Origin of the sequence: Streptomyces sp. NPDC014764 (genome assembly GCF_043082785.1) — a bacterium.
In the GTDB taxonomy this organism is placed as follows: domain Bacteria; phylum Actinomycetota; class Actinomycetes; order Streptomycetales; family Streptomycetaceae; genus Streptomyces; species Streptomyces althioticus.
Window position 1 is genome coordinate 507,424 of the sequence record NZ_JBIBXY010000001.1, and the last position, 56,149, is coordinate 563,572.

47 protein-coding genes, 3 tRNA genes and 2 pseudogenes are annotated in these 56,149 nt (G+C 73.5%); 23 read left to right on the forward strand and 29 right to left on the reverse strand.

The features are described from left to right. Positions 1-31: 31 nt before the first annotated feature. Genes ACF1AG_RS02330 through ACF1AG_RS02390 form a run of 13 tightly spaced genes read right to left on the reverse strand, consistent with a single transcriptional unit; the run spans position 32 to position 12,054 of the window. The gene (locus ACF1AG_RS02330; RefSeq protein WP_391809210.1) at positions 32-730 is read right to left on the reverse strand and encodes a hypothetical protein; all 699 of its coding nucleotides are present in this window, start codon (positions 728-730) and stop codon (positions 32-34) included. 47 nt (positions 731-777) lie between these two features. Next, positions 778-1,326 (reverse strand): nuclear transport factor 2 family protein, encoded by a 549-nt coding sequence (locus ACF1AG_RS02335; RefSeq protein ID WP_391809211.1) that lies wholly within the window; start codon positions 1,324-1,326, stop codon positions 778-780. Between the two features lie 25 nt (positions 1,327-1,351). Continuing rightward, the gene (locus ACF1AG_RS02340) at positions 1,352-2,125 is read right to left on the reverse strand and encodes a hypothetical protein (protein WP_391809212.1); all 774 of its coding nucleotides are present in this window, start codon (positions 2,123-2,125) and stop codon (positions 1,352-1,354) included. Further along, a complete protein-coding gene (locus tag ACF1AG_RS02345) occupies positions 2,122-2,637 on the reverse strand; it encodes a hypothetical protein (RefSeq protein WP_028959722.1) in 516 nt (171 codons plus the stop codon). The genes ACF1AG_RS02340 and ACF1AG_RS02345 overlap by 4 nt, the downstream gene beginning before the upstream one ends. Further along, positions 2,634-3,923 carry an MCE family protein gene (locus ACF1AG_RS02350; RefSeq protein ID WP_391809213.1) on the reverse strand — a complete coding sequence of 430 codons (1,290 nt, stop codon included), beginning with the start codon at positions 3,921-3,923 and terminating at the stop codon, positions 2,634-2,636. The genes ACF1AG_RS02345 and ACF1AG_RS02350 overlap by 4 nt, the downstream gene beginning before the upstream one ends. Beyond that, a complete protein-coding gene (locus ACF1AG_RS02355) occupies positions 3,920-5,080 on the reverse strand; it encodes an MCE family protein (RefSeq protein WP_391809214.1) in 1,161 nt (386 codons plus the stop codon). The genes ACF1AG_RS02350 and ACF1AG_RS02355 overlap by 4 nt, the downstream gene beginning before the upstream one ends. Next, entirely contained in the window at positions 5,077-6,117 is a 1,041-nt protein-coding gene (locus ACF1AG_RS02360; protein ID WP_387794610.1) for an MCE family protein, read from the reverse strand. Before ACF1AG_RS02360 ends, ACF1AG_RS02355 begins: the two co-directional genes overlap by 4 nt. Continuing rightward, on the reverse strand, positions 6,114-7,157 hold the full coding sequence (locus ACF1AG_RS02365) for an MCE family protein (RefSeq protein ID WP_359603178.1): 1,044 nt from the start codon (positions 7,155-7,157) through the stop codon (positions 6,114-6,116). The genes ACF1AG_RS02360 and ACF1AG_RS02365 overlap by 4 nt, the downstream gene beginning before the upstream one ends. After that, positions 7,154-8,212 (reverse strand): MCE family protein, encoded by a 1,059-nt coding sequence (locus ACF1AG_RS02370; RefSeq protein ID WP_359603176.1) that lies wholly within the window; start codon positions 8,210-8,212, stop codon positions 7,154-7,156. The genes ACF1AG_RS02365 and ACF1AG_RS02370 overlap by 4 nt, the downstream gene beginning before the upstream one ends. Beyond that, positions 8,209-9,474 (reverse strand): MCE family protein, encoded by a 1,266-nt coding sequence (locus ACF1AG_RS02375; RefSeq protein WP_359603174.1) that lies wholly within the window; start codon positions 9,472-9,474, stop codon positions 8,209-8,211. Before ACF1AG_RS02375 ends, ACF1AG_RS02370 begins: the two co-directional genes overlap by 4 nt. Before the next feature lies 1 nt (position 9,475). After that, complete coding sequence (locus ACF1AG_RS02380) at positions 9,476-10,282, reverse strand: ABC transporter permease (RefSeq protein WP_093547528.1); 807 nt, start codon at positions 10,280-10,282, stop codon at positions 9,476-9,478. A 6-nt stretch (positions 10,283-10,288) separates the two neighbouring features. Then, the gene (locus ACF1AG_RS02385; protein WP_210634185.1) at positions 10,289-11,053 is read right to left on the reverse strand and encodes an ABC transporter permease; all 765 of its coding nucleotides are present in this window, start codon (positions 11,051-11,053) and stop codon (positions 10,289-10,291) included. After that, a complete protein-coding gene (locus tag ACF1AG_RS02390) occupies positions 11,050-12,054 on the reverse strand; it encodes an ATP-binding cassette domain-containing protein (RefSeq protein ID WP_359603171.1) in 1,005 nt (334 codons plus the stop codon). Before ACF1AG_RS02390 ends, ACF1AG_RS02385 begins: the two co-directional genes overlap by 4 nt. 719 nt (positions 12,055-12,773) lie before the next feature. Between ACF1AG_RS02390 and ACF1AG_RS02395 the strand changes: the two genes are divergently transcribed. The 4 genes from ACF1AG_RS02395 (at position 12,774) to ACF1AG_RS02410 (ending at position 17,480) form a co-directional block, all read left to right on the forward strand. Beyond that, entirely contained in the window at positions 12,774-13,394 is a 621-nt protein-coding gene (locus ACF1AG_RS02395; protein ID WP_359603169.1) for a hypothetical protein, read from the forward strand. 120 nt (positions 13,395-13,514) lie between these two features. Beyond that, positions 13,515-15,083, forward strand: a complete 1,569-nt coding sequence (locus tag ACF1AG_RS02400; protein WP_391809215.1) for a DUF6801 domain-containing protein — start codon at positions 13,515-13,517, stop codon at positions 15,081-15,083. 48 nt (positions 15,084-15,131) lie between these two features. After that, the gene (locus ACF1AG_RS02405) at positions 15,132-16,073 is read left to right on the forward strand and encodes a hypothetical protein (RefSeq protein ID WP_359600954.1); all 942 of its coding nucleotides are present in this window, start codon (positions 15,132-15,134) and stop codon (positions 16,071-16,073) included. 165 nt (positions 16,074-16,238) lie between these two features. Next, positions 16,239-17,480 carry a helix-turn-helix domain-containing protein gene (locus ACF1AG_RS02410; RefSeq protein WP_391809216.1) on the forward strand — a complete coding sequence of 414 codons (1,242 nt, stop codon included), beginning with the start codon at positions 16,239-16,241 and terminating at the stop codon, positions 17,478-17,480. Here ACF1AG_RS02410 and ACF1AG_RS02415 read toward each other — a convergent pair. After that, the gene (locus ACF1AG_RS02415; RefSeq protein ID WP_391809217.1) at positions 17,474-17,800 is read right to left on the reverse strand and encodes a hypothetical protein; all 327 of its coding nucleotides are present in this window, start codon (positions 17,798-17,800) and stop codon (positions 17,474-17,476) included. The genes ACF1AG_RS02410 and ACF1AG_RS02415 overlap by 7 nt on opposite strands. 51 nt (positions 17,801-17,851) lie before the next feature. After that, on the reverse strand, positions 17,852-18,499 hold the full coding sequence (locus ACF1AG_RS02420) for a DUF4360 domain-containing protein (protein WP_359600951.1): 648 nt from the start codon (positions 18,497-18,499) through the stop codon (positions 17,852-17,854). Between the two features lie 328 nt (positions 18,500-18,827). Between ACF1AG_RS02420 and ACF1AG_RS02425 the strand changes: the two genes are divergently transcribed. Beyond that, complete coding sequence (locus tag ACF1AG_RS02425) at positions 18,828-21,662, forward strand: beta-galactosidase (RefSeq protein ID WP_359600950.1); 2,835 nt, start codon at positions 18,828-18,830, stop codon at positions 21,660-21,662. A 30-nt stretch (positions 21,663-21,692) separates the two neighbouring features. On the opposite strand, the gene ACF1AG_RS02430 is transcribed toward ACF1AG_RS02425, so the two are convergent. Beyond that, entirely contained in the window at positions 21,693-23,198 is a 1,506-nt protein-coding gene (locus tag ACF1AG_RS02430; protein WP_359600949.1) for an alpha-N-arabinofuranosidase, read from the reverse strand. 38 nt (positions 23,199-23,236) lie between these two features. Further along, positions 23,237-23,385, reverse strand: a pseudogene (locus ACF1AG_RS02435) (carbohydrate ABC transporter permease); the annotation flags it as partial. A gap of 353 nt (positions 23,386-23,738) precedes the next feature. Between ACF1AG_RS02435 and ACF1AG_RS02440 the strand changes: the two are divergent. Genes ACF1AG_RS02440 through ACF1AG_RS02450 form a run of 3 tightly spaced genes read left to right on the forward strand, consistent with a single transcriptional unit; the run spans position 23,739 to position 27,035 of the window. Next, positions 23,739-24,332 carry a toxin-antitoxin system, toxin component family protein gene (locus ACF1AG_RS02440; protein ID WP_359600948.1) on the forward strand — a complete coding sequence of 198 codons (594 nt, stop codon included), beginning with the start codon at positions 23,739-23,741 and terminating at the stop codon, positions 24,330-24,332. Then, positions 24,329-25,579 carry an MAB_1171c family putative transporter gene (locus ACF1AG_RS02445; RefSeq protein ID WP_359600947.1) on the forward strand — a complete coding sequence of 417 codons (1,251 nt, stop codon included), beginning with the start codon at positions 24,329-24,331 and terminating at the stop codon, positions 25,577-25,579. Before ACF1AG_RS02440 ends, ACF1AG_RS02445 begins: the two co-directional genes overlap by 4 nt. Before the next feature lie 31 nt (positions 25,580-25,610). Next, entirely contained in the window at positions 25,611-27,035 is a 1,425-nt protein-coding gene (locus ACF1AG_RS02450) for an NAD(P)/FAD-dependent oxidoreductase (RefSeq protein ID WP_387794605.1), read from the forward strand. Between the two features lie 6 nt (positions 27,036-27,041). Here the strand turns inward: ACF1AG_RS02450 and ACF1AG_RS02455 are convergent, their stop codons facing one another. Both ACF1AG_RS02455 and ACF1AG_RS02460 read right to left on the reverse strand, forming a co-directional pair. Continuing rightward, entirely contained in the window at positions 27,042-27,893 is an 852-nt protein-coding gene (locus ACF1AG_RS02455; RefSeq protein ID WP_359600946.1) for an SMP-30/gluconolactonase/LRE family protein, read from the reverse strand. Next, complete coding sequence (locus tag ACF1AG_RS02460) at positions 27,890-28,663, reverse strand: IclR family transcriptional regulator (RefSeq protein ID WP_359600945.1); 774 nt, start codon at positions 28,661-28,663, stop codon at positions 27,890-27,892. The genes ACF1AG_RS02455 and ACF1AG_RS02460 overlap by 4 nt, the downstream gene beginning before the upstream one ends. A gap of 176 nt (positions 28,664-28,839) precedes the next feature. Here ACF1AG_RS02460 and ACF1AG_RS02465 point away from each other — a divergent pair, with 176 nt between their 5' ends. Beyond that, a complete protein-coding gene (locus ACF1AG_RS02465; protein WP_359600944.1) occupies positions 28,840-29,454 on the forward strand; it encodes a hypothetical protein in 615 nt (204 codons plus the stop codon). Here ACF1AG_RS02465 and ACF1AG_RS02470 read toward each other — a convergent pair. Beyond that, complete coding sequence (locus tag ACF1AG_RS02470; RefSeq protein WP_387794604.1) at positions 29,432-30,304, reverse strand: RimK family alpha-L-glutamate ligase; 873 nt, start codon at positions 30,302-30,304, stop codon at positions 29,432-29,434. The two genes, ACF1AG_RS02465 and ACF1AG_RS02470, sit on opposite strands and share 23 nt — an antisense overlap. Positions 30,305-30,609: 305 nt before the next feature. On the opposite strand from ACF1AG_RS02470, the gene ACF1AG_RS02475 reads away from it, so the two are divergent. The 5 genes from ACF1AG_RS02475 (at position 30,610) to ACF1AG_RS02495 (ending at position 35,976) form a co-directional block, all read left to right on the forward strand. After that, complete coding sequence (locus tag ACF1AG_RS02475; RefSeq protein WP_391809218.1) at positions 30,610-32,079, forward strand: acyl-CoA synthetase; 1,470 nt, start codon at positions 30,610-30,612, stop codon at positions 32,077-32,079. Next, a complete protein-coding gene (locus ACF1AG_RS02480) occupies positions 32,072-33,409 on the forward strand; it encodes a carboxyl transferase domain-containing protein (protein ID WP_391809219.1) in 1,338 nt (445 codons plus the stop codon). The genes ACF1AG_RS02475 and ACF1AG_RS02480 overlap by 8 nt, the downstream gene beginning before the upstream one ends. Before the next feature lie 386 nt (positions 33,410-33,795). Then, entirely contained in the window at positions 33,796-34,833 is a 1,038-nt protein-coding gene (locus tag ACF1AG_RS02485; RefSeq protein ID WP_359600940.1) for a rod shape-determining protein, read from the forward strand. Between the two features lie 234 nt (positions 34,834-35,067). Continuing rightward, positions 35,068-35,739: an ANTAR domain-containing protein gene (locus tag ACF1AG_RS02490; protein ID WP_359745165.1), complete on the forward strand. Its 672-nt coding sequence runs from the start codon at positions 35,068-35,070 to the stop codon at positions 35,737-35,739. 66 nt (positions 35,740-35,805) lie between these two features. Next, positions 35,806-35,976: a hypothetical protein gene (locus ACF1AG_RS02495; RefSeq protein WP_167338216.1), complete on the forward strand. Its 171-nt coding sequence runs from the start codon at positions 35,806-35,808 to the stop codon at positions 35,974-35,976. A gap of 37 nt (positions 35,977-36,013) precedes the next feature. Here the strand turns inward: ACF1AG_RS02495 and ACF1AG_RS02500 are convergent. The 3 genes from ACF1AG_RS02500 to ACF1AG_RS02510 all read right to left on the reverse strand — a co-directional run bounded on the left by ACF1AG_RS02500 (position 36,014) and on the right by ACF1AG_RS02510 (position 36,418). Then, positions 36,014-36,090, reverse strand: a tRNA-Ile gene (locus tag ACF1AG_RS02500). Positions 36,091-36,267: 177 nt separating this feature from the next. Beyond that, a tRNA-Asn gene (locus ACF1AG_RS02505) sits at positions 36,268-36,340 on the reverse strand. Between the two features lie 5 nt (positions 36,341-36,345). Next, positions 36,346-36,418 (reverse strand) — tRNA-Asn (locus ACF1AG_RS02510). Positions 36,419-36,588: 170 nt separating this feature from the next. On the opposite strand from ACF1AG_RS02510, the gene ACF1AG_RS02515 reads away from it, so the two are divergent. The 4 genes from ACF1AG_RS02515 to ACF1AG_RS02530 all read left to right on the forward strand — a co-directional run bounded on the left by ACF1AG_RS02515 (position 36,589) and on the right by ACF1AG_RS02530 (position 42,169). Next, positions 36,589-36,894, forward strand: coding sequence for a YtxH domain-containing protein (locus ACF1AG_RS02515; protein WP_359600938.1), 306 nt, complete (start codon positions 36,589-36,591; stop codon positions 36,892-36,894). 38 nt (positions 36,895-36,932) lie between these two features. After that, positions 36,933-38,384 carry an FGGY-family carbohydrate kinase gene (locus tag ACF1AG_RS02520; protein ID WP_391809220.1) on the forward strand — a complete coding sequence of 484 codons (1,452 nt, stop codon included), beginning with the start codon at positions 36,933-36,935 and terminating at the stop codon, positions 38,382-38,384. A gap of 123 nt (positions 38,385-38,507) precedes the next feature. Next, complete coding sequence (locus ACF1AG_RS02525; RefSeq protein ID WP_359600936.1) at positions 38,508-40,241, forward strand: ABC transporter ATP-binding protein; 1,734 nt, start codon at positions 38,508-38,510, stop codon at positions 40,239-40,241. Then, the gene (locus ACF1AG_RS02530) at positions 40,241-42,169 is read left to right on the forward strand and encodes an ABC transporter ATP-binding protein (protein ID WP_391809221.1); all 1,929 of its coding nucleotides are present in this window, start codon (positions 40,241-40,243) and stop codon (positions 42,167-42,169) included. Before ACF1AG_RS02525 ends, ACF1AG_RS02530 begins: the two co-directional genes overlap by 1 nt. 49 nt (positions 42,170-42,218) lie before the next feature. On the opposite strand, the gene ACF1AG_RS02535 is transcribed toward ACF1AG_RS02530, so the two are convergent. Next, on the reverse strand, positions 42,219-43,520 hold the full coding sequence (locus ACF1AG_RS02535) for a sigma-70 family RNA polymerase sigma factor (protein WP_391809222.1): 1,302 nt from the start codon (positions 43,518-43,520) through the stop codon (positions 42,219-42,221). Between the two features lie 102 nt (positions 43,521-43,622). On the opposite strand from ACF1AG_RS02535, the gene ACF1AG_RS02540 reads away from it, so the two are divergent. Both ACF1AG_RS02540 and ACF1AG_RS02545 read left to right on the forward strand, forming a co-directional pair. Next, positions 43,623-44,279 carry a hypothetical protein gene (locus ACF1AG_RS02540; protein ID WP_391809223.1) on the forward strand — a complete coding sequence of 219 codons (657 nt, stop codon included), beginning with the start codon at positions 43,623-43,625 and terminating at the stop codon, positions 44,277-44,279. Further along, on the forward strand, positions 44,276-45,256 hold the full coding sequence (locus tag ACF1AG_RS02545; RefSeq protein WP_391809224.1) for a nucleotidyl transferase AbiEii/AbiGii toxin family protein: 981 nt from the start codon (positions 44,276-44,278) through the stop codon (positions 45,254-45,256). The genes ACF1AG_RS02540 and ACF1AG_RS02545 overlap by 4 nt, the downstream gene beginning before the upstream one ends. A 13-nt stretch (positions 45,257-45,269) precedes the next feature. On the opposite strand, the gene dnaG is transcribed toward ACF1AG_RS02545, so the two are convergent. The 4 genes from dnaG to ACF1AG_RS02565 all read right to left on the reverse strand — a co-directional run bounded on the left by dnaG (position 45,270) and on the right by ACF1AG_RS02565 (position 50,854). Continuing rightward, positions 45,270-47,183 (reverse strand): DNA primase, encoded by a 1,914-nt coding sequence (dnaG, locus tag ACF1AG_RS02550; protein WP_359600931.1) that lies wholly within the window; start codon positions 47,181-47,183, stop codon positions 45,270-45,272. A 147-nt stretch (positions 47,184-47,330) separates the two neighbouring features. Beyond that, entirely contained in the window at positions 47,331-48,596 is a 1,266-nt protein-coding gene (locus tag ACF1AG_RS02555) for an FAD-dependent oxidoreductase (RefSeq protein WP_359600930.1), read from the reverse strand. Between the two features lie 100 nt (positions 48,597-48,696). Beyond that, complete coding sequence (locus ACF1AG_RS02560; protein WP_359600929.1) at positions 48,697-50,004, reverse strand: deoxyguanosinetriphosphate triphosphohydrolase; 1,308 nt, start codon at positions 50,002-50,004, stop codon at positions 48,697-48,699. A 49-nt stretch (positions 50,005-50,053) separates the two neighbouring features. Beyond that, positions 50,054-50,854, reverse strand: coding sequence for a sirohydrochlorin chelatase (locus ACF1AG_RS02565; protein WP_391809225.1), 801 nt, complete (start codon positions 50,852-50,854; stop codon positions 50,054-50,056). A gap of 188 nt (positions 50,855-51,042) precedes the next feature. Between ACF1AG_RS02565 and ACF1AG_RS02570 the strand changes: the two genes are divergently transcribed. From ACF1AG_RS02570 to ACF1AG_RS02580, 3 genes and pseudogenes are all read left to right on the forward strand, one after another. Further along, positions 51,043-51,747 carry a vancomycin high temperature exclusion protein gene (locus ACF1AG_RS02570; RefSeq protein WP_387794598.1) on the forward strand — a complete coding sequence of 235 codons (705 nt, stop codon included), beginning with the start codon at positions 51,043-51,045 and terminating at the stop codon, positions 51,745-51,747. A gap of 19 nt (positions 51,748-51,766) precedes the next feature. After that, positions 51,767-52,091, forward strand: a pseudogene (locus tag ACF1AG_RS02575) (DNA-binding protein); the annotation flags it as partial. Positions 52,092-52,203: 112 nt separating this feature from the next. Then, complete coding sequence (locus ACF1AG_RS02580) at positions 52,204-54,315, forward strand: molybdopterin oxidoreductase family protein (RefSeq protein WP_391809226.1); 2,112 nt, start codon at positions 52,204-52,206, stop codon at positions 54,313-54,315. A gap of 31 nt (positions 54,316-54,346) precedes the next feature. On the opposite strand, the gene ACF1AG_RS02585 is transcribed toward ACF1AG_RS02580, so the two are convergent. Continuing rightward, positions 54,347-55,993: a M4 family metallopeptidase gene (locus ACF1AG_RS02585; RefSeq protein ID WP_391809227.1), complete on the reverse strand. Its 1,647-nt coding sequence runs from the start codon at positions 55,991-55,993 to the stop codon at positions 54,347-54,349. Between the last annotated feature and the right edge of the window lie 156 nt (positions 55,994-56,149).

Sequence of the window (56,149 nt, forward strand, 5' to 3'; positions counted from 1 at the left end):
TCCGCCGGACCCGCCCGCGTCACCCCCCCGGCTAGGTGCGGTCGAAGGTGTCCAGGGCCGTGATGAGCCAGCGGCCGTCGCGGTGGACCGTGTCCACCGCGAGCATCGCCGCCGCGTACACGCCCTCGTCCTGTTTCGCGTCCGCCTTCCCTCCGGCGGTGGCCACGCTGCTCTGGTCGGCGTAGACGAGGACCCGCGCCCGGTCGCCGTCGATCCGTTCGACCGCGGTCTCGGTGACCGCCGTGGTGATCACCGCCTTCCGCGCGTCGGCCCGCTCACGGACGTCGGCGAACAGGTCCCGGTGCTGGGCGACGGCCTTCCCGGTCAGGAGATCCTTCGCGGCCCGGTCGAAGGCCGCGGGATCGGCGTGGTCGTACGAGAACAGCCGGTCGACGGCCTCGGCCACCTGCCCCTTGACCTCGCTGGTACGGGCTACGTCGGTCAACGCGGTGTTGCTCAGGGCGGGTTCGGCGCGCAGCGACTCGGCCTCCGCGTGGGCCCAGCCCGCGAAGCCGCCGAGGAGCACGGTCAGCACGCAGAGCGCCGCCAGGCCCCAGGGGCGGCGCGGGCGGGACCGGGCGGGACCGCTCGCGCCCTCCGCGGCCGCTTCGGGCCTACGGGGCGGCCCCGCCGCACGGCGCGGGCCGGGCCGGACCTCCACGACCTGCGGACGGGCGGCGCGGGCCTGGCGGAGTCTTTGGCGGTTGATGTGGTGACGGGTCGTCGACATGGTGGGATGTCCTCCTCGCTGCGGCCGGCCGGTGCGGTACGGGCCGGTCAGCCGGCCGGTGCGCCGCCGACGGGCGCCTGGCCGAGAGCGCTCAGCTTCCAGCGGCCGTCGGTCCGGGTGAGTTCGCCGAGCATGCGGCTGTCCTTGTCGGTCCTGGTCCCGTCGGCCGCCCGGACGGTGACGCGCAGGGCGACCAGCACGCGGGCGCGCCCGGCCCGGTCGTCGAGTTCGGTGACCGCTCCCGACAGCACCCGGGCCGTGCTGACCGTCTCCGCCTCCTTCACCTGATCGGCGAAGTCATCGCGTCCGGAGGCGAGTTGCTCGTGGAGCTCGCCCGTCGTCGAGGCCTCCCAGAGATCGAGCCCCCGGTCCAGGTCGCGGTGGTCGAGGGTGTTGAGGTTCTGCACGGCCTGCTCCCCCGCCGCGAGCGCCCGGTCCCGCTGCACGGCGTAGGCGGCCCGGTCGTCGTGGGCCGCGTCGTACCAGTCCTGGCCCGCCCACGCGGCGAAACCGCCGGCGACGAGGGCGAGCACGAGGGCCGGCGCGTACGGCGTCCGGAGGCGGTGCGGCACGCGGCGCCGGGCCGGTCGTTCCATGAGGTGCTCCTGTCTCCCGCGCATGTCAGCGGGCCTTCATGTCGACGATCCGCCACCGGTCGTCCTCGAGCCGTGCCGTGACCGTGAGCTGCGCCGCCGCGGTGGTCGCCGCGTCCTCGCCGCGGCGGGAGGTCTGGTCGAGGAAGACCAGCAGGCGGGCCCGGTCGCCGTCGAGTTCCACCACGCCGGTGCGGACGGCGCGGGTGCTCAGGGTGACGCGCTGCGCGGTGAGGTCCTGGCGGACGCGGTCGAAGAGGGCGGTGTACTGACGGGCGGCCTTCCCGTCGAGGGCGGTGTGTGCGGAGCGCTCGGCGGCGGCGGTGCCGTCGGGCGTGTAGGAGAAGATCCGGGCGAGGGCGCTGCCGACGTCCCCGGCGACCCGGCTGGTGGCCTCGGTGTCGGTGAGCGCCCGGTTGCGGGCGGACTCGTCCGACCGCAGCTCGTGGGCCTCGTGGAGGAAGCCGCAGCCGCCGAGGACCAGGACCGCGGCGGCCCCCGCCGCGACGGCCCGCCGCGGCCGCGAGCCCCGCGACCGGGCGTCCTGGGGAGGGGAGTCACCCGTGCGGTGGCCGGGATCGCCCTCGGGAGCGTCCCCGGACGCCTCCCCGCCGGACCCGCTGTCAGGGGCGCCCCCGGAGGGCGGCTCAGCGGAAGTGGCCTGCGAGGTCCCGTGCCCCGGCACGTCGCCACGGCGCCGTACCGGCCCCCTCGTCCCCATGTCCTCGGCGGCGGTGTCCCGTCCCGTGCCGGGCTCGTGCGTACCTGGCTCCCGCCTGCGGGACAGCCACATCCGTGTCATCGGTCCCCCTCCTCCCTCTCCCCCTGGACCGGGACGGCGCTGAGCGCCTTCACCTTCCAGACGTCCTCGCCGGTGCGGGCCAGGACCGCCTCCACGCGCTTGCGGTCGACGGCCGGCTTCCCCGCCCCGGCGGGGGTGGTCTCGACGCGGACGGTGGCGATGAGCTTCGCCGTGCCGGAGCGGGTGTCGAGCGCCGTGACGGCGGCCTCGGTGACGGTGCCGCGCGCCGAGGCGCCGGCCCCGGCCGCGGTGGCGCCGAGCTCCTCGCGCAGCGGCCCGGTGGAGACGCCGCGCCAGTCCCGGACGCTGCCCTCCGCACGCTGCCGGGTGGTGGCGTCGATCGTGGTGAGCACGGCGAGGGCCCGGCGCCCGTCGGCGAGTGCCGCGTCCCGTTCCCTCCCGTACGCGAGATCGTCGTCGGCGCGTGCCTGGGCGTACGTCCAGGCGCTCGTGCCGCAGAAGCCGAGGGCCAGGACGAGTCCCGTCCCGGCGAGGATCCTGGCCCGCCTCATCGGGTGCCTCCCGGTGCGGGCGCGAGGACGTGCGCCAGGTCGCGCGGCGCCTCGCCGTTCTGTCCGGGCAGGGCGAGCGCGCCGGGCGGCGCCGCGCTGTCGGGCTGCCGCGCCGTGCGGTCGCCGCCGCCGCTGCCGGAGGGCAGGGAGCCGGGGCGGGCCGGTTCGGGCACCGCGCCGCCCTTGGGGGCGTTGGCCGCGCCACGCACGTTCTTGCCCGTGGACGGCGGGGCGGTGCAGCCCGCGCCGGTGTTCAGGGGCGGGGCGGTGCCGAGGTCGAGGCCGTTGCGGTAGCGGGTGGCGCCGTACCCGGCGGTGCAGGGCAGGGGGTCGAAGAAGGTGACGGCCATGCCGAGGTTCAGCTTCCCTCCGTCGACGGCGGTGGAGCCGGCGGAGACGGCCGCCGGGTAGGTCACGAGCAGTTCCTCGATGCCCCGCTGCCGGGTGACGGCCACCTCGGCGGTGGTGAGCAGGTTGGCGAGCACGACGCCGAGGCTCGGGTCGAGGTCCCGCAGCACGCCGCTGATCTGGCCGGCGGCCTCGGGGGTGACCGCGAGGAGACGGCGCAGGTCGGCGTCGGACCCCTTGAGGGCGCGGGCCAGTTCCTCCGCGCCCCGGGCGAATCCGCGGATCGCCGCGCCCTCCTGGGCCTGGGTGCGCAGCACGGTCTCGCCGTCGTTGATGAGCAGGACGGTGGACGGCAGGGCGCGGTCGGCGGCCTCGACGAAGTCGCTGCCGCTGTCGAGCAGCACCTGGAGGTCGTCGCCGTGTCCTTCGAAGGCCTCCCCCAACTCGTCGACGACCGTGCGCAGATCGTCCTGCGGCACCGACCGCACCAGGTCGTCCACACTGGCGAGGACGTCGGTGACGGGGGCGGGCACCTGGGTGTCCCGCTGGTCGATGCGGGCGCCGTCCGTCAGGTAGGGGGATCCCTCGCTCTCGGGCCGCAGGTCGATGTACTGCTCGCCCACGGCGGAGAGCGCGGCGACCACGGCCTTGGTGTCGGCGGGGATGCGGGGCGCCGACTTCTTGATCCGCAGCTCGGCGACGACCCCGTCGTCGGTGAGGCGGAGGGGGCCGACACGGCCCACCGAGACGCCTCGGTAGGTGACGTCGGCGTGGGTGAACAGGCCTCCCGTGCGGGGAAGTTGCACGTCCACGGTGTAGTGGTCGGCGACGCCGACGTACCGCCCGAGGTCGGCGTAGCGGATGCCGAGGTAGGACAGGGCGAGCACGGCGACGAGGAGGAAGGCGAGGTTCTTCAGCCGTACGGCGAGGGTGATCACGAGCCGTCACCCGCCTCCGGGGACGCCGGTGCGGTGGTCGCGGTCGCGGAGGGCAGCGGGAGCGGGTCGTCGATCGGGGGGATCACCTGGGTACCGGGGAGGGCGACGACGCTCAGGTAGGCGTTGAGGTAGTCGCCCTTCACACCGTTCAGCACCTCGTCGGTGAACGGGTAGGTCACCAGCACCTGGAGCGCGTCGGGCAGGTCCGCGCCGGCGTCGGCGAGCTCCTTCAGCGTGGGCGCCAGGGCCCTGAGGTCGGCGATCATGTCGTCCTTGCTCGCGTCGACGGTGGACACGGCGACGCCGGAGAGCGTGTCGAGGGAGCGCAGCATGGTGAGCAGGGAGCCGCGCTGTCGCTCCAGCGTCTTCAGTCCGGGTGAGAGGCCGGTGAGGACGGTTCCGACGTCGTCCTTGCGGTGGGCGAGGGTGGAGGAGAGCCGGTTGACGGCGTCGAGCGCGTCGGTGATGTCCTTGCGGTGGTCGTCGAGGTCGGTGACCAGGGTGTTGACGCGCCGGAGCATGGAGCGGACCTCGGGTTCCCGGCCGCCGAGCGCCGCGTTGAGTTCCCGGGTGATGGTGCGGAGCTGGTTGACGCCGCCGCCGTTGAGCAGCAGGGACAGCGCGCCGAACACCTCCTCCACCTCGGTGCTGCGGCTGGTGCGGGACAGCGGGATGACGTTCCCGTCGGAGAGCCGGCCGGTGCCGCCGCCGGGCGGGGCGGCGAGCTGCACGTACTTCTCGCCCAGGAGGCTGGACTGCCCCAGGCGCGCGGTGGCGTCGGCGGGCAGCCGCACGTCGCCGTTGATCTGCATGGTGACGCGGGCCGTCCAGTCGTCGCCGAGTTCGATGCGGCTGATCCGGCCGACGGCGACGTCGTTGACGCGTACCGCGGAGTGCGGGACGAGGCTGAGGACGTCGTCGAGTTCGGCGGTGACGGTGTAGGGGCGGTCGCCGAGGTCGGCGCCGCCGGGCAGCGGCAGGTCCTCCACGCCGTGGAAGCCTTGGGGCAGGACGGTGACGCCGCCGACCGCGAGGGTGAAGCCGAGACCGAGGGCGATCAGCCCGCCCACGGTCAGGCCCGCCACCCGGCCGGTGGTGAGCGCGCCGCGTCCGAGCGCCGAGGCGGCCCGTTCGCGGGTGGGTGTGCCGCGTCTCATCTCTCCCCCTTCCGCTCGGTCGCGGGGGCGTCGCCGCTGACGGCCGCGCCGGTGGCGGGCAGCGGCAGCAGGGGGCCGCCCATGCTGATCTCGTTGAGGTTCGCGCGGCCGTCGAGGGTGCGGGTGTCGGGGTTGTAGGCGTTCACGACGTTGCCGGCGACGAGCGGCGCCACGTCCAGCGCCTCGGCCAGCGAGGCCCGTTGCTCGACGAGGGTGCGGGTGATGGGGACGAGCCGGTCGACGTTCTTCTTCAGCTCGCCCCGGTTGTCCTCGATGAAGGTCTTGACCTGGCCGAGCGCCTTGCCGAGTTCCTCGAGCGCGCCGGTGAGGTCGTCCTTGTTGTCGGCGAAGAAGCCGACGACCTCGTCGAGGCGTTCCTGCGCGGTGCGCACGTCGGTGTCCTTCTCCTTGAGCATGGTGGTGAACGTCTGGAGGCTGCGGAGCGTGCGGAACAGGTCGCCGCTGCTGCCGTCCAGGGTCTTGGCCGCCTTGCCGAACTCCTCGACGCTGTCGCCGATGGCCTTGCCGTTGCCGTCGAGGTTGGCGGCGCCGGTCCGCAGCAGCCCGGACAGGGCGCCCTCGGCGTTGGCGCCGTCCGGGCCGAGCGCGTCGGCAAGACCGGTGATCGAGTCGTAGATCTGGTCGATCTCGACGGGTACGCGGTTGCGGGAGGCGGGCAGCACGGCGCCGTCGGCGAGGGCGGGACCGGTGCTGTGGGCGGGGGTGAGCTGCACGTAGCGGTCGGCGACGACGCTGGGGGCGACGACGACGGCCCGGGCGTTCTCGGGGACCTTGATCCCGTCGTCGAGGCGCAGGTCCACGCGGACGGTGGTGCCCTGCGGCCGCACCGACTCCACCTCGCCGACCCGCACGCCGAGGATGCGCAGGTCGGATCCGGCGTGGACGCCGACGACGCGGTCGAAGTAGGCGGTGATGCTCAGGCCGTCGGGGGCGAGGGCCGAGGCGGCGGTGAGGCCGCCGGCGGCCAGCACGACCAGGGCGAGCAGTCCGCCGAGGATCTTTCCGCGTCGGCTCATCGCGCACCGCTCCCCCGGGCCTCGGCCGGCTGTTTCGGCGGCAGGCATCCGCTCTCGGGCCGGGACGTCTCCGGCAGGTAGTCGCGGGGCACGACGCCGCACAGGTAGCTGTCGAACCAGCGCCCGTTGCCCAGGGTGTTGCCGACCAGCCGGTAGTAGGGGCCGACCAGGGCGAGTGTCCTGCCGAGCTGGTCGTTGTTCTTCTCCAGGACGCCGGTCACCCGGCCGAGGGCCTTGAGGGTGGGGCCGAGCTGTTTCTCGTTGTCCTTGACCAGGCCGCGCAGTTCGGAGCCGAGGTCGCGGCTGCCCTTGAGCAGGGCGCTGATGGCGGCCCGCCGTTTCCTGAGTTCGCCGAGCAGGGAGCCGCCGTCCTCGATGAGGGTCTCGAAGCTGGACTTCTTGTTCTCCAGCGTCTTGCTGAAGCGGGCGCTGCCCTGGAGGAGCCTGGAGAGTTCCGCGTCCCGCCTGGAGACGGAGCGGGACAGGTCGGACAGGCCGGTGGCGGCCTTGCTGACGTGGGGAGGTGAGTCCTTGAAGGTGTCGGAGATGGCCTCGAAGCTCTCCGCGAGCCGGCGGGTGTCGATGGCGTCGACGGTGCCGCTGAGGTCCTGGAAGGCCTGGGTGACGTCGTAGGGGGACGTGGTGCGGGTGGACGGGATGCGGCTGCCCGGGTCCTGCGGCCGGGAGCCGAGCGGGTCGACGGCCAGGTACTTGTCCCCGAGGACGGTCTTGACGGCGATGGCGGCGGTGCTGCGGTCGCCGATCCAGGCGTCCTCCACCTCGAAGGACACCTTCACCTTGGCCCCGTCGAGCGCGACGCCGGTGACCCGGCCGACCTTCACGCCGGCGATGCGCACCTCGTCGCCCTCGTCGAGGCCCGCCGCCTCGCTGAAGTCGGCGCTGTAGCCGGTGCCGCCGGTGAACGGGAGCCGGTCCGCGCCGTAGGCGAGGCCGCCGAGCAGGGTGAGGGCGAGCAGGCCGGCGATGCCGACGGCGACGGGATTGCGGTCCTTGACCGGTTTCATGCGCGGGCGTCTCATCCGCGGCACCTCGATTCGGTGACGGCGATGCCGGTCGGGGGTTCGGAACCGTCGGAGGTGGTCACTCCGCTCACCCGTGCCTCGCAGAGGTAGAGGTTGAACCACGATCCGTAGGAGGACAGCCGGGCCAGGGCGGTCATCTTGGCAGGGGTGCGCTCGAGGAAGTTCTCGATCTGCGGGGTGTGGTCGCCGAGGTTGCGCGAGAGGCGGCCCAGTTCGCGGATGTCCCGCTTCAGGGGCGCGCGCCCGTCGTCGAGGAGGTCGGCGGTCACGGTGGTCAGGTCGCCCATGGCCGCGACGGCCCGGCCGAGGGGCTTGCGGTCCTCGTCGAAGCCGGAGACGAGTGCGCGCAGGGTGACGACGAGGTCGTCGAAGCTGTCCTCGCGGTCGTTGAGGGTGTCCAGGACGGTGGTGAGGTTCTCCACGACAGCGCCGATCACCTCGTCCTTGGCGGCGACGGTGGTGCTGAGCGAGCCGATGCGCCGGATCAGGCTGTCGACGGTGGCGCCCTCGCCCTGGAGGACCTGCACGATCGATCCGGCGAGTTCGTTGACGTCCTTCGGGGAGAGCCCTTCGAACAGCGGCTTGAAGCCGTTGAAGAGGAGGGTCAGGTCGAGCGCGGGGGTGGTGCGGTCCAGCGGCACCGTGGCGCCCTCCTCCAGGGTGCCGCCGAGGTCGCCGCTGCCGCGTCCGAGGGACACGTAGCGCTGGCCGACCATGTTGAGGTACTTCACCGCCGCGGTGGTGGAGCGGGGCAGCCGGCGGTCCTCGCGGACGGTGAACGTGACCTGCGCGAGGCGCCGTTGGACGACGCGCACGTCGGTCACCTCACCGACCGTGACGCCGGAGACGCGCACGCTGTCCCCTTCCCTGAGCCCGGTGACGTCGGTGAAGAGGGCCTGGTAGACCCGGCCGCCGCCGCCCGCGCCGGAGCCGGCGACGCCGAGCCCGAGCACGGTGGTGGCGACGGCGGTGACCACCACGAAGACGAGGGACTTCAGCAGGGGGCCGGTCAGCGAGCGGCGCCGGGTGTGCCCGAGGTCGGCGCTGGTCATCCGAGTGTCACCTCCGTGCCGCGGTAGACGGGGCCGGCGAGGAGGGTGCTCCAGTCGGGCAGGTCGCCGGGGGCCGCGCCGGCTGCGGGCGCGAGCAGTTCGTTCACGAGGTCGTTCTCCGCCGGGGAGTTGACGGGCCCGAGGTCCTCGGCGGTCGCGGCGGTCGCGGCCCGCGCCGTGGGCCGGGGCAGCGCCCCGACGTAGGGCACGGAGGGGCAACGCGGGCCGCCGCCCGCCTCGTACACGGGGGTGTCGCGGCCGGGGCGGTAGGCGCCGCGCGCGGCGACGGAGGTGACGTCGACGTGGACGCCGGGCCGGCCGGTGCCCTTGCCGAGCGCCCGGTCCATGGCCGGGACGAACTCGGCGAGGGTGCGCAGGGTGCACGGGAAGGAGGAGGAGTACTCCGCGAGCAGTTCGAGGGTGGGCCGGCCGGCGGCGGAGAGGCGGATGAGGTTGCGCCGGTTCTCGCGCAGGAAGGCCGTCACGTCCTCGGCCGTCCGGGTCGTGGCGCCGAGGGCGGAGGCGAGTTCGGCCTCCTTCTCGGCGAGGGTGCCGCTGGTGGTGGTGAAGTCGGTGAGCGCCGTGAGGATGTCGGGCGCGGCGTCCGCGTAGACATGACTGACCTTCACGAGTTCCCTGAGGTCGCGGTTGAGGGCGGGCAGGTGCGGGTTGAACTCGGCCAGGTGCCGTTCGAGCCGGCCGAGCGTCCGGCCGAGCTGGTCGCCGCGTCCTTCCAGGGCCTGGGAGACGGCGGAGAGGGTCGCGGCGAGCTTCTGCGGCTGCACGGCGGTGAGCATCGGCAGGACGTTGTCGAGCACCTGCTGGAGTTCGACGGCGTTGGCGGAGCGGTCCTGGGGGATGACGGCTCCGGCGGCCAGCGGCTCGGGCGAGGGGTTCTCGGGCGGCACCAGGGCCACGAACCGCTCGCCGAACAGCGTGGTCGGCAGCATCTGGGCGCGGACGTCGGAGGGGACGGCGTCCAGCGTGCCGGGCTTCATGGCGAGCGTGAGGCGGGCGCCGTCGCCGGTGGCGTCGACGGCGCGGACCTCGCCGACGACGACGCCGCGCAGCTTCACCTCGGCGCCCGGGTGCATCTGGTTGCCGACGCTGCCGGTCTCGACGACCACCGGGTCGGACGAGGTGAACTTCTTGTCGTAGACGGCGACGGCCAGCCAGATCAGGAGGGCGGGCACCAGTACGAACACCACTCCGGCGAGCCGGCGGCGCAGCGTGTGTCCTCGGACTTCCCGGGATCCGCTCATCTCACCCCGCCACCTTCACGGTCGTGGTCGCGCCCCACAGGGCGAGCGACAGGAAGAAGTCGGTGACGCTGATCAGGACGATGGCGTTGCGCACGGACCGTCCGACGGCGACGCCGACACCGGCGGGGCCGCCCGAGGCGCGGAAGCCGTAGTAGCAGTGGGCGAGGATCACCATCACGCTGAAGATCAGCACTTTCAGCACGGAGAGCAGCACGTCCGTCGGGGAGAGGAAGAGGTTGAAGTAGTGGTCGTACGTCCCCCGGGACTGTCCGTTGAACAGGACGGTCACGTAGCGGGAGGCGACGTAGGAGGAGAGCAGCCCGATCGCGTAGAGCGGGACGATGGCGACGACGCCGGCGATGATGCGGGTGGTGACGAGGTACGGCATGGAGCGGATGCCCATGCCCTCCAGGGCGTCGACCTCCTCGTTGATGCGCATGGCGCCGAGCTGGGCGGTGAAGCCCGCGCCGACGGTCGCGGAGAGGGCGAGGCCGGCCACCAGGGGGGCGATCTCCCGGGTGTTGAAGTAGGCGGAGACGAAGCCGGTGAAGGCGGCCGTGCCGATCTGGTCGAGGGCCGCGTGCCCCTGGAGTCCGACGACGGTGCCGGTGAAGAGCGTCATGGCGATCATCACGCCGACGGTGCCGCCGACGACGCCGAGGCCGCCGGAGCCGAAGGCCACCTCGGCCAGCAGGCGCTGCACCTCCTTGAGGTAGCGGCGCAGCGTCCGCGGGATCCACAGCAGGGCCCGCAGATAGAACAGCAGGTGATCGCCTGAGCGGTCGAGCAGGGCGAGCGGGGAGGCCATCGGACCTCAGCCTCCCTTCGGCGGGACGATCTGGAGGTAGACGGCCGTCATCACCATGTTGACGAAGAAGAGCAGGAGGAACGTGATGACGACGGACTGGTTGACGGCGTCGCCGACGCCCTTGGGGCCGCCGCGCGGGTTGAGGCCCCGGTAGGCGGCGACGATGCCGGCGATGAACCCGAAGACCAGCGCCTTGAGTTCGCTGACGTACAGGTCGGGGAGCTGGGCGAGGGCGGAGAAGCTGGAGAGGTAGGCGCCGGGGGTGCCGCCCTGCATGACGACGTTGAAGAAGTAGCCGCCGAGGATGCCGACGACGGAGACCAGGCCGTTGAGCAGGACCGCGACGCCCATGGCGGCCAGGACCCGGGGTACGACCAGCCGCTGCACCGGGGAGACGCCCATGACCTCCATGGCGTCGAGTTCCTCGCGGATGGTGCGGGAGCCGAGGTCGGCGCAGATGGCCGAGCCGCCGGCGCCGGCGATGAGGAGGGCGACGATGAGCGGGCTGGCCTGCTGGACGACGGCGAGGACGCTGGCGCCTCCGGTGAAGGACTGGGCGCCCAGCTGCTGGGTGAGGGAGCCGACCTGGAGGGCGATGACGGCGCCGAAGGGGATCGAGACGAGGGCGGCGGGCAGGATCGTCACGCTGGCGACGAACCAGAACTGCTCGGTGAACTCGCGGAACTGGAAGGGTCTTCGGAAGACGGCGCGGGCGACCTCGGCGGCGAGCGCGAAGAGCCGTCCGGTCTCGCGCAGCGCGCCGGTGATCATGCGCCGCTCCCGGCGACGGGCGCCGTCACGGTGGCCGTCGCCGCGTCCCGCTCGTAGGTCTCCCGGATGGCGGAGCGCGCGGCCGGCGGCAAGGTGTCGATCATGCCCATGACACGCGCGCGGCGGCGTGCGACGGCACGGCGCGGCGGAAGGCCGGGCGACGGCTCGAGCTGCGGCACGATCACCCGGGGCGCGGCGGGCGTCGCCCGGTCCGCCTCGGCGGCGAGGGTGGCCGCGTCCTTCTCCTCGGACATCCCGATGGGGCCCTCGCGCCGGCCGCCGAGGAACTGGGAGACGACCGGCTCGTCGCTGGTGAGCAGCACCTCGCGCGGGCCGAAGGTGACCAGCTCGCGCCGGAAGAGCATCCCCATGTTGTCGGGCACGGTGGCGGCGATGTCGAGGTTGTGGGTGACGATCAGCATCGTCGCGTCGATCTGCGCGTTCAGGTCGATCAGCAGCTGCGAGAGGTAGGCGGTGCGGACCGGGTCGAGCCCGGAGTCCGGCTCGTCGCACAGGATGATCTGCGGGTCGAGGACGAGCGCGCGGGCCAGCCCGGCACGCTTGCGCATGCCTCCGCTGATCTCTCCCGGGAGCTTGCCCTCGGCGCCCAGCAGTCCGACGACCTCGATCCGCTCCATGACGATGCGGCGGATCTCGGACTCCTTCTTGCGGGTGTGCTCCCGCAGCGGGAAGGCGATGTTGTCGAAAAGGGACAGGGACCCGAAAAGGGCTCCGTCCTGGAACATGAGACCGAACATTTTACGGGTCTCGTAGATGTCTTTCTCGGGACTGTTCACCATGTCCACCCCATTGATGAGGACACGGCCCTTCTCGGGTTTGAGGAGCCCGATGAGCGACTTCAGGAAAACGGTTTTCCCGGTGCCGGAAGGCCCCAGCATCACGCTGACTTCTCCGGCCGGAAGGGTGAGCGACACGTCCCGCCAGATGTTCTGTCCGCCGAAGGACTTGGTCAGCCCTTCGACGACTACTTCGATTCCCATATCACCTCCAGCGGACGTCCGTCGAATATGCGCTGCGGGCGCACGTTAAGTCGGTGCGGAGCCCGTCGACAACAGGCGGGACACCCGATGCGCATCGACTCCCGGGAACTTGTCACACCACTGACAACACCGCGGCCCGGCATCTGTCTCCGGGGAGACAGTCAGGGCCTCACCGCTCCGGGGGGTGTGGAGGCGCGCGAGACCCTGCCGACAGACGCCCGAACCTGGGGGGGAGGGGCCGGAAACGTCCGTCGCGGCTCCGGCCGGCAGGGGCCGCCGACCTGGAGCCGAGCACCGCACCGGCACGTTACGGCCGAGTAACCTCGGCAGGCAACACCGTGATCCGACTTTCCCGGGATACCCGCTCCGGCCATCCGAAATATGTCAGCGCGAGCACAACAAACCAACGGAAAATTGTCATCCGGTGAGCATGGAACGCGACACAGAAGATCTCCGGGTAATGACGGGCAGCCGCCGCGCACGCCTTCCTTCATTGACATCACCTGAGTAAGGTGCACCGCGGACCACTCACCACGGAAACAGCTTGTTCCACTTTTAAAAGAATCATGGACCGCCGCATTGTTCAGCTAAGTTTACCGCCAGTAACGTCATGGCTCACGGACAGGCCACGTCCGGCCGCGGGCCGTACACGCGCTCCGTCATCCCACGTCGGCCACGGCCCGTCTCCGCCGGTCAACCCTCAAGGAGATTCCCGAGCCATGCAGAAGACCTTCAGAAAGACCGCTGTCGTGGCGGGTGCGGCTGCTGCCGCCTTCGGCCTCACCCTCTCCCCCGCCTCGGCGGCGCCGTCCACGACGTGGACCGTCACCCCGAGCGGCAGCTACACGGCGACGAACGCCGGCAACATCGTGCTGACCGCCACCATCCCGATGACGTGCACCACCTCGGGCGCCTCGGGCACCATGGCGAGCACCACCGGCAACCCCGCCCAGGTCGCCGCCATCAACGCCATCAACTTCGGCACCGCCTCCACCCCGTGCACCAGCGTCCTGGGCACCGTCACCACCGTGGCGGTCACCCCCTGGACCGTCGTCGCGCAGGACTACACCGCCGGCGTCACCAAGGGCTACATCGGCAACGTCACGGCCAACGTGACCGCCGGCGTCTGCAAGTTCACGGTGACGGGCAAGGCCTCGGCCACCTACACCAACTCCACCGGTGTCCTGGCCGTCAACAGCGTCGCCGGGGAACTGAGCGTCACCAACCCGGTCAACTGCGGCACGGTGATCACCACTGCCACCAAGCCGCTCTTCAAGGGCAACTACGCCATCAAGGCGTCGAACGGCGCCATCCCGACCATCATCGGCACCAACCCGTAGGACACCCGCCCGCGAACGCCCGGCCGGCACACGCGGCCGGGCGTTCGCGGGCCGCCCCGCCGGCGCCGGCCCTTGCACGTCGCAGCCGGACACCCCCCGGACAACCTGAGCGGAGCAGCTTTGACAGGCAACCGTAGCGCCGCGTCGCGGCCCTCCCGTGTCCGCGCCAGAAGCGCGGCGATCGCGGCGTTCGTCGTCCTGGCCGCCATGGTCCCTGCCGCGGCCTCCGCCGCGGGCCCGCAGAAGATCGACGCCGAACTGCCCTACGTCTGCGCCTTCCCCTCGGGAGAGCGGGCGTCGACGGTGCGGATCTCGGCCGAGTTCCCGGACCGGGCCGAACGGGGTGAGGCGATCGCACCCACCGGCGTCACCACCACCCTGGAGCTGCCTGCCGAGGCGGTCGCGGACCTCACCGCGCCCCAGGCTGCCACCGTGCGGGCCGCGACCCGTCTCACCGTGGGCGTCGCCCAGGAGGAGGCCACGGCCGAGGCGGTCTGGCACGGCACCGCGCAGCCGGTCGCCCTTCCCGCGTCCGGGCCCCTGACGCTGACCGCGACGGGTGAGGTCCCGACGGTGACCGGACGGGGTGACGGCGCACTGCGGTTCTCCGCCGGGGACCTCGCCGTCGACCTCACGCCCGGGGCGGCGGACGGGACCGAAGTCGGCGCCCGGTCGCTGACCGTCTCGTGCTCGCCCGCCGCGCAGACGCCGGAGGGCGGACTGCTGGCCACCGTGCCGGTCGGCGCGGACGCCGCGGAGCCGAGCGGCTCGCCGTCCCCGCCCGGCACCTCCCCCGGGGCGCCGGAGCCGGCCCCCGGAACACCGCGGGACCGGCAGGGTGACCGGGCGCCGGCGACGGCGGAGAACCCGGCCGGCTCCGCGGCGGGCCGGAACGCGCCGCCCTGCGCGTACACCGAGGAGAACCCGTTCGGGCCGCTGTCGATGAACGCGTACATCACCGGCTACAACAACGTGAAGAAGCAGAAGGGCGCTTCGCTCCTGCCGGTGTCCTGCGTGCTGCTCGAGACGAAGGAGATGCTCGCCGAACCGGACGAGAACGGCAATTTCGTCGTGACGATCAAGGCCGAGGGCGAGCTGCACCACGAGGGGCGCAAGCAGTCGCCGCCCTTCCGGAGCACCTTCCTCACCTTCGGTTTCGTCCCGACCACGGCCACCATGGTGCTGGAACAGACCGGCCCGATGACCGTCGACTTCGCCACCACCTATGTGGGGGTGGACATCATGGCGGAGACCTTCATCCGGGTCCCGCTGCGGCTGCGGGTGACCGGCCTCGAGGTCAACGGCGTTCCCCTGGACGTCGGTTCGGGCTGCCGGACGGAGCGACCGCTGCGCTCCACCGACCCGGACCCCGCGAACCACCCCGGCGACCATCTGGTCATGTACGGAAAGGGCGAACAGAAGTACGGCGAGGACGCCACCGGCTACATGCTCCTCACGGGCGGCCCGCTGACCGGTGAGGCGACCATACCCGCCTTCACCGGCTGCGGCAGCGGCCGCGAGAACCTCGACCGGCTCCTCACCGCCTCCGTCTCCGGACCCGGCAATCACATCAAGCAGATACAGGGCCAGACGTGCACGCCGAGCGCTCCGGTGTTCGGCGACGAGAACTCCGCCGCCCAGTGCACGGAGGACCTCCAGCCCTACGTGATCCCCGTCGCCGAGCGCTGAGCCGCCCTCTCTCCCGTTTCCCTCCCCTCACCACGGAAGGCCATCCCCATGTCACCCCTGTCCTCCCGCACCCGCCTCGCCACCGTCTCCGCGCTGACCGCGCTCGGGGCGTTCGCCTCCCTGGGCACCGCGACCGCCGCCGAGCCCGCGCTGAACGGCGAGTGGGCTCCCTTCACCCGCTGCCCGGTGGACGCGCCGGCGATGCTGGCCGCGGACGGCCTCGCACGGACCCCGCAGTGCGTGGTCTCCACCTCCACCAGCGGCACCATCAAGCTGGGCAACACGACCGTGGTCACGGGCAGGACGAACCTGCAGATCGGCATCGTGCAGAACGCGGACGGCACCAGCAGCGTGGTGGCCCCGCCCGGCGGCGCGCTGATCGCCGAACCCGCCACCGTGCCCGGCGGACTGTTCGGTCTGATGTGCCCGAGCGCCATACCCGTCATCACGGGCATCTGCGAGTCGCTGGAGAACTCCAGCCTCAACAAGATCACCGCGACCATGGAGTCGGTCGGCGCGCCCTACGACTTCAACCAGACCGCGGGCATCCTGACGGACATGCCGATCGTCGCCCTGCCGGTCCGTATCCACCTGGAGAACCCGCTCCTCGGCAGCAAGTGCTACATCGGCACCGCCGCGAACCCGATCGTGCTGCGCCCGGAGAACCGCGACTACCCGGCGTTCGACATGTCCTTCTTCCAGGGGAACGGCACCGTCGACCCGGCCGGCGAGATGAGCCGGATCAACCTCACCGGCTCCACCCAGAACGACAGCACCTTCGCGGTTCCCGGCGCCACCGGCTGCGGGCTGAACGTCGGTCTGATCAACCTGGCGGTGAACGCCAAGACCGGACTGCCCTCCGCCTCCGGGAAGAACAGCGTCACCCTCGACAACACGCAGACGTACCTCACCGGCCTCAACGCGCCCGGCACCGCCGCTCCGCGGGCCGGCGAGGTCCTGGCGCAGCACTGGCACTCCGCCACCAGGTGAGGCTTCTGTGAAGCGTTCCTGCTCAAGAGGTGTACAAGACATCTAAGTTGACTTACCGTCAGCTTTTCAGACCGGTGCACGTGGCGGCCCGGCCGGGCGTCGTCCCTCGGGACATGACCCGGCCGGGCCGCCTTGCCGGACAGGCCGGAGAGCAAGGGATCAGTCATGCCCTCAATCACACGTCCTTCGGTGCTCGGCGAGCCGCTCGACCCCCTGCCACGGCAGTTCGCCGCCTTCATGCGGCCCATGCTGCCGGGACTGCTGAACGAGATACGGACCGAGGTCACCCGCGCCTACCCGGTGTACGGCCGGCTGCTGAACGGGCCCGACGGGCACGCCATCCGCCAGGGTGTCGAGCAGGCGCTCACCGCGTTCGTGGACCGGGTGGCCGACCCCGGCACCAGCTCGGAGCTGCGGGACGACCTGCTGCGCCGGTTCGGCCGCGTCGAGGCCTACGAGGGCCGTGACCTCGAGGTGCTCCAGGGCGCCTACCGGCTGGGCGCGCGCATCGCGCTGCGCCGGGCCAAGACGCTGGGACGGCAGCACAGCCTCTCGCCCGCCCTGGTACTCGCCTTCGCCGACGCCCTGTTCGCGTACGTCGAGGAGCTGGAGGCCGTCACCCGGGAGGGGTACACGGAGGTGCGGGAGAGGGCCGCGTCCGAGGTGTCCGCGTTACGAAGACAACTGTTACACCTCCTCCTGGCCTCCTCCCCGCTCCCGAGGACCACGGTGTCCGAGCTGTGCGCGTCCGCCGCCTGGGAACTGCCGCGGACGTGTCTCCTCGTCGCCCTGCGCCCTCCCGTCCCCGAACACATCCAGGCGGGGCTCGACAGCGACGTCCTCGCCGACTTCGACATCCCGCAGCCGCATCTGCTCGTCCCCGGCGAACTCACCGCCGAGCGGCTCGAGATGCTCCGCACGACCCTGTCCGGCAGCCGTGCCGCGGTGGGCCTGACCGTGCCGGTGGCCCAGGCCGCGGACTCCCTCCGCTGGGCGCGCCGCGTACTGCAGCTCGTCGACGACGGCGTCGTGCCGGACGCCCCGCTGGTCCGCTGCGAGGACCATCTGACGACGCTGTGGCTGCTGTCCGACCCCGCCCTGGTCGACCATCTCGCCGCCCGCGAGCTGGCGCCGCTCGACGGGCTGACCGCCAAGCGGCGCGACCGGCTCATCGAGACGCTGCGGGTGCACGTCTCGACCCGCGCCCCCGCCGAGCAGGTCGGCGAGATGCTGGGGGTGCACGCCCAGACCGTCCGCTACCGGCTGCGGACGCTGGACGCCCATCTGGGCGACCGGCTCGCCGACCCCGACCGCCGGTTCGCCCTGGAAGTGGCCCTGCGCTCGCGCCATCTGCGGGGCCGGGACGGTGCGCGGGGCGAGGGGGACCTGCCCCGCCCCGGTCAGTAGGCGACCGGCCGCCCGCCGCTCCGGTCCGGCACGTCGACGCCCGGCCCGGGAGGGCCGTCGTCGTCGCCGTCGTAGCACCGGCCGGCGATCGGGTCCCCGTCGCCGACGTCCTCCATGACCGACCGGCCGCCGGGGCCGGCGACGCTGCCGTGCGGCTCCGGCACGGGCGTGCCGCCGTTGCGCGTCATCGCCACGCCGTTGCGGGCCGTGACAGGGGCGGGTGACGCTCCGGAGGAGTTCGAGAAGCGCACGACGCCCTGGTCGGGCCGGCCGCCCGGCTGCCCGGTGCGGACGCCGGCCCGGCCGGGGACGGGGCACACCGGGGAGGCGGACGGCTCGGGGGCGGGCGGACGCCCGCCCCCGCCGTCACGTCACTTCTCCGGGCACTCCTTCCAGGCCAGGTGGTACACCGTGCTGATGTCGCCGTCCGTGGAGTCCATCGTCATGAAGCTGACCTTGGACGGGTCGTTCCCGGCGGAGACTCTGAGCTCCGTGTTGATGTTGAAGTTGCGCTGCACGCCGCAGGGCGCGTAGACGAGCTGCGCCCAGTCGGTCTCGTCGGTGGCCTGCCAGTTGTCGTCGTACGGGCCCGCGAAGTTGTGCGTGCGGTACTCGGTGTTGGGCGACCCCTGGAAGTAGTACGAGGCCCGCTGGGTGCCCCGCGCGCCGCGCTCGAGCGCGGCGAAGCCGCGGTAGTCCGCGCTGGCGATGGCGTAGGTGAAGCCGGCCGGGACGTGGACGAGCAGGCTGAGCTGGCAGTTCTTGCGGGCGGCCGTGGGGGCGGAACCGCCGCCGGCCTGGGCGAGGTAGTCGCTGTAGGTCACGGTGAACGCGGTGTTGTCGGCCGAGACGGCGACGGCCGCGGTGCCGGCGGGACATCCCGACCCGTTCACCGTGGCGACCTTGATGACGATCTTGTCGGGCGGCGGGTCCTCGAACGAGGACCCCGGGTTGTGCGCGGGCAGCGCGGCGGCGAGCAGCGTGGCCGCCGCGACGCCGAGGAGCAGGCCTCCAGCCATGGTTCTCCATCCTTGGGGTGGGGGGTTGGCGGTGCGATGGTTGAAGAGTCATGTACATGCCAAGCATGCGGGCGCATGCAGCCCCGGCTTCGTGAAGGAGACATGAAGGAGCGGTGAAGGCCGGGAGCGCTCGCATCGTATGGAGCACCGCGACGGCCGGACAGGGTGAACTCCGGCCATTCACTCCCGGTCCGTATACCGCCGGTGAACGCCGCGTGACACCGCCGGCGGACGCCACGGGCGCGGCGGGACCGTGAACGAGGACCGTTCCGGTTCGGGGACAATGACCCACCAGCACCGCTTGTGGCACAGACCAGGAGGCGCTCCCTTGGAGCTCAGCAGGCGCACCTTCACCGCCCTGGCCGGCACGGCCGCGCTCGGCCTCGCGCTGGCCGGCAGCGGCGGGGCGGCGACCGGCCCGCAGGGGCCACGCGTCGTGCCGACCGGACCGCCGCCCCCGCCGCCGGAGGCCGACGGCCGGCGCCATAGCGTCACGTACGACCGGCACTCCCTGCTGGTCGACGGCAGGCGTCTGGTGCTGTGGTCCGCCGAGGTCCACCCGTTCCGGCTGCCCAGCCCGTCGCTGTGGCGGGACGTGCTGCAGAAGCTGCGCGGCCACGGCTTCACCGCGGTCGACGTGCCCGTGCCGTGGAACGTCCACTCCCCCGCGCCCGGCGTGCACGACTTCACCGGGGTGCGGGACCTGGACCGCTTCCTCTCGGTCGCCGCAGAGGAGCGGCTGTACGTGGTGCTGCGGCCCGGCCCCTACCTGGGCGCGGACCTGGACGCCGGCGGCCTCCCCGGCTGGCTGACGGCCGCCCCGGGCTCCGCCCGCACCGACGACCCCGAGTACCTGCGGCACGCCGAGGCGTGGCTCGCCGCCGTCGACGCCGTCGCCGTACGGCACCTGTACACGGCGGGCGGCGGGACGGTGCTGCTGTACCGGCTGGAGGACGGGCGTCCGGTGCCGGCCGGGGACCCGGCGGCGCGTGCCCACCGGGCCCGGCTGTACGCGAAGGTACGCGCCGACCGCATCGACGTGCCCGTGCTGGACGGGGAGGGATTCACCGACGGGGGCGGGCCGCCCACGGCCGGTCTCACCGCCGTGGCGGGCGGGGCCGCCGACGCCTGGGGCGGACCGCTGTCCGCCGGTGAGGGCTACGCGCGGGTGCGCGAGACCCACGACGCAGCGCACGAGCGGCGACGCCATCTCACCGCGCTCGCCGACCGGGTCACGGTGCACCACACCGGGATGGGATTCGGCGGGACGTCGTGGGGCTGGCTGCCCGGACCGGGCGTCTACACCTCGTACGACTACGGGGCGGTGCTCGACGAGGGGCGCCAGCCCGCGCCGAACATGGCAGCCGTCCAGCAGCTCGGCCATCTGGTGCGCACCGTGCCCGACCTGGCCCGGCTGGAACCGGACGGGGACGGCGAGGAGCGCGCCGCGGACGGCCGGCTGACGGTGCGCCGGCTGGTCAACCCCGACACCGGCGCGCGGTTCCTCGTGGTGCGCAACGACACCGAGGAGGAGGTGCGCGCCCTGCTGCCCGGCACCGGCGTCGAGGTGCCGGTCACCGTGGCCGCCGGCGACGCCAAGCTGGTCGCCTCCGGTCTGCGCCTGGGCCACCGCAAGCTGGCGTACACCACCGCCCAGCCGATGCTCTGCGTCTCCACCGGGCGGCAGGACGTGGCGGTGTTCGTCGGCCGCCACGGGGAGACCGCCCACGTGGCGCTGGACTGTGAGAAGCAGCCGGGCGCCGACCGCGCGGACACCGAACCCGCCTGGGCCTACGACCGGGGCCGGCTGAACGTCGTCTCCCCGCTCGGCGTGGGCGGCCTGAGCCGGGTGCTGGTCAAGGACGGCGACTCCGAGACACCCCTCGTGCTGCTGTTCGCCGACGACGAGACCGCGCTGCGGCTGTGGACGTACGAGACTCCGGCCGGGCCGCTCGTGGTGTACGGCCCCGCGATGCTGCGCTCGGCGGAACTGCGCGACTCCACGCTCCACCTGACCGGCGACGTCACCGTCGAGACCGGTGTGGAGGTGTGGGGGCCGCGCGGCATCGCCGAGGTCACCTGGAACGGCGAGCCGGTGCCCACCTACGTCGGCCGCGCCCGCAGCCGCGTGATGGAGGGGCTGATGCCCGCCGTGCGCGCGGTGGCGCTGCCCGCCCTCGACGGCTGGCGGTGCCGCACGGAGAACCCGGAGGCCGACCCGGACTTCGACGACTCGGCCTGGACGGTCGCCGGCCGCACCACCTCCCACAGCACCACGCCCGTGCCCGAGGGCGGGCCCGTGCTGTTCGCGGACGACCACGGCTTCCACCACGGCGACGTCTGGTACCGGGGACGGCTGAAGGACCTGGCCGGCCTCCGGTCGGTGGCGCTGTCCTACAGCACCGGCACCCAGGGGCTGCTGATGGCCTGGCTGGACGGCCGGCCGCTCGGGACCCACCGCATGCCGGCGCCCGACGAGGACACCGTCGCGCGCGGCACCTGGACTGCCACGGCCCGGTTCGACGTCCCCGGCGCGGTGCGCACCCCGGGCGAGCATGTGCTGTCGGTGCTGGTGCGGCCCATGCAGCACGCCGGTACGGAGCCCGGGAAGGACGCCCACAAGGCCGCGCGCGGGCTGGTCGCCGTGGAGTTCGCGGGCGGCGACCGCAGCGTGGAGTGGCGGGTGCGGGGCGCCACCGCCCCGGAGCGGGTGACCGGCCCGTTCAACAACGGCGGCCTGTACGGGGAGCGGCGCGGCTGGCATCTGCCGGACCACGACGACCGCCGCTGGCGGGTGGTGGAGTTCCCGCGCGAGGAACGGCGGCAGGGCGTCACCTGGTACCGCACCCGCTTCCGGCTCGGGTTCGGACCCGAACTGGACGCGTCGGTCGGGCTCACCCTGGAGGACGACCCTGAACGCGCCTACCGGGTGCAGGTCTTCCTCAACGGCTGGAACCTGGGCCAGTACGTCAACGACGTGGGCCCGCAGCACACCTTCGCCCTGCCGAACGGCATCCTGCGCACCCGCGGCGCCAACACCCTGGCGCTGGCGGTGCTGGCCGACGGGACCACCCCGGCCGGACCGGGGAAGGTCACGCTCACGCTGCTGGGCGCGGCGCGCGGCGGCGTCCCGGTCGAGCCGGTGGACCCACCAGGGAGGTGAGCCCGCCGGCCCGGGGACGCCCGGCGCGTCTCACGCCAGCCGGATCACGTTCCAGGACAGCGGCTCCAGCCCGGCCGTGAGGCGGCCGCCGTCCAGGGTGGTGCCCTCGGCCGCGTGCGGGATCACGCGGCCGGGCTCGGCGAGGGTGTTGCGGGCGTCGGGGTCGGCGTCCGCGAGCACGCTGTGCTCGACGACGGACGTCAGGCCGAGCCCGTTCAGTGCGACGTCCAGCGGCAGCGGCTCGGTGCGGGAGCGGTTGACGGCGAACACGGTGACCGTGCCGTCCTCGCCCCGCACCGCGGTCGCGTGCAGCAGGTCCGCCTCCCCGTACTTCTCCGTGTCGTACGTCGGGGAGTCCACGCGCACGTCGAGGACCTCGCCGCGGCCGTACCTCGAGGCCTGGGCGAACGGGAAGAAGGTCGTCTGCCGCCAGGCCGGGCCGCCCGGCTCGGTCATGATCGGCGCGATGACGTTGACCAGCTGGGCCAGGCAGGCGACGGTGACCCGGTCCGCGTGCCGGAGCAGCGCGATCAGCAGCGAGCCGAGGACGACCGCGTCCATGACGCTGTAGTTGTCCTCCAGCAGACGCGGCGCCTCGGGCCAGTCGAGGGCGCTCACCTGCTCCTGGGTGCGGGACATGTACCAGACGTTCCACTCGTCGAACGAGAGGTTGATCTTCTTCCGGGACTTCAGACGGGCCCCGACGTGGTCGCAGGTGGCGACGACGTCCTCGATGAAGGTCTCCATGTCGACGGCGGAGGCGAGGAAGGAGTCCACGTCGCCGTCGAGCGGCTCGTAGTAGGCGTGCAGCGAGATGTGGTCGACCAGGTCGTACGTCTCCTGCAGGACGGTGGCCTCCCACTCGGCGAAGGTCGGCATGGAGCGGCCCGAGGAGCCGCAGGCGACGAGCTGCACGCCGGGGTCGATCTGGCGCATGGCGCGGGCGGTCTCGGCGGCGATCCTGCCGTACTCGGCGGCGGTCTTGTGCCCCGTCTGCCAGGGACCGTCCATCTCGTTGCCCAGGCACCACAACCGGATGCCGAACGGGTCCTTGTCGCCGTGCTCCACGCGCAGGTCCGACAGGGCGGTGCCGCCGGGGTGGTTGGCGTACTCCTGGAGCTGGAGGGCCTCGGCGACGCCCCGGGTGCCGAGGTTGAGGGCCATCATCGGCTCGGCCTGCGGCCCGATCTTCCGCAGGAAGGAGATGTACTCGGACAGGCCGAAGCGGTTGGTCTCGGTGGACCGCCAGGCCAGGTCGAGGCGGCGCGGGCGTTCCTCGGCGGGGCCGACGGAGTCCTCCCAGCGGTAGCCGGAGACGAAGTTGCCGCCGGGGTAGCGGACGGCGGTGACACCGAGTTCACGGACCAGGTCCAGGACGTCGCCGCGGATGCCGTCGGCGTCGGCGGTGGGGTGGCCCGGCTCGAAGACGCCGGTGTAGACGCACCGGCCGAGGTGCTCGACGAAGGAGCCGAACAGCCGGGGGTCCACCGTGCCGACGGTGAAGGCGGGGTCCAGGGTGAAGCGGGCGGTGCGCATCGTGTCCTTTCGACGGGTCGGGTCCTGCTGAGGGGGCGTCACCGGCCGGCGGGTCCGGTGCGGGCGGCGCCCGCCACGATCTGGCGCTGGAAGAAGACGAAGACGACGATCAGCACAGGAAAGTGTTCCAGGGGCTGAGGAAGGTGAAGATGCCGACCGCGGCGGGGGAGGGCGGGGACAGCGGCACGTGCTCGCGAAGATGCTCCCGTACGGGGGAACGTGAAGCAGCGGCTCCGGGCGGCCGGCAGCCCGCCGTACCCGGCGAGGAGTTGCCTGCGGTCCAGGCCAGGTCGTCCCATTCCCCGCCCCTCTGCTCATCGCGTGCACAAGCCCTGCATGTTCGATATTTCGAAAGACGCCCGTAACTTCGAACGGGACCGTAAGTGCCGGGGGGTGACGCGTCAATGCCCCGGACAGAACTCGCCCGCCGCGCGCACCGTCCCGTCCCCCGGCGGTCACGGGATCACGTGACGCGGACACATCCGGCCGCGTACGCTCGAACAGCCTGGGGTGCGGCGGTCGCACGGGCGAGGGGATTCGATGGATGGCGCGGGCGCACGGACGCGGGCCGTACGGCTCGCCTCCGCGCTGCGGCGCTCCCGGGCCCGCGCCGTCCTGCGCCGCCTGGCCGGCGATCTCGCCACCGCGCTCCGTGTACGCTCCGGCCCCCTCACGGACGTCCGGGCGGCGTGCCGGGTACTGTGCGAGGAGATGAGCGCGCGGCGCGGGGGACGGCCCGTCGTCCTGCGCTTCGAACGCTTCCCGGACGAGATCGAAGTGACCGGCCTGTGGGTGGAGTTCCAGGACTTCGACCTGGTCATCGTGGAGGAGCGAGCGGAGGCCATGCAGCAACTGGTCATCCTCGGCCACGAGTTGTGGCACATGCACGCCGGTCACCGGCACCACGCCCCGACGGCGGCCGAGCAGGTTCTCGCGGCCGGCCCGCCTGACTGGGACGCCGCGCTCGCCATGGCCGCGCGCGACGGCTCCCGCGAGGCCGAGGAGGCCGAGGCCGACGAGTTCGGGCACCGGATGGCCGCCGCCGTGCGCACCCTCCTGGACGACCGGGACGCCGACGCCGGTCCCCTCCAACGGGCCCTGGGCTACCGCGGACGGCGGGGAACGCACCGGTGACCGCACCGCTCGCCCTCACACCGTCGGACGTCCTCGGCGACCTCTACATATCCTTCTGGATCCCCACGGGCGTCCTCACCGCGGCCCTGATCATCAAGCTGCCCACCATCGTGCGGCTGTGGCGGGACCCGCTGCTGCGCGCGGTGGGCGGACTGCTCCTGCTCGCGTGCGCCGTCTTCGTCTTCGTGGCGCCCACGACCATCGCCCGGGTCAACCGCCTCACGGGGGTGCCGAACATATCGGCGCCGTGGTGCTACTCGCTCCTCACCGCGTTCTGCGCCTCCTGCCTGCTGCTGATCATCGCCTGGCGCAACGGGCTCTCGGACCGCTCCGCCGCCACCCGGCGGGCGATGCGCTGGGTGGTCTCCCTCTACTCCGGGGTGATCGTCGCCCTGTGGGTGCTGTTCTTCCTCGCGGACGCCTCCGAGGAACGGCTGCGCGACCTGGACACCTACTACGCGACCACGCCGTTCATGCGCGAGCAGATCCTGCTGTACCTGCTCGCGCACACCGTCGCCGTCCTCATCACCTGCCGGCTGCTGTGGAACTGGGTGCAGACCGCAGGGCTGGACGCCTGGCTGCGGTGGGGCCTGAAACTCCTCGGCGTCGGCTACGCGCTCAACCTGGTCTTCGACGCCGCCAAGCTCACCGCCGTCGCCGCCCGCTGGACCGGCAACGACCTGGACTGGCTCAGCACCGACCTCGCGCCGCCCGTCGCCTGCCTGTCGGCCATCCTGATCGCGGTGGGCTTCATCCTCCCGCACGCCGGCCAGTTCCTGCACGAACGCTGGCGCGTCCGGCTCGCCCACCACCGGCTCCGCCCGCTCTACCTGCTGATGCGCTCGGCCAACGGCAGGGGCGTGCCGTTCCTGCTGCGCGCCACCACGGAACTGCGCCTGATCCGCCGGGAGACCTTCATCCGGGACGAACTGCTCACCCTGGCCCGGCACATCGACGAGGAACGGCGTGACCGGACGCGCGAGGCGGCCCTCGGCCTCGGGTTCCCGCCGGAGCGGGCCGTGGCCCTGGCGAACGCCGTGTCGATCCTGGAGGCCGTCGAGTGCCGGCGCCGCGCGCCGGACGGCGAGGGCACCCAGGACCCCGACACCACCGACCTGCTGCGGGAGATCGGCGCCGTCTCCCGGGAACTGCGCCACCCCCACGTCGTGGAGGCGGTCCGCGCACGGGCCGCCGCCCTCGCGGCGGACCCCCGGACGGCCGTGCCCCGCGGCGCGTCCGCCGACTGAGAACCGACGACAGGTCAGGAGAACGAAGAGCGTGCCCGCCGCCCCAGAGAGAAGACCCCCGTCCGCGGACGGACGTCCCGCCACCGCCGTCGTGCTCGGCGGATCCGTCGCCGGACTGCTCGCCGCCCGGGCCCTCGCCCCGTTCGCCCGGGTCACCGTGGTGGAGCGCGACGCGCTGCCCGCCGGACCCGGACCGCGACGCGGCGTCCCGCAGGCCCGGCACGCGCACCAGCTGTGGTCGGGCGGCGCGCACGCCCTCGAGGACCTCGTGCCGGGCACCGTCGACCGGCTGCGCGCCGCGGGGGCCCACCGCCAGCCGGTCACCACGAACATGGTGGTGCTCTCCCCGTACGGCTGGTACCGGCGCTGGGACGAGTCCCACTTCATGCTGCTGTGCACCCGGGACCTGCTGGAGGCGACCCTGCGGGCGCAGGTGCTCGCCGACGGGCGGATCGAGATGCTCGACCGGACCGAAATCCTCTCGCTCGACGGCACCCGCACCGCCGTCGACGGCGTCCGGGTCCGCACCCGTGACGGTGCCGAGCGCACGCTGCGGGCCGGTCTCGTGGTGGACGCCACGGGCCGCGCCTCCCGCACCGCCCGCTGGCTGGCCGACGCCGGGCTGCCCGCCCCCGAGCGCCGGGAGGTGGACACCGGGCTGGTGTACGCGAGCCGTCTCTACCGCGCCCCGGAGGGGGCCCGGGACGGCTTCCCGGTCGTCAACGTGCAGCAGGACCCGCGCACCGGCGGGCCGGGCCGCGGCGGGGTGCTGCTGCCCGTGGAGGACGGGCGCTGGCTGGTCACCCTGTTCGGCACCACGGGCGGCGAACCCACCTCCGAAGCGGCCGGCTTCGAACGGTACGCCCGCGAGGAGCTGCGCCATCCGCTGATAGCCGACCTGCTCGGCGCCGCGGTCCCCGAGACGGGGGTGTCGCTCACCCGGGCCACCGGCAACCGCCGCTTCTTCTACGAGCGCATGAAGGCGTGGCCGGAGAACCTGGTGGTGGTCGGGGACGCGCTGACCGCCCTCAACCCCGTCTACGGCCACGGCATGTCGGTGGCGGCGCAGGGTGCGGCGGCGCTGCGCGCGACGGTACGGCGGCACGGCTGGGGGACGCCGGGTCTCGCCCGCCGGGCGCAGCGCGCGGTGGCCCGGCCGGCGGGCCCGGCCTGGGACCTCGCCCTGGGCCAGGACGTGTTCTACCCGGGCCCGACGCACGACGGCCCGTCCGCACGCGACCGGTGGACGGCCGCGTACGTCGGCCGGCTGATGCACACGGCCACCGGGAACGGGCGCGTCGCACGCCGGGTCACCGACGTGACGTCGCTGGAGCGGGGTCCGGGAGTGCTGCTGTCCCCGCGGGTCCTCGTGGCCGCGCTGGCGGGTCCGCTGAAGCCCGCCCTGACGGACCCGCCCCTGACCGCCGACGAACGCAAGGCGGCCGGCCTGACCTGAGGCTCCTCAGCCGGCGAACGCGGGCTGGGCGACGCCCTTGCCCGCGCCGGGGACCACCAGCAGGGACCCGGCGAGCGGGTGCGGGGCGGCGAGGCCCACGCGGGCCGTGGTGATGTACAGGTCGGTCAGCGCCGGGCCGCCGAAGGCGCAGCACGTGACGCGCGGGACGGGCAGCTCGACCACCCGGTCCAGCGTGCCGGACGGGGTGTAGCGGCGCACCGCTCCTCCGTCCCACAGGGCCACCCACACACAGCCGTCGGCGTCGACGGTGAGACCGTCGGGGAAGCCGGCGCCCTCCTCGATCTCCGCGAGCGGACGGCGGCCGGTGATCGTGCCGTCCGCGCCGAAGTCGAACACGTCGACGCGGCGGGTGGGCGTGTCGATGTAGTACATCAGCCGGCCGTCGGGGCTCCAGCCGGTGCCGTTGCTCACCGTCACGTCGTCCAGGAGCACGGTGGCCGTGCCGTCGCCGGTCACCCGGGACAGGGTGCCGCCGCCGGGCGTCTCGTCGTAGCGCATGGTGCCCGCGAGGAGGCTGCCGTCGGGGGCGACGGCGGCGTCGTTGCCGCGGCGGCCGGCGACCGGCTCGCGGTGCAGCCAGCGGAAGGTGTCGTCGGGGTCGAGCAGTCCGACGCCGTCGCGCAGGTTCAGCACCAGTCCGCCGCCCGTGCGCGGCTTGACCGCGCCCACGTGCTGCTCGGTGCGGCGCACGGTGCGGCGGCCGGTGGCGGGGTCGTAGGTGTGCACCCGGGAGTTCAGGATGTCGATCCACAGCAGCCGCCCGGTGGCCGGGTCCCAGGTGGCCCCCTCGCCCAGTTCCGCCTCCGCGCGGACCGCGACGTCGAACGCGAGTGTCATGTCATGCTCCTGTGGCCCAGGCGCTCGGAGAGTTCGGCGGCGCCCTTGACGGCGAGCTGCTCCAGCTCGCCCAGGCGGTCGTCGCTCCAGCGGATCATCGGTACGGAAATGGACAGCGCGGCGACGACCTGTCCGGTGCGGTCGCGCACCGGGGCGGCGACGCAGGACACGTCCGGGTTGGACTCGCGGCTCTCCACCGCGACGCCGCGCGTGCGGATCTCGGCGAGGGTCTCCCGCAGGACGGCCGGGTCGGTGATGCTGTTCGGGGTCATCGCGGTCAGCTCCGCGCCGTCGGGGAAGCGCGCGGCCATTTCCTGCTCGGGGAGGGAGGCCAGCAGCATCTTGCCGACGGAGGTGCAGTGCGCGGGGAGCCGGCGGCCGGCCGCCGACACCATCCGCACCGCGTGGGTGGAGTCCACCTTGGCGATGTAGATGACGTCGGTGTCCTCCAGGATCGCCACGTGCACGGTCTCGTCGCAGGTCTCGGCGACGGACCGGGCGACCTGCTGCCCCTCGGCGGCCAGGTCCAGGTGCTCGGCGTAGCGGGCGCCCAGCTGGTACGGCCGGACGCCCAGCCGGTAGCGGCCGGGCTGACCGGCGACCGGGACGATGTACTTACGGGCGGCGAGCGTGGAGACCAGCTCGTGGACGGTGGTGCGCGGCAGTTGCAGCCTGCGCACGATGTCGGGGGCGGAGAGCGTGCCGTCCCCGTCCAGGAAGAGCTCGAGGATGTCGAGAGCCCGGGTCACGGCTGGCACAAGTCGTCCCACGACCGGCCCCCTCCTAGTGTTCGATATACCAACAAACGATCGGCATGACGAACACAGGCTAGCCATCCCCCACGTCAGGGGCAACGCCCCGGAAGGGGCGCGGGAAACCGCGCGACCACCCTCGGTGCTGCTCCTCCCGAACAGCCGCCCGCCGGCAGAGCCCTCGGTGGGCGACGATGGGTCCCGTGCCCACCGGACGACGCCCGCCTGAACCGTTCACCCCGTTCCACTTCCAGCTGGTGCTGCTGCGCCGCATGGCCGACCACAACCCCGGCCTGGTGGAGGACGCCCGTCGCGCACTGGGCGCCTCCCTCGCCGACATGCGGGAGGCCAACCGGCGCTGGCAGGCGATGGTGCGCTCGCCGCGTCCCCGCCCCGCCCTGTCCCGGTACCGGTCGGTCCTGGGCGAGCCGGAGTCCCGCACCCCGCGCCGGGTCGGCGACCTGGACTGCGAGGCGTGGCGGTGGCCGCTGCCGCTCTGGCCGGACCTGCGCTTCGAGGTGCTGACCCCGGCGGGCGGGGGCGCGGTGTGGAACGAGTGGCTGGTCCGCGCGCCCGGCGCGCCCGCGCCCGCGCTGCGCACGCTGGACGATCTCACGCCCTGGTCGTGCACGGTGGACGAGGTGGCCCGCGCCTTCGCCCCGGCCCGCCCGCTCGAGGGGTCGGCGCCCACCCGGTGGGGGCTGGCGTTCACCGCCCCGGACGCGGAGGGCCGTCCTCACGAGGTGGCCGCGGAGTTCACCTGGGGGCTGCTCCAGCGGACGGGCGTCAGCGGCCCGCCGCCTCGATGATCCGCTCCGCGACCACGGGCAGCGATTCGGGGTGCAGCCACAGGAACAGGTTCGGCTCGACCAGCTCCAGCTCCATCACCCGGGGACGCCCGTCGTCGCCGTCCACCAGGTCCACCCGCGCGTACAGCAGCTCGGGCGCGCCGGGCACGGCGGACAACGCGGCCTCGGCGACGGAGAGTTCGTCCGCCGTGGGAGTCCAGTCGGTCAGCCCGGGGTGGGCGGTCTTCCGCCGGTCGTAGGGGGTGCCGGGAGCGAGTACCGGCCCCTTCCTGCTGGCGTGCAGCGGCTTCCCGCCGAAGAACTGCAGCGCCCGCTCCCCGCCGCTGTCGATGGCCCGCACGTACGGCTGCACCATCGCCGTGAACCCGTCGTCGTGCAAGCGCCGGACGTGCCGTACGGCGGTGTCGTGCTCGTCGGGGGTGTAGCGGGCGGCGAACCGGGCGCCCGCGCCGGAGGCCGGCTTCACCACGAACTCGATGCCGTCCGGAAGCTCCACGAACTCCCCGGGCGCCAGGTACCGCGTCTCCACCACGGGCACCCCAGCTGCCGCGAGGTCCGCGAGGTAGCGCTTGTCGGTGTTCCAGCGCACCACGTCCGCCGGATTGGCCAGCCGGGTCAGCGCCCCGCACCGCTCGGCCCACGCGGTGAACTCGGCCGCCCGCCAGCTGTAGTCCCAGGTGGAGCGGATCACGGCGAGGTCGAAGCCGGCCCAGTCGACGCGGCCGTCGTCCCACACCTCGGCGGAGGCCTCCGCGCCTGCCGCGTTCAACGCCCGCACCAGCACCGGCAGATCCCGGTCCTCGGCCACGTCGGGCCCGTCCGCACAGGTCACCAGCGCGACACGCACCACGGCGTCCCTCTCCCCTCCAGGCCGGACCGACCGACCGGACCGTCAACTCACCCCCTCCACCCTACCGATGGCGCGGAGCGGAGCGGCGGCCCCGCCAACGGCGCCCCGGTCCTCACCGCCGCACCGGACGTGGACCGCGGACGCCGCTTCCGGCAGCTCGTGGCCTGCGGCGGGATCGTCGTCGCGGCGGTCCCGGCGGTGGTGGCTGGTGATGGTGGCACCCGGCCGGGGGTAGGACACCGGACACAGCCACGACGACGACCACAGCGACGACAGCGGCGACAGCGACCCAAGGAGTACGACGCGTGCCCTCTCTCTTCCCGGCCCTCACCGACGGCCCGGCCGGCGGCTTCGCCGGCCGTCCCGCCCTGCGCTTCGGCGGGCGCTCACTGACGTACGGGGAACTCGCCGCCGCGGCCGGCGCGGTGGCCGGGGACCTCAAGGGGGTGCGCACGGCCGCCGTGTGGGCCGCTCCGACCCTGGAGACCGCCGTCGCCGTCACCGCCGCGCTGCTCGCCGGGGTGGTCGTGGTCCCGCTCAACCCGAAGTCGGGCGAGCGGGAGCTGGGCCACATCCTCGGTGACAGCGCCCCCGACGTACTCCTCGCCGCGCCCGGCACCGCGCTGCCCGACGCGCCGGCCGCCCTGCCCCGCGTGGCCGTGGACCCGGCCCGCGGCGCCGACCCGGGCTCCGTGCCCGACGACCGGCAGCGCAGCCCGGAGGACCCGGCCCTGATCGTCTACACCTCCGGCACCACCGGCCCGCCCAAGGGCGCCGTGATCCCCCGCCGTTCGATCGCCTCGACGCTGGACGCCCTCGCCGACGCCTGGCGGTGGACCGACGCGGACGTGCTGGTGCACGGCCTGCCGCTGTTCCACGTGCACGGCCTGGTCCTCGGCACGCTGGGCCCGCTGCGGCGCGGCGGGTCGGTGCGCCATCTGGGCCGGTTCACCACCGAGGGCGTGGCCCGTGAGCTGAACTCCGGGGCGACCATGCTGTTCGGCGTGCCGACGATGTACCACCGCGTCGCGGAGGCGCTGCCCGCCGAACCGGACCTGGTGCGGGCGCTGTCCGGGGCGCGGCTGCTGGTGTCGGGCTCGGCCGCGCTGCCCGTGCACGACCACGAGCGCATCACGGCGGCGACCGGAGCCCGGGTCGTCGAGCGGTACGGCATGACGGAGACGCTGATGAACACCAGCGTCTCCGTCGACGGCGAGTCCCGCCCCGGCTCGGTCGGCGTGCCGCTGCCCGGCGTCGAGCTGCGGCTGGTCGAGGAGGACGGCACCCCGGTGGCGTCGTACGACGGGGAGACCGTGGGCGAGATCCAGGTGCGCGGTCCGAACCTGTTCACCGAGTACCTCAACCGTCCCGACGCCACCGCCGAGGCGTTCACCGCCGACGGCTGGTTCCGAACCGGCGACATGGCGGTCCGCGACCCCGGCGGCGACGTCCGCATCGTGGGCCGCAAGGCCACCGACCTCATCAAGAGCGGCGGGTACAAGATCGGCGCGGGCGAGATCGAGAACGCTCTGCTGGAGCACCCGGGCGTGCGGGAGGCCGCCGTCACCGGGGAGCCCGACGCCGATCTGGGCGAGCGGATCGTGGCGTGGGTGGTGCCGGCCGACCCGCAGTCCCCACCGGGCCTGGACGAGCTGGCGGAGCATGTGGCGGCGCGCCTCGCCCCCCACAAGCGGCCCCGGGTGGTCCGCCACCTCGACGTCCTGCCCCGCAACGACATGGGCAAGATCATGAAGCGGGCGCTGGCGCATGACTGACCGTCCTTCGGCCCGCGAGGCCCTCACCCTGGTCACGGACTCGTTCACCGAACTGCCGTACCCCGCTCGGCGGTCGGCGACGGACGGCCCGCTCGGCTGGTCCGGCTACGACGAGGCCCGCGCCCGCGCCGCCGCACGCACCGGCGAGACCGAGTCCGTGGTCTGCGGGGTCGCGGACGTCGACGGCACGCGTGCCGTGCTGCTCGCGTTCGAGTTCGGTTTCCTCGGCGGCTCCCTCGGCCAGGGCACCGGCGACCGCCTGGAGGCGGCGTACGCGCACGCCGTCGCGCACCGGCTGCCGCTGGTGTCCCTGGTCGCCACCGGCGGCAGCCGCATGCAGGAGGGCATGCTCGCCCTGACCCAGCTCCAGCGGGTGGCGCGCGCCTCGGCGCGGGCCCGCGAGGCGCGGCTCCCTCAGATAGCCGTCCTGCGGGACCCGACGACCGGCGGCGGCTGGGCCACGCTGGGCGCGGGCGCGGACGTGGTGCTCGCCCTGCCCGGGGCGCAGGTCGGCTTCGCCGGCTCCCGGGTCCGCCCGCCGGACGCGGACCCGGCGGCGTACACGGCCGAGGCGCAGGTCGCGGCGGGCGCGGCGGACGCGCTGGTCCCGCCGGAGGAGCTGCGCGCGGCTCTCGGCCGCTGGCTGCGCCTGCTGACCCGCCCTTCGGCCGAACCGGCCCCGCCGCCGCACGCGCTCGGCGTCCCGGGCCTGCCGGCCACCGGCTGGGACGCGGTCCGCCGCGCCCGCGCACCGCACCGCCCGCGCGCCACCGCCTACCTGGACGCGTACTTCACGTCCCGCGTCCGGCTCTCCGGCGACCGCAGCGGCGGCGCCGACGACGGCATGCTCTGCGGCTTCGGCGATCACGGCGGCCGTACGGTCGCCTACGCGGCCCAGACCGGCACGGCCACCCGCCCCGCCGGCTACCGCACGGCCGCCCGTCTGGTCCGCCTCGCCGACCGCCTCGGAATCCCCGTCCTGACCCTGGTGGACACCCCGGGCGCGGCCAACGACGCGGAGGCGGAACGGCAGGGCGCGGGTGCGGCCATCGCGGACCTGTTCGCCGCCGCCGCCGCCGCGCGCACGCCCCTGACCACCCTGGTCGTCGGCGAGGGCGGCTCGGGCGGCGCGCTCGCACTGGCCGCGCCTGGCAACACCTGGGCCACCCCGGACAGTTACTTCTCGGTGATCGCCCCGGAACTGGCGGCGGCGATCCTGAAACGCCCGCCGTCCGAGGTGGAACCCACGGCGGACGCCCTGCGCATCCGGCCGCAGGACCTGGTGGAGCTGGGGGTGGTGCGGGGGATCGTTCGGCCTGAGGAGGCCTAGGCGGCCAGCTCCGCCGCGGACTCGGTCTCACCGGGGAGGGGTTTCCCGGGACGTCAGCCCGTGCTCGTCGTCCCGCCGACCGGTGCGGGGCTTCTCATGACTCACAGGATCGCCTCTTCGGGACGTGGGGTTCTGAAGCATTATCAGGAGAACAACCGGCACGGATCCGCCGTTCGGCACCCACGCCCCGACCTCTGCCCGGAGGTCTCCCCGGACCCGACCCGGAGTCGGTCGACCGCTGCCTGCGCTCCCGCCCGCGAACGGGACCCCCGTTCGGCGGCCCCTCTCCCGGCCCCCCAGAAAAGGCGCCGCCCCCGCCCGGCGCGCACGATGCGAAGAGGCCCGCCGCCCGGCGGGCCCAGGCCGCGCACTCGGGAGGAACTGCCGTGACCGCCAGTCTGGAGCAGCTGCGCCGCTGCCATTTCGCCGTCGACCTGGGCGCGGCCCGCACCCGGGTGTACGTCAAGGGCGCCGGCCTCGTCGTCGACCAGCCGTCCGTCGCCGCCGTGAACACCCGTACCGGAGCGCTGATCGCCGTCGGCGAGTTCGCGGAGAAGATGACCGGGCGCACCCCCGACTACATCCGCGTGGTCCGGCCGGTGACCGGCGGCACCGTCGTCGACATCGAGATGGCGCAGCGGATGCTGCGTCAGCTGATCGGCGACCGCACCCGCCGCGCCCTGCGCCGCAGGCCTCGGCTGCGGGCGGCCGCCTGCACCCCGCACGACGCCGACCCGCTGGCCCAGCGCGCCGCGATCGAGACGCTGGTCGGTCTCGGCGCCCGCCGGGTGGAGCTGGTGGACACGCTGATCGCGGCGGCCGTCGGTTGCGGGCTGCCGGTGGAGCGGCCCGAGGCCACCATGATCATGGTGTGCGGCGCGGCGGCCACCCAGGTCGCCGTGCTGTCGCTCGGCTCGATCGTGCGGGCCGAGCGCATCCCGGTGGGCGGCGAGGCGGTGGACGCGGCGATCGTGCAGCACCTGCGTCACCAGCACGAGCTGATGCTGCCGAGCCAGTCCGTACGGCCTCTCCAGCTGGCGCTGGAGGGGAACGGGCTGACGCCGGAGGGGCCGGAGGTCACGGAGATCCACGGCCGGGACGTCGCCACCGGTCTCGCCCGGTCGGTGAAGGTGGACACGGCGGCGGTGCGGCGGGCCATCCAGACTCCGCTCACCGCGGTCCTCGACGGCATCGGCAAGGTGCTGCGGGACTGCCCGCCCGATCTGGTCGCCGACCTGGCCGACCGCGGCATCATGATGGTCGGCGGCAGTGCCCTGCTGCCGGGTCTGGACCAGATGCTGCGTCAGGCGACCGGGATGCCGGTGCACATCGCGGAGCAGCCGGAGCTGTGCGCCGTGGAAGGGCTCGGCGCCATGCTGGAGGGCCGTATCGCCCCCATGGTCCTGGACCCGCTGGGCGCCTGAGACACCCCTCGGCCCGGCGCCCGTCCCTCCTCCCGGTCCGCCCGCATCCGTGCGGGCGGGCCGTCGTGCGTTACCGGCCGTTTCACTCGGCGCGGTGTGTACCGCCGCTCAGGGTGGGCAGGCGCATCCGCAGCGCAGCAGTACGGTGCGCAGCCTCTCGCGCGGGTGCCGGTGGCGGCCGGGGCCGCCGGGACGGCCCGGCCGGCCACCCACGAGCACCGACAGGGCGGTGACATGACTTCCGCGGCTTCGTTCCCCCCGGGACGGCAGGACACCTTGGTCATCGGCGGTCGCATGGACGCGGACCGGGCGCTGCTCACCCCGCGCGGGGAGCTGGTCCGCGGCTGTGCCCAGATGCTGGCCGCGAGACTGGCGGAGCTGCCGGCCGGGACCGCGCGGGTCGACCTGGACATGAGCGGTGTGCACTTCATGGACACCGCGGGTCTGGAGTTCCTGGAGGTCCTGCGCGACCACGCCCGCCGGCGGTCCATGCCGGTCACCACGTCCCGCTGGAGCGGCCAGCCGCGCCGCATCCTGGAGCTGGCCGGGCTGGACACCACGGACCCGCTGCGCACCCCCGCGCCGCGCCCCTCTCCCGCCGGGTCGGCGGTGGCGCTGGAGCGCCAGGAGCGGCTGCATCTGCTCCAGGAGGAGGTGGAGCAGCTGCGGCAGGCCATCGCCTCCCGTCCGGTCATCGACCAGGCGCGCGGCATCCTGATGGCGACGTACGGCTGCACCTCGGACGAGGCGTGGCACATCCTGCGGGAGGCATCGCAGCTGTCCAACACCAAGCTGCGCACCGTGGCGGAGTCGCTGACGGCCTGCGCCGAGGCGGAGGGCACTCCCCCGCCGCCGGAGGTGCGCACGGCGCTGGCCCGCGCCCTCGCGCGCCGCGCCGCGCGGTGACATCGCCGCGCGGGGGGGTACTCGTAGTCGCCGTAACGACGGGTCCCGCGACAGGGAGGCGGCACGATGAGCGAGCACACTCCGTCCCAGGCCGAGGGCGACCGGGACGACAGCGAATGGACCACCCCCGACGTGGTGCACACCACGCCGTCGCAGGCGGAAGGGGAACGTGACCCGTCGGACGCGCCGTCGGCGTCCGACGACAACGCCGTACGGGGGACGCACGGGGGCGGCTGACCCGGCTCCGGGGCGACGGTTCCGGTGAACCGTGACGTGGTGGGGCGGGTGGGACTCGAACCCACGGCCGACGGATTATGAGTCCGCTGCTCTAACCGGCTGAGCTACCGCCCCATAGCGGCGTGTCGCGTACATGTGTGCGCGCCGTCTGCCGCAGCATAGCCGCTCATACGATCTCCTGCTTCGGATGGTCGGCTGCGTACGGCCCTGTTGACCATGAAGACAGCGCCGCGCCGCGCGCGGTTCCACCGGACATGAAAAAGGACCCCTGCGGGGCCCTCGTTCAGCATGCTCCCCCGACTGGACTCGAACCAGTAACCTGCCGGTTAACAGCCGGCTGCTCTGCCAATTGAGCTACGGAGGACCGAGCTCCCCCGACTGGACTCGAACCAGTAACCTGCCGGTTAACAGCCGGCTGCTCTGCCAATTGAGCTACGGAGGAATGCCTCGTTCTGCATCGAACGCACCCGCCTGGGTATTCGCCAGGGGGCGCGCGCTCGCTGCGACACATACATTAGCGCAAGCAGGGGGGTGCTCCGCCAATCGGTACTCCCCGGCCCGTCGCCGCGCCGGAGACCCACACAGACTGGAACAACGGGAAGGGTGGCCGCCATGCGATACCGGCTCACGTTCGTCGCCGGAGCCGTCCTGGGTTACGTGCTGGGCACGAAAGCCGGGCGGGAGCGCTACGAGCAGATGAAGAGGTCCGCGCTCCAGCTGGCGCAGAACCCCGCGGTGCGCAACACCGCGGAGTCCGCGGCACAGCAGAGCCGTGAGTTCGCCGACAAGGCGTACCACGTGATGAGCGACAAGGTCGGCGACCGGGTGCCCGACACGGTCGCGCAGCGGGTCCACGCCCTGCGGGAGCGCAGCGCCCACGGCCCGGCCGAGGACGACTGGGGCACGAGCAACACCTGACGGACGACGCACCCCTCCCCATGCGGCAAAATCGCCGTATGGGGATAGTCGCCGGGCTGGACAGTGCGCCCGATTTCACTCGCATCGTCGTCTGTGACACGGACACCGGGGCCGTGGTCAGGCAGGGGTACGCCCCGCACCCGGTGCAGGGTCCCGACACGGGCCGTTCCCCGGACGTCGACCCGCAGGCCTGGCTGCTGTCCCTGGGCGAGGCCGCGAGCGGCGGACTGCTGGAGGGCGTGCAGGCGATCGGGGTGTCCGCGCAGGCGGGCGCGCTGGTCCCGCTGGACGCGCAGGGCGGCACGGTCCGTCCGGCGATGACGGGGGGCGACAAGCGCGCGCAGGTGGCGGCGGCCGATCTGGTCGACGCGCTCGGCGGGCGCGAGGCGTGGGCGCAGGCCGTGGGCTGTGTGCCGGGCGCCGCGCAGCCGGTGACGAAGCTGCGCTGGATGGCCCGTACCGAACCGGAGAACGCGGCCCGCACCGCGGTGCTGCTCCAGGCGCACGACTGGCTGGTGTGGCAGCTGCTGGGCCGGCCGGTGCGCCGGACCACCGACCGGGGCGGCGCCTCCGGCACCGGCTACTGGGCCGCGGCGACCGGGGGTTACCGGCCCGACCTGGTGGAGCTGGCGCTCGGGCACCAGGCGATGCTCCCCGAGGTGATCGGCCCGGCGGACGCGGCCGGCACCACCCCCGAAGGGCTGATGATCTCCGCCGGCACGGCGGACACCATGGCGGCGGCGTTCGGGCTCGGCATCGGGCTGGGCGACGCGGTCGTGTCGCTGGGCGCGTCTGGCTCGGTGATGGCCGTGCACCCCGAGCCGCTCGTCGACCGGGGCGGCTCGATCACGTCGCTGGCCGACGCGACCGGTATGCATCTGCCCGTCGTCACCACGCTGAACGCGGTGCGGGCGCTGCGCGGCACCGCGGAACTGCTGGGGCTGCCGGACCTGGAGAGCCTGTCCGACCTGGCGATGAAGTCGACACCGGGTGCGCACGGTCTGGTGCTGCTGCCGTACCTGGAGGGCGAGCGCACCCCGAACCTGCCGCACACCGCCGGGACCCTCGCGGGGCTGCGACGGGAGTCGATGAAGCCGGAGCACCTGGCGCGGGCGGCGTTCGAGGGGATGCTGTGCGGACTCGCGGACGCGCTGGACGTGTTGCGCGGGCGGGGCGTGGAGGTGCGGCGGGTGTTCCTGCTCGGGCCCGCGGCCGAACTGCCCGCCGTGCAGGCGTCGGCGCCCGCGCTGTTCGGGGCGCAGGTGGTCGTGCCGCAGCCCGCGGACTACGCGGCGACGGGCGCGGCCCGGCAGGCGGCCTGGGCGCTCGGCGTCTCGCAGGGCGCACTCGATCCGCGGACCCCGCCCGTGTGGCCGGGTCCGGTGGCGCAGGTGCTGGACCCGGGCGAGGAACTCTCGGTGGGCCAGGCCGTGCGCCAGCAGTACGTGGCAGTGCGCGAGCAGACGCATCCGGGGGCGTTCCAGCAGTAGGAGGGGGGCGCACGGGACGGCGCGCCGGGGCCCGTAAATGGGTTGAGGTAACGCCGGTGGAGTGTTCGACGATAGGGGCCACGGGCAACCACTGGCCCCGCCGTCCACTCCGAGAGATGCAGCGTGCTCATACGACTACTACGTGACCGTCTACGGCCCTACAAGAGACCCCTCGCCCTCCTGGTCGTTCTGCAGTTCCTGCAGACCTGCGCCACGCTCTACCTGCCCACGCTGAACGCGGACATCATCGACAACGGTGTCGTGCAGGGTGACACCGGTTACATCGTGGGCCACGGCGGTCTGATGATCGGCATCTCGCTGGCGCAGGTCGTCTGCAACGTCGGCGCCGTGTACTACGGGGCCCGGACCGCGGCGGCCCTGGGCCGGGACCTGCGCGCCGCGGTGTTCGACCGGGTGCAGTCCTTCTCCGCCCGTGAGGTCGGTCACTTCGGGGCGCCGTCGCTGATCACGCGGACGACGAACGACGTCCAGCAGATCCAGATGCTCACCCTGATGACGTTCACCCTCATGGTCTCGGCGCCGATCATGTGCGTGGGCGGCGTGGTGCTGGCGCTCGGTCTGGACGTGCCGCTGTCCGGGGTGCTGGTCGCGGTGGTGCCCGTGCTGGGCGTCTGCGTGACGCTGATCGTGCGCAGGCTGCGGCCGCTGTTCCGCACCATGCAGGAGCGGCTGGACACCGTGAACCGGGTGCTGCGCGAGCAGATCACCGGCAACCGGGTCATCCGCGCGTTCGTGCGGGACACGTACGAGCAGCGGCGGTTCCACGGGTCCAACACCGAGCTGACCGATGTGTCGCTGCGCGCGGGCAATCTGCTCGCGCTGATGTTCCCGGTGGTCATGACGGTGGTGAACCTGTCGTCGATCGCGGTGGTGTGGTTCGGCGCGCACCGCATCGACAGCGGCGGGATGCAGATCGGCGATCTGACGGCGTTCCTCGCCTATCTGATGCAGATCGTCATGTCCGTGATGATGGCCACGTTCATGTTCATGATGGTGCCGCGCGCCGAGGTCTGCGCCGAGCGCGTCCAGGAGGTGCTGGACACCTCCTCGAGCGTGGTGCCGCCCTCCGCGCCCGTCACGGAGCTGCGCCGGCACGGACACCTGGAGATCCGGGGCGCGGGCTTCCGCTACCCGGGCGCCGAGGAGCCGGTGCTGCGGGCGGTCGACCTGGTGGCGCGGCCCGGCGAGGTCACCGCCGTCATCGGCTCCACCGGCAGCGGCAAGTCCACACTGCTGGGGCTGGTGCCGCGGCTGTTCGACGCGACCGAGGGCGAGGTGCTGGTCGACGGGGTGCCGGTCGCGGACGTCGACCCGGCGCTGCTCGCCCGGACCGTCGGCCTGGTGCCGCAGAAGCCGTACCTCTTCGCGGGCACGGTGGCGACCAATCTGCGCTACGGCAATCCGGACGCCACGGACGAGGAGCTGTGGCACGCGCTGGAGGTCGCACAGGGCAAGGAGTTCGTGGAGCGTCTTGAGGGCGGGCTCGACGCGCCGATCGCGCAGGGCGGGACGAACGTCTCCGGCGGTCAGCGCCAACGCCTGGCCATCGCCCGGACGCTGGTGCAGCGCCCGGAGATCTACCTCTTCGACGACTCCTTCTCCGCTCTCGACTACGCCACGGACGCGGCCCTGCGCGCGGCGCTCGGGCGGGAGACGGCCGAGGCGACGGTGGTGATCGTCGCCCAGCGGGTGGCGACCATCCGGGACGCCGACCGGATCGTGGTGCTGGACGAGGGCCGGGTGGTCGGCGCCGGCCGGCACCACGAGCTGATGGCGGACAACGAGACCTACCGGGAGATCGTGCTCTCCCAGCTGACGGAAGCGGAGGCGGCCTGATGGCGGGGCCAGGGGGCCGGATGATGGCCGGGGGCGCACCCGGTCAGCGGTCGATCGACTTCACGGGGTCCGGCAAGCGGCTGCTCGGCCGCTTCGGACCGGAACGCCTCACCATGTACGGGCTGCTGGCCTGCCTGGTGGTGAGCGTGGGGCTCAGCGTGGTCGGGCCGAAGATCCTGGGGCGGGCCACCGACCTGGTGTTCGCGGGCATCGTCGGCCGGGACATGCCGGCGGGCGCCACCAAGGAGCAGGTGCTGGAGTCCATGCGGGAACGCGGCGACGACCAGGTCGCCGACATGCTCCGCTCCACGGACTTCACCCCGGGTCAGGGCATCGACTTCACCGCGGTGGGGCACGTCCTGCTGCTCGCGCTGGCCGTGTTCGGTGCGGCGGGGCTGCTGATGGCGGTCGCGACGCGGCTGGTGAACCGGGCCGTGAACCGCACCATGTTCCGGATGCGCGAGGACGTGCAGACGAAGCTGTCGCGGCTGCCGCTGTCGTACTTCGACAAGCGGCAGCGCGGTGAGGTGCTGAGCCGGGCGACCAACGACATCGACAACATCGGGCAGACGCTCCAGCAGTCGATGGGCCAGCTGATCAACTCGCTGCTCACCATCGTCGGCGTGCTGGCGATGATGTTCTACGTCTCCTGGATCCTGGCGCTGGTCGCGCTGGTGACGGTGCCGCTGTCGTTCGTGGTCGCCACGCGGGTCGGGAAGCGGTCGCAGCCGCACTTCGTGCAGCAGTGGCGCTCCACCGGCACGCTCAACGCGCACGTCGAGGAGATGTACACCGGGCACGCCCTGGTGAAGGTGTTCGGACGGCAGGAGGAGTCGGCGCGGAAGTTCGCCGAGGAGAACGAGGCGCTGTACGAGGCCGGGTTCAAGGCGCAGTTCAACAGCGGTGTCATGCAGCCGCTGATGATGTGCGTGTCGAACCTCAACTACGTGCTGGTCGCCGTCGTCGGCGGTCTGCGGGTGGCGTCCGGGTCGCTGTCGATCGGGGACGTGCAGGCGTTCATCCAGTACTCGCGGCAGTTCTCGATGCCGCTGACGCAGGTCGCGTCGATGGCGAACCTGGTGCAGTCGGGCGTGGCCTCCGCCGAGCGGGTCTTCGAGGTGCTCGACGCGGAGGAGCAGGAGGCCGACCCGTCGCCCGCCGAGCGTCCCGAGGAGCTGCGCGGGCGGGTGGAGCTGGAGCACGTGTCGTTCCGGTACGACCCGGAGAAGCCGCTGATCGAGGACCTGTCGCTGACGGTCGAACCGGGCCGCACGGTCGCCATCGTCGGCCCGACCGGCGCCGGCAAGACCACGCTGGTCAACCTGCTGATGCGGTTCTACGAGGTGTCCGGCGGGCGGATCACCCTGGACGGCGTGGACATCGCGCGGATGACGCGGGACGAACTGCGCGCCGGGATCGGCATGGTGCTCCAGGACACCTGGCTGTTCGGCGGCACCATCGCGGAGAACATCGCGTACGGCGCGTCCCGTGACGTGACCCGGGAAGAGATCGAGGAGGCGGCCCGCGCGGCGCACGCCGACCGGTTCGTCCGCACCCTCCCGGACGGGTACGACACCGTCATCGACGACGAGGGCAGCGGGGTCAGCGCGGGCGAGAAGCAGCTCATCACCATCGCGCGGGCGTTCCTGTCGGACCCGGTGATCCTGGTGCTGGACGAGGCGACCAGCTCCGTGGACACCCGTACGGAGGTGCTGATCCAGAAGGCGATGGCCCGGCTGGCGCACGGCCGCACGTCGTTCGTCATCGCGCACCGCCTCTCCACGATCCGCGACGCGGACACCATCCTGGTCATGGAGAACGGGTCGATCGTCGAACAGGGCGCGCACGAGAAGCTGCTGGCGGCGGACGGGGCGTACGCCCGCCTGTACAAGGCGCAGTTCGCGCAGGCGGTCGCGGAGGTCGACTGAGGCCGGGGGTGCCGGAGGAAGGGGACACGGTCCCTCCGGCACCCGCCGACTAGTCCAGATAGCCGCGCAGCTGGTCGGCGTGGGCGTGGTCGCGGAGCTTGTTGAGGGTCTTGGACTCGATCTGACGTATCCGCTCGCGGGTCACCCCGAAGATGCGGCCGATCTCCTCCAGGGTGCGGGGCCGGCCGTCGACCAGGCCGTAACGCAGCTGCACCACCTTGCGCTCGCGCTCCCCCAGGGTGGACAGCACCGCCTCCAGGTGCTGCCGCAGCAGCAGGAACGCCGCCGACTCCACGGGGCTGGCGGCGTCCCCGTCCTCGATGAGGTCGCCGAGCGCGACGTCGTCCTCCTCGCCCACGGGCGCGTGCAGCGACACCGGTTCCTGGGCCAGCCGCAGCACCTCGCCCACCCGCTCGGGCGGCAGGTCCAGCTGGGCGGCGACCTCCTGCGGCGTCGGCTCGTAGCCGCGTTCCTGGAGCATCCGCCGCTGCACCCGCACCACGCGGTTGATCAGCTCCACCACGTGCACCGGCACGCGGATGGTGCGGGCCTGGTCGGCGAGCGCACGGGACATGGCCTGACGGATCCACCAGGTCGCGTACGTGGAGAACTTGAAGCCGCGCGCGTAGTCGAACTTCTCGACGGCGCGGATCAGGCCGAGGTTGCCCTCCTGGACCAGGTCGAGCATGGTCAGCCCGCGCCCCACGTACCGCTTGGCCACGGACACCACGAGCCGCAGGTTCGCCTCGATCAGCCGGCGCTTGGCCATGCGGCCCATGACGACGAGCCGGTCCAGGTCGTGCGCGAGGCGGCTGTCCAGGTCGGGGGTGAGGCGCAGCTTCTCCTCGGCGAACAGGCCGGCCTCGACCCGGCGGGCGAGGTCCACCTCCTCGGCGGCGGTGAGCAGCGGGATGCGGCCGATCTCCCGCAGGTACTGGCGGAACAGGTCGGCGGAGGGGCCGCCGCTCTCCGGCCGCACCCGCGGGTCGACGGGCTCGGCGGGCTCGGCCGGCTCCACGACGTCCGGGGGTCCGGCCTCGACGGGGTCCTCCGCCTGCACGGGCGGCTCGGGACCGGTCCCGGGACGCTGCCCGGCGCGGGGCTGCGCGGGCATCGCCACCAGCAGATCCGCGTCCGGCGCTGCGCCGGCGACGTCGCTGTCGGTCTGGGTGAGGGTCTGGGTCTGCACGGGGGCGACCTCCAGGATGATCGCTGCCTGGGGGTGGGGCAGCGGTACTTCAGGGGCGGAGTCGACGGCCTCGCCGCTGTCCGTCCCGTACGCGATGTGCGGAACCGCGGGGGTGTGCGACCCGTCACCGACGGGCCGGCCGCGCTCCGAGGACTCAGGCACCGCCCCCCAGTGTGGGGTACGACACATCGTCCCCACGAGGGGCGTGCGTCGACTTTTTGCGTCCGCTCCGTCACCGCCCGATCACCCGCCGCACAAACCCGGATGCCGGACACGCGGGTGATCTGGCACGATCCGCGGGTGTCCACCGCCCTGTACGAGACCCATGTGACGGTCCGCTGTTCCGGTTCCGGGGAGTTCGAGCGCCTGCGCCGCTGGTCCGCCGTGGCCGGCCTGAAGCTGACGCGCATCGAACTGGCCCGGGGCCGGATGCGCGACCAGCCGATGCTCACCCTGGCCGGGGCCCGCTCCCTGGCCGAGGAGTCGGCGCGGGCGCGTGACGCGGTGGCGCGGCTGCGGGCGGACGGCTTTGAACCGGTGCGGGTGAAGACGGAGTCGACGCCGTGGGCGCCGGAGGTGCCGGAGGGGCCGTGCGGCGACGGACGGTACTTCGAGCACCACGTGAAGCTGCTGCTCGACGCGGCGACGGACCTGGCCGCACTCGCCGCCCGGACGGTGCCGCACGGGGCGCACCTGTCGTGGAACGCCCGGCGGGTGCGGGCCGGGGCGCGGCACGAGCGGTTCGTCACCCAGCGCTGCCACGGCGTGGACGTGTCGGCCGCGGGCCGGGCGCTGGAGGAGTTGCTGACGGCGCTGGACGGGCACCATGTGCTGGACGTGGAGCGGGAGTTCGTGCTGTACGACAGCGATGCGACGGTGGACGACGGCTGGCTCGGGGAGCCGGAGGGGGCACGGACATGAGCGACTGGTCACGGATGATCGAGTCGGGCATGCCCGTCCCGCCGGGCGAGCTCGACGAGCGGACCCGACAGAGGCGACAATTCCCCCGGACCCTGCGGACGATGGCGGCCGACGAGGTCGAGCAGCGGCTCGTCTTCGACCCGTCGATGAAGCAGTACGACAACGCCTACCGGGCGACCGACCCCCGGTTCGGCGACCCCGCGCGCGGCGATGACTGGCGGGCGGCCCGGCGGCGCGCCCTGGATCTGGTGCTCGCGGCGGTCGCCGACTCCGCGTACGCGGACGCGCTGGTCCTGCGCGGCAGCGTGCTGATGGCCGCGTGGTTCGGCGACGCCGCCCGCGAGCCCGGTGACCTGGACTTCGTCGTCCCCGAGACCTGGCGGATCGACGACGGACGGACCGGGCGGATGCTCGACGGGGTCGCCCGGGCCGCGCAGGCACGGGCGGAGGCGTACGGCGAGGGCGTCGGCATCTCGGCGCGCGGCGCGGTCGTCGAGGACATCTGGACCTACGACCGGGTGCCGGGACGGCGCATGGTGCTGCCGTGGGCGGCGCCCGGACTGCCCGGCGGGCACGTCCAGCTGGACTTCGTGTTCGGCGAGCCGCTCCCCGAGCCGCCCGAGCCGGTGGAGCTGCCGGGCGGCGCGATCGTGTGGGCGGCGACCCCGGGGCTGTCGCTCGCGTGGAAGCTGATGTGGCTGATCACCGACGCGCACGGGCAGGGCAAGGACCTGTACGACGCGGTCCTGCTTGCCGAGCGGTGGCCGCTGCGCCGTGAGGTGCTGCACGAGGTGTTCCGGCTGGGCGGCGAGTGGCCGTACGGGCGGAAGCGCATTCTGCTGGAGGACGTGGTGGAGGCCGTCGGGTACGTGGAGTGGGGGCACTTCGCCGTCGAGTACCCCCGGTTCGCGGGGGCCGGGGACGACTTCGGGAGGCGGCTGGTGCGGGCGGTGTCGGAGGCGTTCCCCGAGGGGTGACACCCGCCCGGCACTACAGCGCCGCCGCGCCGTGTTCGCGGAGGGCCTGGTCGTATTGCTGGAGGACCCAGAGCTCGTTCTGGACGGCGGACAGTTCGGCCTGGTCGGCGTGGTTCGACAGGCGGGCGAGCTTGCCGTTGACCTCGCGGACTCGGCGCTCGACGGCACGGCGCCGCACCCGGACCAGCACCTCGCCCGCGTACACCTCGTCGACCGCCCGGCGCATGATCGCCTCGACCGCCAGCTCCGTGACCATGGCGCGGACGGTGTCGTCGGGGGCCGCGTCGCGGACGCGGATCAGGTACTCCTGCGGGTCCTGGACGCCGTACTCGGCGCCGCCCGCGTCGAGGATCGCCTGGCGCACGGCCGCGTAGGCCGGGGCGGTGAACTCGTCGACGCCGTACGCGTCGAAGGCCGGCGAGACCAGCTCCGGGCGCTGGAGGGCCAGCTTGAGCAGCTCGCGCTCGGTGGCGAAGACCGGGTTGCGGAGGTTCAGGGCGGGGCCGCGCGGGGCGGCCGGGGCCGAGGCGTACTGCTGGGGGCCGCCGTCGGCGGGACGGCCGCGCTCCGGGGCCGGGCCCTTGCCGCCGCGGTCGCGGGCCCAGCGGGCGAGCTGGGCGACCCGCTTGACCACGAACTGCGTGTCGAGGATGCCGAGCATCCCGGCGAGCTGGACGGCGACCTCGTGCTGGGCGCCGCTGTTCTTGATCCGGGCGACGACCGGCGCGGCCTCGTCGAGGGCGGCGGCGCGGCCGGCCGGGGTGTCCAGGTCGTAGCGGCCGACGATCTGGCGGAGCGCGAACTCGAACAGCGGGGTGCGCGGCTCGACCAGGTCGGCGACCGCCTCGTCGCCCTTGGCGAGCCGCAGGTCGCAGGGGTCCATGCCGTCGGGCGCGATGGCGATGTACGTCTCGGCGGCGAACTTCTGGTCGTCCTCGAAGGCGCGCAGCGCGGCCTTCTGCCCGGCGGCGTCGCCGTCGAAGGTGAAGATCACGCGCGCGGAGCCGTTGTCCATCAGCAGGCGGCGCAGGATCTTGATGTGGTCCGTGCCGAAGGCGGTGCCGCAGGTGGCGATGGCCGTCGTCACGCCTGCGAGGTGGCAGGCCATGACGTCGGTGTAGCCCTCGACGACGACCGCGCGGGAGGACTTCGCGATGTCCTTCTTCGCCAGGTCGATGCCGTAGAGGACCTGCGACTTCCGGTAGATCCCCGTGTCGGGCGTGTTGAGGTACTTCGGGCCGTTGTCCGCCTCGTACAGCTTGCGGGCGCCGAAGCCGACGACGTCCCCGCCGATGTCGCGGATGGGCCACATCAGCCGGCCGCGGAACCGGTCGATCGGGCCGCGGCGGCCCTCCTGGGCGAGCCCGGAGAGCACCAGCTCCTTGTCGCTGAAGCCCTTGCCGCGCAGGAAACGGGTGAGGTGGTCCCAGCCCTGGGGGCTGTAGCCGACGCCGAAGTGCACCGCGGCGGCCTGGTCGAAGCCGCGTTCGGCGAGGAAGACCCGGCCGGTCTCCGCCTCGGGGCTGGTCGCGAGCTGTTCCGCGTACCAGTCGGCGGCCAGCTTGTGCGCCTCGACCAGGCGGATGCGCTCCCCGCGCTGGTGGGACGGGTTGTACCCGCCCTCCTCGTAGCGCAGGGTGATGCCGGCCTGTCCGGCCAGCCGCTCGACCGCCTCCGAGAAGGTGAGGTGGTCGATCTTCATCACGAACGTGATGGTGTCGCCGCCCTCCTGGCAGCCGAAGCAGTGGAAGAGTCCCTTCCCCGGGCTGACCTGGAAGGACGGCGACTTCTCGTCGTGGAACGGACAGAGGCCCTTGAGGTTGCCGCCGCCCGCGTTCCGCAGCTGGAGGTACTCGGACACCACGGCGTCGATCGGGACCGCGTCCCGAACCGCCTTCACGTCCTCGTCGTTGATCCTCCCGGCCACGCGTGAATTCTACGGGGCCGATGTGACAACCCCGGCCGGGGCGACGTCCCCGAAGGGGCGCGGGGCTGTGACGGGTGCGGCTCCGCCGCGTGGGCGCGACGAGCCACGGCGAAGCCGCACCCGCACGTGCACGGACCCCGGCACTCCCTAGGGGACCAAGCTCTCCAACGGCACGTGCGGATCCGCCAGCGCCTCCGTGTCCACCACCTCGCGCGACCGCACCAGCCGCTGGATCGGGTCCGTGACGTCCCACACGTTCACATTCATCCCGGCCAGCACCCGCCCCTCCCGCACCCAGAACGCGATGAACTCCCGCTTCCCCGCGTCGCCCCGGATGACCACCTGGTCGTAGGACCCGGGCGGCGCCCACCCCGAGTACTCCATGCCCAGGTCGTACTGGTCGGTGAAGAAGTACGGGACGCGGTCGTAGACGTCGTCCCGGCCGAGCATGGCGCGGGCCGCGGCCGGACCGCCGTTCAGCGCGTTGGCCCAGTGCTCCACCCGCAGCCGGGTGTCGAACAGCCCGTGCGGGAAGGACGCGACGTCTCCGGCCGCGTAGATGTCCGGGTCGGACGTGCGCAGCCGCTCGTCGACGAGGACGCCCCCGCCGGACGCCGAGTCCGCCAGCTCCAGGCCCGCCGCCTCCGCGAGGGCGGTCCGCGGGGCCGCGCCGATCGCGGCGAGCACGGCGTGCGCCGGGTGCTCCTCGCCGTCGTCGGTGCGGGCGGCGAGGACCATGCCGTCCTGGCCGGTGATCTCGGTGAGCGAGGCGCCGAAGTGGAACCGCACGCCGTGCTCGCGGTGCAGCTCGGCGAAGAGCGCGCCCAGTTCGGGGCCGAGCACCGAGTGCAGCGGGGCCTGCCCCCGGTGGACGACGGTGACCTCCGCGCCGTAGTGCCGGGCGGCCGCCGCGATCTCCAGGCCGATCCAGCCCGCGCCGGCGATCACCAGGTGGCCGTTGTCCCGGCCTAGGGAGGTGAGGACGCCTTTGAGGCGCTCGGAGTGGGCGAGGCGCCGCAGGTGGTGGACGCCGACGAGGTCGGTGCCCGGGATGTCGAGCCTGCGGGGCTCGGCGCCGGTGGCGAGCAGCAGCTTGTCGTAGCGGACGGTGGTGCCGTCCTCGCCGAAGCGGACGGTCTTCGCGGCGCGGTCGATCGCGGCGACGGTCGCCCCCAGATGGAGTTCGACGTCGTGCTGCGCGTACCAGGCGGGCTCGTGCACGAAGACGCTGTCGCGCTCCGCCGAGCCGAGGAGGTAGCCCTTGGAGAGCGGCGGGCGCTCGTAGGGGTGGTCGCGTTCGTCGCAGATCAGTATCACGCGGCCGGTGAAGCCCTCCGCTCTCAGCGTCTCGGCCGCCTTGGCGCCGGCCAGGCCGCCTCCCACGATGACGAAAGTCTGATCCGCGTCGACCACGTGATGCCTCCTTCGAGCGTTGCCATCAGCGAGCCTCCCGCAAGCGGAAGGCTGCGGGAAGGGGGAGTGACCCGATCAGGCCACCCGTCCCACGTCCGTCTCACGTCCGGGCGGTGAGCCGGGCGTGCAGCGAGCGGGCCGAGGCGTCCGTCAGGGAAGCGATCTGGTCCACGACGACCCGCTTGCGGGCGCGGTCGTCCGGCGCCCGGTCGAACAGCGTGCGGAACTGCGGGTCCAGCCCCTCGGGCGCGCGGGCGGTCAGCGCCTCCGCCAGCTCCAGCACGACGACGCGCTGGTCGGCGCGGAGCCGCTCCTGCTCGGCGCGCTGCATGACGTACCGGTCGGCGACGGCCTTGAGGACCGCGCACTCCATACGGGTGGAGCGCGGGACGACCAGCTCGGCCCCGTACCGGGTGAGGCGGCCGGCGCCCCAGGCCCGCCGGGTGGCGCCCTCCGCGGCGAGGCAGAAGCGGCCGATGAGCTGGCTGGTGGCGTCCTTGAGGCGGGCCTGGGAGACGGCGGTGCCGTCGTAGCCGTGCGGCCACCACTCCTGGGCGAGCAGCCGGTCGAGGGCCTCGGCGAGCTCGGCGGGGTCGGTGTCCGCCGGGACGTACCGGCCGACGGCGACCGCGAAGACGGCGTCCCGCTCGGGGTCGGCGTGCAGGCAGTTGGGGTCGATGTGGCCCGCGTGCAGGCCGTCCTCCACGTCGTGGACCGAGTACGCCACGTCGTCGGCCCAGTCCATCACCTGCGCCTCGAAGCAGGTGCGGGTGCCGGGGGCGTCCTTGCGGAGCCATTCGAAGACCGGGCGGTCGTCGTCGTACACGCCGAACTTCACGGAGGCCGGGTCGGTGGGGTGGGCGCCGCGCGGCCAGGGGTATTTGGTGGCCGCGTCGAGGGTGGCCCGGGTGAGGTTGAGTCCGACGGAGCCGTCGGGGGTGAACCGCTTGGGCTCGATGCGGGTGAGCAGCCGCAGCGACTGGGCGTTGCCCTCGAAGCCGCCGCAGTCCTCGGCGAACTCGTTCAGCGCCTGTTCGCCGTTGTGCCCGAAGGGCGGGTGGCCGAGGTCGTGGGAGAGGCAGGCGGCCTCCACCAGGTCGGGGTCGCAGCCGAGGGCGGCGCCCAGCTCGCGGCCGACCTGGGCGCATTCCAGGGAGTGGGTGAGGCGGGTGCGGGGGCTGGCGTCCCACACCTGGCTCTGCTCACCGGGGGTGACGACCTGCGTCTTGCCGGCGAGGCGGCGCAGCGCGGCGGAGTGCAGCACACGGGCCCGGTCGCGCTGGAAGGCGGTGCGGCCGGGCCGCTTGTCGGGCTCGGCGGCCCACCGCTCGACGGCCGACGGGTCGTACCCGGCGGCCGGGAGGTGCTGGGCGGACGGGTCGGTCGTGCCGGACGTGATGCCTTCCATGACCCGACAGTAGCCCCGGCCGGCGACATCACGGACACCGGTGGTCGTGTCAGGCCGTAGCCAGGGCGGCCGGCCCGGCGACCGGGGCCGCGGTCCGCAGTGCCTGGTCGTAGCGGTGGAGGAGCAGACGGGCCATCGCGGGGTGGGTGCCCAGCGGGTCGGAGACCGTGCCGGGCGCCGCGTCCGCGCACTCGGCGGCGAACCGGCCGGGCGCGGTGAAGCAGGAGGCGACGGCGACCCGGGTACGGCCGCGCGCGGCGAGGGCGCGCACCGCCTCGGGCACGGTGGGCGCGGCGGCGGAGGCGTAGGCGGGGGCGACGGGCACGCCGAGCCGGGCGGCGAGCAGCGCGGCGATGCGCTCGGTGTCGGCGCGGGAGGCGGGCGCGCGGGACCCGGCGGCGGCCAGCACCACGGCGCTCCTGCTTCGCTCCCCCGCGTCCGCGGGGGCCTGCCAGCCCGCCTCGGTGAGCCGGGCGTGCAGGGCGTCGACGAGGAGGGGGTGCGCGCCGAGCGGGGCGGCTACGCGGGTGGGCAGGGGCGCCGCGGCGGCGGCGTCGGGGATGTCCCGGGTGACGTGGTGGCCGCGGCCGAACAGCAGCGGCACGAGCACGGCGGACCCGGCGCCGGACGCGGCCAGCTCGTCGAGGGTGCCGGGGAGCAGCGGGGCGTTCAGCTCGATGTGGCCCAGGCGCACCGGCAGGCCGGGGCGCAGCGCACGGACCCGCTCCAGCAGCCGCAGCGCGGTGGCCGGGGCGCGCGGGTCGCGGCTGCCGTGGGCCACCACGACGAGGGCGGGGGGCGGGGCGGCGGGGCGGGGCCGGGCGCCGGGGTGCATCGGGTACGCCGTCATGCAGCGAGCGTGACCGGACGAGGTTGCCCTGCCGTTGCGCCGGGGTCACGGGTGTTTGCGTGGTGTTCACGCGCGGGCGGGGGCCGGTGTGAGGCGGCGGCCCCCGGTGAGGCCGGTCACAGAACGCGAACCGCAGGCCCCTGACGGGCGTCTACCGAGTCATGGACCGACCCGGGGGAGGCCGTCTCGTGCGCCGTATCACCGTCCGCCGTCCGCGGCTGCCGCGCACCCGCGCGGGACAGCGGCGGCTGGTGCGGGCCGTCGTGGCGGTGTGCGTGCTGGCGCTGCTGCCGGCGACCTGGCTGCGGCTGAGCACGGGCGACCGGCTGCGCACCGTCGCCGACGTGCCGCGCACCGGGGTGGCCGTGGTGTTCGGCGCGGGACTGTGGGACGGGGAGCCGTCGCCGTACCTCGCGCACCGGCTGGACGCGGCGGCGGAGCTGTACCGCGCGGGGCGGATCAGGGTGGTGCTGGTCACCGGCGACAACAGCCGGAAGGACTACGACGAGCCGGACGCGATGCGCGCCTATCTGACCCGCCACGGGGTGCCGGACACGCGGATCGTCAGCGACTACGCGGGCTTCGACACGTGGGACTCCTGCGTCCGCGCACGGAAGATCTTCGGGGTGGACCGGGCGGTGCTGATCAGCCAGGGCTTCCACATCCGCCGCGCGGTCGCCCTGTGCGAGGCGGCCGGCGTCACGTCGTACGGCGTCGGCGTGGACGAGCGCCACGACGTCACCTGGTACTACGGCGGCGCCCGCGAGGTCCTCGCGGCGGGCAAGGCGGCCCTGGACGCGGCGTTCCACCCGGACCCCCACTTCCTGGGGCCGGAGGAACCGGGGGTACGGAGGGCGCTGGCGGAGACCGGGGGTCCCGGCACGCCGGGCTGACACCTCCAACGCGCATACCGCGATGTTCCAGGTGTTCCACTCGGCGGGAGCCGGCTTCGTCGTAGGAGCCAACACCATCGTCGAGGTGAGTCGCGCACGGGTGAACACCGCCCGGATGCCGTGGGCGCTGGCCCGCGTCAGGGTCGAGCCCGTGACCGAGCAGGCGGCGAGAGCGGCTGCGGAGCTCCTCGAGGCGACCGGGCTGCACGGGCACGAGTACGCGGTCGAACGCCACAGTGGCGGAGATGGCTCTGCGCCGGCCGGGCCCGGTGGTCATGCTGACGTGCGACATCGATGACATGGCGCGACTGTGTGGCGACCGCGTCCGGCTCGTCGGCGTGTGAGCGGAGCGCGCCGGCCCCTCACCACGCCGCCCGCCCGGAGGAGAGGGCACCGTGTCCGGGGTGTAACAGCGGCCGGAGTGGTGCGTAACACCGGGACCGCAGCCTGGGGCGTATGCGAGAAACCGTGACGTCCACGCACTGCCCCTACTGCGCGCTGCAGTGCGGCATGAACCTCACGCCGGCCGCCGACGGGCGGACCGTCGAGGTGAGCGAGCGCGCGGACTTCCCGGTGAACCGGGGGGCTCTCTGCGGGAAGGGGCGGACCGCTCCGGCCGTGCTGTCGTCGGCCGTGCGGCTGACCTCGCCGCTGGTCAGGTCGGCGGCGGGCACGCTGGAGCCGGCGTCCTGGGAGGAGGCGCTGGACCGGGTCGCCGAGGGCGTCGGGGGCGCTCGCGCGGCGCACGGCGCGGACGCGGTCGGGGTGTTCGGCGGGGGCGGGCTCACCAACGAGAAGGCGTACTCGCTGGGGAAGTTCGCCCGGGTGGTGCTGGGCACCTCGCAGATCGACTACAACGGCCGGTTCTGCATGTCGTCGGCGGCCGCCGCGGGAGGCAGGGCGTTCGGGCTGGACCGGGGCCTGCCATTCCCGCTGGAGGACATCCCGAGGACGGGATGTGTGATCCTCGTCGGCTCCAACCCGGCCGAGACGATGCCCCCGGCCCTGCGGTACTTCACCGAGCTGAAGGAGAACGGCGGCACCCTGATCGTCGTCGACCCGCGCCGCACGCGGACCGCCGAGCACGCCGACCTGCACCTGGCGCCGCGCCCCGGCACCGATCTCGCGCTGGCCCTGGGCCTGCTGCACCTGGTCGTCGCCGAGGGCCGCACCGACGAGGAGTACATCCGGGAGCGCACGGCCGGCTGGGAGGACACCCGGGCCGCGGCGATGGCGCACTGGCCGGAGTACGTGGAGCGCATCACCGGCGTGCCCGTGCCGCAACTCCGCGAGGCGGTACGGATGTTCTGCGAGCCGGAGCACGCGATGGTGCTCACCGCGCGGGGTCCGGAACAGCAGGCCAAGGGCACCGACACGGTGAGCGCCTGGATCAACCTGGCCCTGGCGACCGGCCGGCCCGGCCGCCCGCTGTCCGGGTACGGCTGCCTCACCGGGCAGGGTAACGGGCAGGGCGGACGCGAACACGGCCAGAAGGCCGACCAGTTGCCCGGCTACCGCAAGCTGACCGACCCGGCAGCGCGGGCACACGTGGCGGAGGTGTGGGGCGTCGACCCGGCCAGCCTGCCCGGGCCCGGCCGCAGCGCCTACGAGCTGCTGGACGCGCTGGGCACGGACATCCGCGCCCTGCTGCTGATGGGTTCCAACCCGGTGGTGTCGGCGCCGCGCGCCGCGCACGTCGAGGAGCGCCTCCGCTCGCTGGACTTCCTCGTGGTGTGCGACGTGGTGCTGTCGGAGACGGCCGAACTCGCCGACGTCGTGCTGCCGGTGACGCAGTGGGCCGAGGAGACGGGCACCACCACCAACCTGGAGGGCAGGGTGCTGCTGCGCCGCCGCGCGATCACCCCGCCGGCGGGCGTGCGCAGCGACCTGGACGTGCTGCACGAGCTCGCGGCGCGGCTGGGCGGCGAGGGCAGCCCGGAGAAGCGCTTCCCCACCGACCCCGAGGAGGTCTTCGAGGAGCTGCGGCGGGCGAGCGAGGGCGGCCCGGCGGACTACTCGGGCATCACCTACCGGCGGCTCGCCGAGGAGAACGGCGTTTTCTGGCCCTGCCCCTCCCCCGGCGCGGCGGCCGGGGCGGCCGTCCACCCCGGCACCCCGCGCCTCTTCCTCGACCGGTTCGCCACCGAGGACGGTCGGGCCCGGTTCGTGCCGGTGTCGCACCGGGCCGTCGCGGAGGAGCCCGACGAGGAGTACCCGGTGCTGCTCACCACCGGGCGGGTCGTGGCGCAGTACCAGTCCGGCGCCCAGACGCGGCGCGTGGACGAGCTGAACACCGCCGCGCCCGGCCCGTTCGTGGAGCTGCACCCCCGCCTCGCGCGGCGGATCGGCGCGGCCGAGGGCGACCCGGTGGCCGTGGTGTCACGGCGCGGGCGGGCGGTGGCGCCGGCCCGGATCACCACCGCGATCCGTCCGGACACGGTGTTCATGCCGTTCCACTGGGCCGGTGAGGGCCGCGCCAACACCCTCACCAACCCCGCCCTCGACCCGACGTCGAAGATGCCGGAGTTCAAGGCGTGCGCGGTACGGCTGGAGGCGGTACGCCCGTGAGCGCACCGCCTCCGGAGCCGGGGTGGCGCGGTCAGCCCACGCCCACCGCGCTCCAGGCCGCCGCGACCGCGTCGTACTCGGTGCCGCCCTCGCCGTAGAGGTCCGCCGCCGCCTTCAGGGTGGCGGTGCGGGCGCCGGCGTAGTCGGTCGACGAGGTCATGTGGACCGTGAGAGCCCGGTACCAGATCTTGCCGAGCTTGGCCCGGCCGATGCCGGTGACCGTCGAGCCGTCGCAGGTCGGGGAGTTGTGGGCGGTGCCGCCCACGGTCTTCGCGCCGCTGCCCTCGGCGAGCAGGTAGGCGAAGTGGTTGGCGACGCCGGAGGAATGGTGGACGTCGAGGTCCTCGACCGTCTCGTCCCAGCAGTCCGCCGAGGAACCGTCCTTGGAGGGGCGGTCCATGAAGCGCAGGGCGTCCTTCCCGAAGCCGTCGCGGACGACCTCCTCGCCGATCAGCCAGTCGCCCGGGTCCTGCGGGTTGGCCGCGTGGAACTCCACCAGCGTGCCGAAGATGTCCGAGGTGGCCTCGTTCAGGCCGCCGGACTCGCCGGAGTAGGTCAGCCCGGCCGTCTTCGAGGTCACGCCGTGGGTCATCTCGTGTCCGGCGACGTCCAGGGAGACCAGCGGGCCCATCCGGGTGCCGTCGCCGTCGCCGTAGGTCATGCAGAAGCAGCGGTCGTCCCAGAAGGCGTTGTTGTAGGCGTTGCCGTAGTGGACGCGGTTGTACGAGCCCTCGCCGTCGCCGGCTATGCCCCGGCGGCCGTGCGTGTCCTCGTAGTAGTCCCAGGTGACGTTCGTGCCGTACTGGGCGTCCACGGCGACCGTGGCGCGGTCGGCGGCGGCGCCGGTGCCCCAGTGGTTGTCGGCGTCGGTGACGACGGGGGCGGCGGCGCGGATCACACAGACGACGAGGACGCACAGGTCGGTGCGGTTGCCCGCGTCGCCGGTGTAGGTGTCGCCGCGGGTGGGGTCCTTCAGCTCGTAGCCGGACGCGGTCCGCGTGGTCTCCAGCGGGACCGTGCCCCCGTACAGGGACTTGCCGTCGCCGGTGACGCTCTCCAGGCGGTCCCAGGCGTCGATGCGGGCGCCGGTGTGCGCGTCGGTGAGGACGGTACGGGCGACCGGGTTGCCGGCGGAGTCCTGGGCGGCGGCGTCGGTGCGCCAGGCGAGACGGGGTGCTCCGTGCAGGGCGTCGACCACCAGCTGCGGGCGGGCGGTGAGCCGGTTCAGGGTCTCGCCGAGGTGCGCGGCGCGCAGCAGGTTCGCGGCGAGGTCGGCGGCGCGGGGCGCGGCGAGACGCGGGGAGACGGTGGGGAGGTCGATCGTGGCACGGGTGGCGCGGGTGACGTCGCGGTAGGACCCGTCGGGGGCGAGGTGCAGCACGAAGTCGCCGCCCAGCACGGGGAGTCCGCGGTAGACGCGGTCGTAGCGGACGTGGCGGCTGCCGTCGGCGTCGACGACGACGTCCCGCACCTTCGTCCTCTGGGCGGCGGTGAGGCCGAGGGCGTCGGCGCGCTCGGCCAGGACGGAGGCGGCGGCGTCGATCGCGGCGGCGCGGGTGGGGCGGTCGGCCGCGCCGGCGGTGGTGGGGGTGAGGGCGGCGGCCAGCAGGGCGGCGCCGGTGACGGCGGCTCCCGCGGCGGCGAGACGGGAACGGCGGGCATGCCGTATCGGGCTCAAGCGGTCTCCTGGAACGGGCGCCCCGACGCGGGTGGGGGGCGGGGCGGCGCGGGTGGTGCCCGCGATTCAAGTGGCGGCCCGAGTGTCATGTCCATAGCGCGAATGTGGGGGTGTGTGAGGGGAGAGAATCGTTCCCGCAAGGCTCCGGTGGCACTT

Bases quoted from the DNA above. Each gene is read 5' to 3' on its own strand.
- ACF1AG_RS02330 (WP_391809210.1), bottom strand. From the start codon at position 730: ATGTCGACGACCCGTCACCACATCAACCGCCAAAGACTCCGCCAGGCC.
- ACF1AG_RS02335 (WP_391809211.1), bottom strand. From the start codon at position 1,326: ATGGAACGACCGGCCCGGCGCCGCGTGCCGCACCGCCTCCGGACGCCG.
- ACF1AG_RS02340 (WP_391809212.1), bottom strand. From the start codon at position 2,125: ATGACACGGATGTGGCTGTCCCGCAGGCGGGAGCCAGGTACGCACGAG.
- ACF1AG_RS02345 (WP_028959722.1), bottom strand. From the start codon at position 2,637: ATGAGGCGGGCCAGGATCCTCGCCGGGACGGGACTCGTCCTGGCCCTC.
- ACF1AG_RS02355 (WP_391809214.1), bottom strand. From the start codon at position 5,080: ATGAGACGCGGCACACCCACCCGCGAACGGGCCGCCTCGGCGCTCGGA.
- ACF1AG_RS02360 (WP_387794610.1), bottom strand. From the start codon at position 6,117: ATGAGCCGACGCGGAAAGATCCTCGGCGGACTGCTCGCCCTGGTCGTG.
- ACF1AG_RS02365 (WP_359603178.1), bottom strand. From the start codon at position 7,157: ATGAGACGCCCGCGCATGAAACCGGTCAAGGACCGCAATCCCGTCGCC.
- ACF1AG_RS02370 (WP_359603176.1), bottom strand. From the start codon at position 8,212: ATGACCAGCGCCGACCTCGGGCACACCCGGCGCCGCTCGCTGACCGGC.
- ACF1AG_RS02375 (WP_359603174.1), bottom strand. From the start codon at position 9,474: ATGAGCGGATCCCGGGAAGTCCGAGGACACACGCTGCGCCGCCGGCTC.
- ACF1AG_RS02380 (WP_093547528.1), bottom strand. From the start codon at position 10,282: ATGGCCTCCCCGCTCGCCCTGCTCGACCGCTCAGGCGATCACCTGCTG.
- ACF1AG_RS02385 (WP_210634185.1), bottom strand. From the start codon at position 11,053: ATGATCACCGGCGCGCTGCGCGAGACCGGACGGCTCTTCGCGCTCGCC.
- ACF1AG_RS02390 (WP_359603171.1), bottom strand. From the start codon at position 12,054: ATGGGAATCGAAGTAGTCGTCGAAGGGCTGACCAAGTCCTTCGGCGGA.
- ACF1AG_RS02395 (WP_359603169.1), top strand. From the start codon at position 12,774: ATGCAGAAGACCTTCAGAAAGACCGCTGTCGTGGCGGGTGCGGCTGCT.
- ACF1AG_RS02405 (WP_359600954.1), top strand. From the start codon at position 15,132: ATGTCACCCCTGTCCTCCCGCACCCGCCTCGCCACCGTCTCCGCGCTG.
- ACF1AG_RS02410 (WP_391809216.1), top strand. From the start codon at position 16,239: ATGCCCTCAATCACACGTCCTTCGGTGCTCGGCGAGCCGCTCGACCCC.
- ACF1AG_RS02420 (WP_359600951.1), bottom strand. From the start codon at position 18,499: ATGGCTGGAGGCCTGCTCCTCGGCGTCGCGGCGGCCACGCTGCTCGCC.
- ACF1AG_RS02430 (WP_359600949.1), bottom strand. From the start codon at position 23,198: ATGCGCACCGCCCGCTTCACCCTGGACCCCGCCTTCACCGTCGGCACG.
- ACF1AG_RS02440 (WP_359600948.1), top strand. From the start codon at position 23,739: ATGGATGGCGCGGGCGCACGGACGCGGGCCGTACGGCTCGCCTCCGCG.
- ACF1AG_RS02455 (WP_359600946.1), bottom strand. From the start codon at position 27,893: ATGACACTCGCGTTCGACGTCGCGGTCCGCGCGGAGGCGGAACTGGGC.
- ACF1AG_RS02465 (WP_359600944.1), top strand. From the start codon at position 28,840: ATGGGTCCCGTGCCCACCGGACGACGCCCGCCTGAACCGTTCACCCCG.
- ACF1AG_RS02480 (WP_391809219.1), top strand. From the start codon at position 32,072: ATGACTGACCGTCCTTCGGCCCGCGAGGCCCTCACCCTGGTCACGGAC.
- ACF1AG_RS02490 (WP_359745165.1), top strand. From the start codon at position 35,068: ATGACTTCCGCGGCTTCGTTCCCCCCGGGACGGCAGGACACCTTGGTC.
- ACF1AG_RS02495 (WP_167338216.1), top strand. From the start codon at position 35,806: ATGAGCGAGCACACTCCGTCCCAGGCCGAGGGCGACCGGGACGACAGC.
- ACF1AG_RS02515 (WP_359600938.1), top strand. From the start codon at position 36,589: ATGCGATACCGGCTCACGTTCGTCGCCGGAGCCGTCCTGGGTTACGTG.
- ACF1AG_RS02520 (WP_391809220.1), top strand. From the start codon at position 36,933: ATGGGGATAGTCGCCGGGCTGGACAGTGCGCCCGATTTCACTCGCATC.
- ACF1AG_RS02530 (WP_391809221.1), top strand. From the start codon at position 40,241: ATGGCGGGGCCAGGGGGCCGGATGATGGCCGGGGGCGCACCCGGTCAG.
- ACF1AG_RS02540 (WP_391809223.1), top strand. From the start codon at position 43,623: ATGCCGGACACGCGGGTGATCTGGCACGATCCGCGGGTGTCCACCGCC.
- ACF1AG_RS02545 (WP_391809224.1), top strand. From the start codon at position 44,276: ATGAGCGACTGGTCACGGATGATCGAGTCGGGCATGCCCGTCCCGCCG.
- ACF1AG_RS02560 (WP_359600929.1), bottom strand. From the start codon at position 50,004: ATGGAAGGCATCACGTCCGGCACGACCGACCCGTCCGCCCAGCACCTC.
- ACF1AG_RS02565 (WP_391809225.1), bottom strand. From the start codon at position 50,854: ATGACGGCGTACCCGATGCACCCCGGCGCCCGGCCCCGCCCCGCCGCC.
- ACF1AG_RS02580 (WP_391809226.1), top strand. From the start codon at position 52,204: ATGCGAGAAACCGTGACGTCCACGCACTGCCCCTACTGCGCGCTGCAG.